This window comes from Streptomyces sp. NPDC051051 (assembly GCF_040682975.1).
In the GTDB taxonomy this organism is placed as follows: domain Bacteria; phylum Actinomycetota; class Actinomycetes; order Streptomycetales; family Streptomycetaceae; genus Streptomyces.
In genome coordinates this window covers 1-57,499 of sequence record NZ_JBFBCB010000046.1, presented here as the reverse complement: position 1 = coordinate 57,499, position 57,499 = coordinate 1, and the positions used below count along the sequence as shown (strand labels likewise).

At 73.4% G+C, this 57,499-nt stretch carries 45 protein-coding genes and 1 pseudogene (1 of these 46 cut by a window edge); 14 read left to right on the top strand and 32 right to left on the bottom strand.

Going from position 1 to position 57,499, the window contains the following annotated elements; genetic code table 11:
• The 7 genes from AB0N31_RS28715 to AB0N31_RS28685 form a co-directional block, all read right to left on the bottom strand.
• Positions 1-1,426 carry the 5' portion of a GMC family oxidoreductase gene (locus AB0N31_RS28715; protein WP_366061353.1) on the bottom strand. Its footprint begins 350 nt before the window's first position, so 1,426 of the gene's 1,776 nt are visible here — the first part of the coding sequence; the start codon lies at positions 1,424-1,426; the stop codon falls past the left edge of the window.
• Between the two features lie 137 nt (positions 1,427-1,563).
• Positions 1,564-3,177, bottom strand: coding sequence for a succinic semialdehyde dehydrogenase (locus tag AB0N31_RS28710; RefSeq protein WP_366061344.1), 1,614 nt, complete (start codon positions 3,175-3,177; stop codon positions 1,564-1,566).
• Positions 3,178-3,647: 470 nt separating this feature from the next.
• Entirely contained in the window at positions 3,648-5,417 is a 1,770-nt protein-coding gene (locus AB0N31_RS28705; RefSeq protein ID WP_366061343.1) for a serine/threonine-protein kinase, read from the bottom strand.
• Between the two features lie 91 nt (positions 5,418-5,508).
• Positions 5,509-7,113: a serine/threonine-protein kinase gene (locus AB0N31_RS28700; protein ID WP_366061342.1), complete on the bottom strand. Its 1,605-nt coding sequence runs from the start codon at positions 7,111-7,113 to the stop codon at positions 5,509-5,511.
• A 155-nt stretch (positions 7,114-7,268) separates the two neighbouring features.
• Complete coding sequence (locus AB0N31_RS28695; protein ID WP_366061352.1) at positions 7,269-9,119, bottom strand: protein kinase; 1,851 nt, start codon at positions 9,117-9,119, stop codon at positions 7,269-7,271.
• Between the two features lie 169 nt (positions 9,120-9,288).
• Positions 9,289-11,769 carry a protein kinase gene (locus AB0N31_RS28690; RefSeq protein ID WP_366061341.1) on the bottom strand — a complete coding sequence of 827 codons (2,481 nt, stop codon included), beginning with the start codon at positions 11,767-11,769 and terminating at the stop codon, positions 9,289-9,291.
• A 305-nt stretch (positions 11,770-12,074) separates the two neighbouring features.
• Complete coding sequence (locus AB0N31_RS28685) at positions 12,075-14,180, bottom strand: serine/threonine-protein kinase (protein WP_366061340.1); 2,106 nt, start codon at positions 14,178-14,180, stop codon at positions 12,075-12,077.
• A 307-nt stretch (positions 14,181-14,487) separates the two neighbouring features.
• Here AB0N31_RS28685 and AB0N31_RS28680 point away from each other — a divergent pair.
• Positions 14,488-15,145, top strand: a pseudogene (locus AB0N31_RS28680) (serine hydrolase).
• Positions 15,146-15,285: 140 nt separating this feature from the next.
• On the opposite strand, the gene AB0N31_RS28675 reads toward AB0N31_RS28680, so the two are convergent.
• On the bottom strand, positions 15,286-16,992 hold the full coding sequence (locus AB0N31_RS28675; RefSeq protein WP_366061339.1) for a glycerol-3-phosphate dehydrogenase/oxidase: 1,707 nt from the start codon (positions 16,990-16,992) through the stop codon (positions 15,286-15,288).
• 295 nt (positions 16,993-17,287) lie between these two features.
• On the opposite strand from AB0N31_RS28675, the gene AB0N31_RS28670 reads away from it, so the two are divergent.
• Positions 17,288-18,496 carry a nucleotide sugar dehydrogenase gene (locus tag AB0N31_RS28670; RefSeq protein WP_366061338.1) on the top strand — a complete coding sequence of 403 codons (1,209 nt, stop codon included), beginning with the start codon at positions 17,288-17,290 and terminating at the stop codon, positions 18,494-18,496.
• 365 nt (positions 18,497-18,861) lie between these two features.
• Here the strand turns inward: AB0N31_RS28670 and AB0N31_RS28665 are convergent, their stop codons facing one another.
• The 4 genes from AB0N31_RS28665 to AB0N31_RS28650 form a co-directional block, all read right to left on the bottom strand.
• Positions 18,862-19,986 carry a GuaB3 family IMP dehydrogenase-related protein gene (locus AB0N31_RS28665; RefSeq protein ID WP_366061337.1) on the bottom strand — a complete coding sequence of 375 codons (1,125 nt, stop codon included), beginning with the start codon at positions 19,984-19,986 and terminating at the stop codon, positions 18,862-18,864.
• A gap of 105 nt (positions 19,987-20,091) precedes the next feature.
• Complete coding sequence (gene guaB, locus AB0N31_RS28660) at positions 20,092-21,594, bottom strand: IMP dehydrogenase (protein ID WP_366061336.1); 1,503 nt, start codon at positions 21,592-21,594, stop codon at positions 20,092-20,094.
• A 270-nt stretch (positions 21,595-21,864) separates the two neighbouring features.
• A complete protein-coding gene (locus AB0N31_RS28655) occupies positions 21,865-22,452 on the bottom strand; it encodes a sigma-70 family RNA polymerase sigma factor (protein ID WP_366061335.1) in 588 nt (195 codons plus the stop codon).
• A 638-nt stretch (positions 22,453-23,090) separates the two neighbouring features.
• On the bottom strand, positions 23,091-23,702 hold the full coding sequence (locus AB0N31_RS28650) for a response regulator transcription factor (RefSeq protein WP_003948568.1): 612 nt from the start codon (positions 23,700-23,702) through the stop codon (positions 23,091-23,093).
• 379 nt (positions 23,703-24,081) lie between these two features.
• On the opposite strand from AB0N31_RS28650, the gene AB0N31_RS28645 reads away from it, so the two are divergent.
• Positions 24,082-24,417 (top strand): WhiB family transcriptional regulator, encoded by a 336-nt coding sequence (locus tag AB0N31_RS28645; protein ID WP_366061334.1) that lies wholly within the window; start codon positions 24,082-24,084, stop codon positions 24,415-24,417.
• A gap of 145 nt (positions 24,418-24,562) precedes the next feature.
• Here AB0N31_RS28645 and AB0N31_RS28640 read toward each other — a convergent pair whose 3' ends face one another.
• A complete protein-coding gene (locus AB0N31_RS28640) occupies positions 24,563-25,459 on the bottom strand; it encodes a LysR family transcriptional regulator (RefSeq protein ID WP_366061333.1) in 897 nt (298 codons plus the stop codon).
• Between the two features lie 93 nt (positions 25,460-25,552).
• Here AB0N31_RS28640 and AB0N31_RS28635 point away from each other — a divergent pair, with 93 nt between their 5' ends.
• The 3 genes from AB0N31_RS28635 (at position 25,553) to AB0N31_RS28625 (ending at position 27,900) form a co-directional block, all read left to right on the top strand.
• The gene (locus AB0N31_RS28635) at positions 25,553-26,221 is read left to right on the top strand and encodes an MOSC domain-containing protein (protein ID WP_366061332.1); all 669 of its coding nucleotides are present in this window, start codon (positions 25,553-25,555) and stop codon (positions 26,219-26,221) included.
• 97 nt (positions 26,222-26,318) lie between these two features.
• Positions 26,319-27,092, top strand: a complete 774-nt coding sequence (locus tag AB0N31_RS28630) for an SDR family oxidoreductase (RefSeq protein ID WP_366061331.1) — start codon at positions 26,319-26,321, stop codon at positions 27,090-27,092.
• Between the two features lie 118 nt (positions 27,093-27,210).
• Entirely contained in the window at positions 27,211-27,900 is a 690-nt protein-coding gene (locus tag AB0N31_RS28625) for an ester cyclase (RefSeq protein WP_366061330.1), read from the top strand.
• A gap of 314 nt (positions 27,901-28,214) precedes the next feature.
• On the opposite strand, the gene groL is transcribed toward AB0N31_RS28625, so the two are convergent.
• The 4 genes from groL to AB0N31_RS28605 all read right to left on the bottom strand — a co-directional run bounded on the left by groL (position 28,215) and on the right by AB0N31_RS28605 (position 32,291).
• Positions 28,215-29,843 (bottom strand): chaperonin GroEL, encoded by a 1,629-nt coding sequence (gene groL, locus AB0N31_RS28620; protein WP_366061329.1) that lies wholly within the window; start codon positions 29,841-29,843, stop codon positions 28,215-28,217.
• A gap of 112 nt (positions 29,844-29,955) precedes the next feature.
• On the bottom strand, positions 29,956-30,264 hold the full coding sequence (gene groES / locus AB0N31_RS28615) for a co-chaperone GroES (protein ID WP_020132158.1): 309 nt from the start codon (positions 30,262-30,264) through the stop codon (positions 29,956-29,958).
• 258 nt (positions 30,265-30,522) lie between these two features.
• Positions 30,523-31,416: a polysaccharide deacetylase family protein gene (locus AB0N31_RS28610; protein WP_366061328.1), complete on the bottom strand. Its 894-nt coding sequence runs from the start codon at positions 31,414-31,416 to the stop codon at positions 30,523-30,525.
• The gene (locus AB0N31_RS28605; protein WP_366061351.1) at positions 31,413-32,291 is read right to left on the bottom strand and encodes a polysaccharide deacetylase family protein; all 879 of its coding nucleotides are present in this window, start codon (positions 32,289-32,291) and stop codon (positions 31,413-31,415) included. The genes AB0N31_RS28610 and AB0N31_RS28605 overlap by 4 nt, the downstream gene beginning before the upstream one ends.
• Before the next feature lie 171 nt (positions 32,292-32,462).
• On the opposite strand from AB0N31_RS28605, the gene AB0N31_RS28600 reads away from it, so the two are divergent.
• Positions 32,463-33,623, top strand: coding sequence for a methyltransferase domain-containing protein (locus AB0N31_RS28600; RefSeq protein WP_366061327.1), 1,161 nt, complete (start codon positions 32,463-32,465; stop codon positions 33,621-33,623).
• On the opposite strand, the gene AB0N31_RS28595 is transcribed toward AB0N31_RS28600, so the two are convergent.
• The 4 genes from AB0N31_RS28595 to AB0N31_RS28580 all read right to left on the bottom strand — a co-directional run bounded on the left by AB0N31_RS28595 (position 33,611) and on the right by AB0N31_RS28580 (position 38,216).
• Positions 33,611-34,879 carry a sigma-70 family RNA polymerase sigma factor gene (locus tag AB0N31_RS28595; protein WP_366061326.1) on the bottom strand — a complete coding sequence of 423 codons (1,269 nt, stop codon included), beginning with the start codon at positions 34,877-34,879 and terminating at the stop codon, positions 33,611-33,613. The genes AB0N31_RS28600 and AB0N31_RS28595 overlap by 13 nt on opposite strands.
• A gap of 110 nt (positions 34,880-34,989) precedes the next feature.
• On the bottom strand, positions 34,990-35,346 hold the full coding sequence (locus AB0N31_RS28590) for a YciI family protein (RefSeq protein ID WP_366061325.1): 357 nt from the start codon (positions 35,344-35,346) through the stop codon (positions 34,990-34,992).
• 289 nt (positions 35,347-35,635) lie between these two features.
• Positions 35,636-37,060: an endo-1,4-beta-xylanase gene (locus AB0N31_RS28585; protein ID WP_366061324.1), complete on the bottom strand. Its 1,425-nt coding sequence runs from the start codon at positions 37,058-37,060 to the stop codon at positions 35,636-35,638.
• 82 nt (positions 37,061-37,142) lie between these two features.
• Positions 37,143-38,216: a LacI family DNA-binding transcriptional regulator gene (locus AB0N31_RS28580; RefSeq protein ID WP_366061323.1), complete on the bottom strand. Its 1,074-nt coding sequence runs from the start codon at positions 38,214-38,216 to the stop codon at positions 37,143-37,145.
• Between the two features lie 140 nt (positions 38,217-38,356).
• On the opposite strand from AB0N31_RS28580, the gene AB0N31_RS28575 reads away from it, so the two are divergent.
• A complete protein-coding gene (locus AB0N31_RS28575; RefSeq protein ID WP_366061322.1) occupies positions 38,357-40,672 on the top strand; it encodes a glycoside hydrolase family 3 N-terminal domain-containing protein in 2,316 nt (771 codons plus the stop codon).
• 21 nt (positions 40,673-40,693) lie between these two features.
• On the opposite strand, the gene AB0N31_RS28570 is transcribed toward AB0N31_RS28575, so the two are convergent.
• From AB0N31_RS28570 to tsaB, 4 genes are read right to left on the bottom strand one after another with little or no spacing between them, the layout of a single operon-like run.
• Positions 40,694-40,951 carry a hypothetical protein gene (locus AB0N31_RS28570; protein ID WP_366061321.1) on the bottom strand — a complete coding sequence of 86 codons (258 nt, stop codon included), beginning with the start codon at positions 40,949-40,951 and terminating at the stop codon, positions 40,694-40,696.
• Positions 40,948-42,039, bottom strand: a complete 1,092-nt coding sequence (gene tsaD, locus AB0N31_RS28565) for a tRNA (adenosine(37)-N6)-threonylcarbamoyltransferase complex transferase subunit TsaD (protein ID WP_366061320.1) — start codon at positions 42,037-42,039, stop codon at positions 40,948-40,950. Before tsaD ends, AB0N31_RS28570 begins: the two co-directional genes overlap by 4 nt.
• Entirely contained in the window at positions 42,032-42,562 is a 531-nt protein-coding gene (gene rimI, locus AB0N31_RS28560) for a ribosomal protein S18-alanine N-acetyltransferase (protein WP_366061319.1), read from the bottom strand. The genes tsaD and rimI overlap by 8 nt, the downstream gene beginning before the upstream one ends.
• Complete coding sequence (gene tsaB / locus AB0N31_RS28555; protein ID WP_366061318.1) at positions 42,559-43,212, bottom strand: tRNA (adenosine(37)-N6)-threonylcarbamoyltransferase complex dimerization subunit type 1 TsaB; 654 nt, start codon at positions 43,210-43,212, stop codon at positions 42,559-42,561. The genes rimI and tsaB overlap by 4 nt, the downstream gene beginning before the upstream one ends.
• A gap of 108 nt (positions 43,213-43,320) precedes the next feature.
• Here tsaB and AB0N31_RS28550 point away from each other — a divergent pair, with 108 nt between their 5' ends.
• Positions 43,321-43,869 carry a hypothetical protein gene (locus AB0N31_RS28550; RefSeq protein WP_366061317.1) on the top strand — a complete coding sequence of 183 codons (549 nt, stop codon included), beginning with the start codon at positions 43,321-43,323 and terminating at the stop codon, positions 43,867-43,869.
• A 44-nt stretch (positions 43,870-43,913) separates the two neighbouring features.
• Here AB0N31_RS28550 and AB0N31_RS28545 read toward each other — a convergent pair whose 3' ends face one another.
• The 6 genes from AB0N31_RS28545 to AB0N31_RS28520 all read right to left on the bottom strand — a co-directional run bounded on the left by AB0N31_RS28545 (position 43,914) and on the right by AB0N31_RS28520 (position 49,464).
• Positions 43,914-44,096 carry a hypothetical protein gene (locus AB0N31_RS28545; RefSeq protein ID WP_366061316.1) on the bottom strand — a complete coding sequence of 61 codons (183 nt, stop codon included), beginning with the start codon at positions 44,094-44,096 and terminating at the stop codon, positions 43,914-43,916.
• Between the two features lie 292 nt (positions 44,097-44,388).
• On the bottom strand, positions 44,389-44,901 hold the full coding sequence (tsaE, locus tag AB0N31_RS28540) for a tRNA (adenosine(37)-N6)-threonylcarbamoyltransferase complex ATPase subunit type 1 TsaE (protein WP_366061315.1): 513 nt from the start codon (positions 44,899-44,901) through the stop codon (positions 44,389-44,391).
• Entirely contained in the window at positions 44,867-46,120 is a 1,254-nt protein-coding gene (locus AB0N31_RS28535; RefSeq protein ID WP_366061314.1) for an alpha/beta hydrolase, read from the bottom strand. Before AB0N31_RS28535 ends, tsaE begins: the two co-directional genes overlap by 35 nt.
• 154 nt (positions 46,121-46,274) lie before the next feature.
• Positions 46,275-47,453 (bottom strand): alanine racemase, encoded by a 1,179-nt coding sequence (alr, locus tag AB0N31_RS28530; protein ID WP_366061313.1) that lies wholly within the window; start codon positions 47,451-47,453, stop codon positions 46,275-46,277.
• A gap of 136 nt (positions 47,454-47,589) precedes the next feature.
• Positions 47,590-49,026, bottom strand: a complete 1,437-nt coding sequence (locus AB0N31_RS28525) for an NAD(P)H-hydrate dehydratase (protein ID WP_366061312.1) — start codon at positions 49,024-49,026, stop codon at positions 47,590-47,592.
• 66 nt (positions 49,027-49,092) lie between these two features.
• A complete protein-coding gene (locus tag AB0N31_RS28520; RefSeq protein WP_366061311.1) occupies positions 49,093-49,464 on the bottom strand; it encodes a holo-ACP synthase in 372 nt (123 codons plus the stop codon).
• A gap of 224 nt (positions 49,465-49,688) precedes the next feature.
• Here AB0N31_RS28520 and AB0N31_RS28515 point away from each other — a divergent pair, with 224 nt between their 5' ends.
• Positions 49,689-50,648 (top strand): hypothetical protein, encoded by a 960-nt coding sequence (locus AB0N31_RS28515; RefSeq protein ID WP_366061310.1) that lies wholly within the window; start codon positions 49,689-49,691, stop codon positions 50,646-50,648.
• 14 nt (positions 50,649-50,662) lie between these two features.
• Positions 50,663-52,408: an insulinase family protein gene (locus AB0N31_RS28510; protein ID WP_366061309.1), complete on the top strand. Its 1,746-nt coding sequence runs from the start codon at positions 50,663-50,665 to the stop codon at positions 52,406-52,408.
• A 12-nt stretch (positions 52,409-52,420) separates the two neighbouring features.
• On the opposite strand, the gene glmS is transcribed toward AB0N31_RS28510, so the two are convergent.
• Positions 52,421-54,268 carry a glutamine--fructose-6-phosphate transaminase (isomerizing) gene (gene glmS, locus AB0N31_RS28505; RefSeq protein ID WP_366061308.1) on the bottom strand — a complete coding sequence of 616 codons (1,848 nt, stop codon included), beginning with the start codon at positions 54,266-54,268 and terminating at the stop codon, positions 52,421-52,423.
• 615 nt (positions 54,269-54,883) lie between these two features.
• Between glmS and AB0N31_RS28500 the strand changes: the two genes are divergently transcribed.
• The 3 genes from AB0N31_RS28500 to AB0N31_RS28490 all read left to right on the top strand — a co-directional run bounded on the left by AB0N31_RS28500 (position 54,884) and on the right by AB0N31_RS28490 (position 57,408).
• Positions 54,884-55,258: a hypothetical protein gene (locus AB0N31_RS28500; protein ID WP_366061307.1), complete on the top strand. Its 375-nt coding sequence runs from the start codon at positions 54,884-54,886 to the stop codon at positions 55,256-55,258.
• Between the two features lie 127 nt (positions 55,259-55,385).
• Complete coding sequence (coaA, locus tag AB0N31_RS28495; protein ID WP_366061306.1) at positions 55,386-56,375, top strand: type I pantothenate kinase; 990 nt, start codon at positions 55,386-55,388, stop codon at positions 56,373-56,375.
• Between the two features lie 58 nt (positions 56,376-56,433).
• A complete protein-coding gene (locus tag AB0N31_RS28490; protein ID WP_366061305.1) occupies positions 56,434-57,408 on the top strand; it encodes a DUF389 domain-containing protein in 975 nt (324 codons plus the stop codon).
• The last annotated feature ends 91 nt before the right edge of the window (positions 57,409-57,499 follow it).

The following is a 57,499-nucleotide window of genomic DNA, read 5'->3' as shown; positions in this document are numbered from 1 at the left end:
TCCCCATCAGCTCGCCCACGTTGGAACCGGCGAAGCCGTTGATCTCGGCGGCGAGGGCGTCGGCCGCCTCCGAGGCCGCCTTGATCTGCTTGGGGTTGGGACTGCCGTGCCCCTGGCGTGCGGTGAGCAGGCCCTTGCCGACACCGGTCTGCTTCAGGTGCGTGGTCAGCGAGTTGTCCAGGGACTGCATGACCAGGCCGATGATGGTCTTCTCCGACCAGCGGCGGTTGGACAGGGAGCGCAGCACCAGGACGGGATGGCGGGCGGCGTTCGCCAGCCAGCCGGCGACCCGCGACGAGCCCTCCGCGTACGGCACCTGGAGGATCGACAGGCTGCCCATGGAGTTGGAGCCCTTGCCGTAGCGGACCGGCTCGATGTGGGTGTGCGGGTCCGGGTGGATCGAGGAGGTGATCGCGACGCCGCGCGTGAAGTCGGCCTTCGGCCGCCCGGTCGCCCTGCGGTAGCGGCGGTCGTCGGTCTGGGCGCCGACCAGCGCCTCCGAGTTGGTGCGGGTCAGCTCACCGAGCCGGTCGGAGAGGTACGGCAGCTGCCGGCCCGCCTTCATGCGGTGCAGCAGGGTCTGGGTGCCGTAGGTTCCGGCGGCGAGGACGACCCGGCGGGCCGTGAAGGTGCGGCCGCGCGACCTGCGGCGGTCGTCGGTCGGGAGGGTCGCCACCGCGTACCCGCCTCGTGAGTCGTCGGTGACCGAGACGACCGTCGTCAGGGGGTGGACGACGGCGCCCGCTTTCTCCGCGAGGTAGAGATAGTTCTCGTTGAGGGTGTTCTTCGCGCCGTGCCGGCAGCCGGTCATGCACTCGCCGCACTCGTTGCAGGCCTTGCGGGCGGGACCCGCGCCCCCGAAGTAGGGGTCCGCGACCTGCTCGCCGGGCCGTGCCGTCACCGAACCGTCGGCGTCCTCGCCGTCCCCGAAGAACACGCCCACCGGCGCCATGTGGAAGGTGTCGCCCACGCCCATCCGCTCGGCCGCCGCCCTGAGGTGCACGTCGGACGGGGTCGTCGTCGGGTTGAGGCGCACGCCGAGCATGCGGGTGGCCTGGTCGTAGTAGGGGGCCAGCTCCTCCTGCCAGTCGGTGATGTGCCGCCACTGGGGGTCCTCGAAGAAGGGCTTCGGCGGGACGTAGAGGGTGTTGGCGTAGTTGAGGGAGCCGCCGCCGACGCCCGCGCCGGCCAGGACCATGACGTTGCCCAGCAGGTGGATGCGCTGGATGCCGTACATGCCGAGCCTGGGGGCCCAGAGGTAGTTCTTCAGGTCCCAGGAGTTCTTCGGGAGCGACTCGCGGGTGAAGCGGCGGCCGGCCTCCAGGACGCCGACCCGGTACCCCTTCTCCGTGAGGCGCAGGGCGGTGACCGAGCCGCCGAAGCCGGATCCGACGACGACGACGTCGTAGTCGTACGCGTCGTCCACGGCGTCGCTGTCGGCCTCGGCGTCGATGCCGGCCCCGGCGTCGGCCGTGGCGTCCCGGTGGCCGGGGCCGTCCTCGTCCCGGGGCTGGGCGGAGTTCTCCTGTGACACGTGCTCTCCTCGTCGAGAACGGGTGCTGTCTAGCGGAAGCGGAACGCCTTCATCAGGCGCAGGCTGCGGCTCATGAACTCCGCGTACTTCTCGTCGTCCATGCCCAGCGCCGGCGCCATCGGCAGCAGTCGCTGCTGGGCCACCGTCTGGGCCTCGGTGTACTTGAGGATGCCCTCGGAGCCGTGGCGGCGGCCGAGGCCGGAGTCCTTCATGCCGCCCATGGGCGACTGGACGCTGCCGTAGGCGGGGGCGTAGCCCTCGTTGACGTTGACGGTGCCGGTGCGCAGGCGGGCGGCGACCGCGCGGCCGCGTCGGCCGTCCTTCGTCCAGACCGAGGAGTTCAGGCCGTACGGCGTCGCGTTGGCGCGTTCGACCGCCTCGTCGTCGGTCGTGAAGCGGTAGACCGAGACGACCGGGCCGAAGGTCTCCTCGCCGCACACGGACATCGGTTCCGTGACGCCGTCGAGGATCGTCGGCTCGAAGAAGTACGGGCCTATGTCCGGGCGGGCGACACCGCCGGCGACGACCCGGGCGCCCTCGGCGACGGCCTCCGCCACGTGCCGGGTCACGGTCTCCAGCTGGCGTTCGCCGACGAGGGAGCCCATGTCGGCGCCGTAGGCGAGGGAGGTCCCGAGGCGCATGGCCCTCGTGCGGGCGGCGAAGCGCTCCAGGAAGGCGTCGGCGATCGACTCGTGGACGTACAGCCGCTCGATGGAGATGCACAGCTGGCCGGCGGAGGAGAAGCAGGCGCGGACCGCTCCGGCGGCGGCCTTCTCGATGTCGGCGTCCTCCAGGACCAGCATGGCGTTCTTGCCGCCGAGTTCGAGGGAGACGCCGACCAGGCGGGCGGCGGCACCCTGCGCGACCTCGCGGCCGGTGCGGGTGGAGCCGGTGAAGGAGACGTAGTCGGCGTGCCGGACGACCTCGGGGCCGACGACCGGGCCCTCGCCGATGACGACCTGGAAGACCTCGGCGGGCAGCCCGGCCTCGATGAGCAGGTCGCGGGCCCACAGCGCGGTGAGGCAGGTCTCCGTGTCGGGCTTCATGACGACCGCGTTGCCGGCGACGAAGGCGGGCAGCGCGTCGCCGACGGAGAGTTCGAGCGGGTAGTTCCAGGGGGCGATCTGGCCGACGACCCCGCGCGGGTGACGCAGCTCGGTGACCTTGGTCAGCGTCGGCATGGCGCCCGCGTGCCGCTTCGGCCGCAGGTAGGCGGGGGCCTTGCGGCCGTAGTGGCGGGCCGCGACGGCGACCGCCTGCACCTCCTCGTGGGCGTGCAGGCGCGCCTTGCCGGTCTCCAGCTGGATCAGGTCGAGGACCTCGCCCTGGCGCTGGAGCACCAGGTCGTGGAAGCGCAGCAGGACCGCGGCCCGTTCCCGCACCGGCACCTGCGCCCACACCTCCTGCGCGGCCCGGGCCGCGGTGAACGCCCGCCGCACGTCCTCGGGGGTGGACTCGGGCAGGTCGGCGAGCTTCTCGCCGGTGAACGGCGTGTGGTTCGCCGTGAGCCCGGAACCGGCGACGCCCTTGGTGAGGTGGGCGACGAGCTGGGGGGTCACCACGTCGGCGGCGGTACGGGCGCCGGCGGGGGTCGGGGCGAGGGGGTTGGTACCGGTCTTCTCCGGGGCCTGCGAGTCCGTCATGTGCCGCAGGGTATGACGTGGCGAACGCTTTTGGTACCCGTCGGTAACGGGGATTCACCGACCGCACACACGACGCCAGTGGTCACTGGCAACAAACCCGCTGATCAGCGGGTTGTGCGTGACGGTTCCTCTTTCGCGGCCCGTGTCCCACGGCACCCCGATCCGGAGCCGTTCCGGGCCGCCGCGAAGACGGCCGTGTCCCGTTCCTCGTCCGCGGTGTCCTTCGGCAGGTCGACCCGCAGCTCGTACCTCCGGCTGTCGTCGGCGAGCACGAACAGCTCCATCACGCGGGTCGGGGACGTGTCCGGGCCGCAGGTGGTGTCGGCCGCAGGTGGTGTCGGCGAGCGCCGCCTCACGGCCTCGGAAGACGGTCCGGGCCGTCAGCGTGCGCGCGTCCCCGTCGAGCCCGTCCCACGTCTTTCGGATCCCCGGCGCCGCTCGTGTCACACGACCACCACGAGCGTGGTCCGTCAGAGCTCGTCCACGTCGAGGTGGGCGATCGCCGTCCGCGCCACCTCCTGGCCCCGCTTCGTGAAGTCGCCCTTGCCGGGGTAGGCGATGGTGAGCTTGTACATGTCGCCGGCGGTGGACTTGTAGTACAGAGTCCGCATCTCGCGGGGGCGGGGGTTCTGGGTGTCGTCGGTGGTGTAGCGGACCGTGTTCTCGGCGGCCGGCCTGCCCCGGTACTCGGCGGTGGCGTTCGGCTCGGTCTTCGGCCCCTTCGGCATGTCGAGGGCGTAGCTGCCGTTGGACTTGAAGTCGTCGTTGTCCTCGTACATCTCGGCGGCCGCGGAGTCCTTGATCTCGCCGCCGGTGTCCTCCGCCTTGCGGTCGACGGTCAGGACGATCGAGACGGCCCCGCTCGGATCCGTGAAGCTGACCCGGTGGTCGTCGTCCGACTCCCGGTCCGGTGTGCCGATCACGTAGTCCTTCGGCACCGCCAGCGTCGCGGTGACGTCCTTCTGGGCGCTCGTCGTCCAGTCGGCGGGCAGCCCGCCGGCGGAGCGGTCGGCGACGATCAGCCAGGCCGTGAGCGCGGCGGCGACGACCGCCGCCGCGAGCCCGGTCCAGAACAGCCTGGTGCCGACCCGCAGGCCCCAGCCGGCCCGTCCGGCACTGACCTTGACGGACCAGCCGCCGATCGGGCCGGCCGCGGCTCCGGTGAGGCTCCCGGGTGCGGTCACCAGCTGGGTGGGCGCCGGGGCGGGCGGGTTCGCGGCGCGCTCCAGCAGGGCGCGGACCTGCGCGGCCTGCGGGCGACGGGCCGGGTCCTTCTCCAGCAGGCCGTCGACGGCCTCGGCGAGCGGGCCCCGCGCGGCGGTGGGCGGCGCGGGCGCGGCGTTGAGGACGGACTGGAGGGTCGCCGGGGTGTTGCTGCGGCGGAACGGCGAGACGCCCTCCGTCGCCGCGTACAGCACCACGCCCAGCGACCACAGGTCGGACGCCGGGCCGGGGCGCTGGCCCAGCACCCGCTCGGGCGCGATGAACTCGGGCGAGCCGACGAAGCCGCCGGTGTCGGTCAGGTTGGTCTCGCCCTCGATCTGGGCGATGCCGAAGTCGGTGAGGACGACCCGGTCGTGCCGCCCGAGCAGCACGTTGTCCGGCTTCACGTCCCGGTGCAGGATGCCCGCAGCGTGGGCGGCCTCCAGTGCGCCGAGCACCTCCAGGCCGATGCGGGCGGCCTCGCGCACGCCGAGCGTGCCCTCCTCCAGGGCGGCGCCGAGCGACCGCCCGTGGACCAGCTCCATCACGATCCACGGCTGCCCGTCGACGACCGCGACGTCATGGACGTTCACCACGGACGGATGGTCCAGCCGGGCCGCGGCCCGCGCCTCGCGCCGCATCCGCTCGAAGGCGTTGGCCCGTTCACGTTCGGGAAGGTGGTCCGGTACGCGCGGCTCCTTGACGGCGACCTCCCGGTCCACCGTCTCGTCCTTGGCCCGCCACACCGTGCCCATGCCGCCGTGCCCGAGCTTGGCGAGGAGCCGGTAGCGGCCCGCGATGAGCCGCCCGACACCGTTCTCCCGCGGGGCGGACGCGGCCTGGGCGGGCATCGCGTAGGGGTTGCCGGGCTGCGGGGCCGGCGCGTCGTGGGACGCCTGCGGTGATCGCGGAGGCTGCTGCGCCTGCGGAGGCTGCTGCGCCTGCGGAGGTTGCTGCGCCGGTGCCTGCCGAGGCGGTTGCAGAACAAAACTCGTGGTCTCGTCGGCCCCGTGGCCCGGTCCCCCGTTGTGGCTCATGCGTCCATCCATATCGCGCCACGCGGGCCGATATCCACCAGTGGCCCCCACCGGTCACAGACCCGTGACGCGACCCGTCCCTTATCTCCCCTTATTCCGGTACGAGCGTGTCGACGGCCACGTCGAAGTACTCGCGCGCCTCCCGCGCCTTGCCGACCGGCGCCGAGACCCACACGTCGTACAGCCGCCCGCCGTCCTCCCAGCACAGGTCGTACGTGTGCCGGGCGCCCTCCGCCGCGTCGAAGCCGTCCCAGGTGAACTCCCAGAGGGCGGCGGGCCGTCCGGCGCGCGTCGTCTCGGTGACGCGGCCGTCGCGGTAACCGGGGTTGGTGTCGGGGCCCTTGAGCGCGGCGCGTTCCATCACCCCGAGCGGGCCGCCGGGCTGGGGCACGCCGACCTTCACGCCGAGCCGGAAGATCTGCCCCGGGGACAGGTAGAAGACCCGTCCGCCCTGCGGATCCCGGGTGAAACCCTCCGGCACGGCGAGCGTGAACCCGGCCGGGTCGGCGACGACGCGGTAGCCGGAGGGCGCGCTGGGGCGGCTCCGGGACGGGGTGGCGGAGGGAGTGGGGGAAAGCGGCGCGGAGGAGGTGGGGGCGGGCGTGCCGCCGGACGTCGTCCCCACCGCGCCGCCCGGTCCTCCCGGTGCCGAACTCGCCGGCGCGCCGCCCCCGCCGCCGTCCCGGTCGAACAGCAGCGCCGCCGACACGCCGGCGCCCGCCATCGCCGCCACCAGCAGCGCGGCCACCAGCGTGCCTCGCGCGGACCGCTCGCGGAGCGGGGGGTCCGAGGCGGGGCGGGCGGGCCGCTGGCGCGGCAGGTCGGCCTGCGTGGGCGGGTACCCGGTCCGGCCGGCCGGCGTGCGCCCGGTGTCCAGGAAGGCGCGCAGCATCCGCTCGGCCCGCTCCGCGTCCAGCCGCCGGTCCGGATCCCGCTCCAGCAGCCCCCGTACGACGGGCAGGAGCGGCTCGGCCTGCGGAGGCGTACGGATGTCGGCGAAGACGACGGCGTGCAGGATGCCGCCGAGCGAGTCGCGGCGGAACGGCGACTCGCCGCTCAGCGCCGTGCACAGCAGCGCGCCCAGCGACCACAGGTCGGACGCGGGACCGGTCCGCTCCCCGGACATGCGTTCCGGCGCGGTGTACTCGGGCGAACCGACGAAGGAGCCCGTCTCGGTGAGGGTGGTGGCGCCCGCGACCTGCGCGATGCCGAAGTCGGTGAGGACGGCGCGCCCGGTGGCGGAGTCGACCAGGACGTTGGCGGGCTTGATGTCCCGGTGCAGCACCCCGGCCGCGTGTGCGGCGCGCAGTGCGCCGAGCAGGTCGGCGCCGATCCGGGCGGCCTCGCGCGGGTCGATCGGGCCCCGTTCGGCGATCCGGTCGGCGAGTGAGCCGCCCTCGATCAACTCCATGACGATGTACGGCCGTTCGTCCTCCACGACGACGTCGTGCACCACGATGATGTGCGGGTGGCTGAGCTGGGCGACCGCACGGGCTTCGCGCAGCGTCCGGTCGCGGCGGGCGCGGGCCTCCTCGGCGGACAGGGAGTCGTCCTGGACCAGTTCCTTCACCGCGACACGCCGTCCCAGCAGGTGGTCCGTCGCCCGCCACACGATCCCCATGCCGCCACGCCCGAGCCTCGCCTCCAGCCGGTAGCGGCCCGCGATGACCCGGACGGTGTCCCCCTCGGTCCCCATGCGCCCATCATGCCCCACCGGACGCCACGCCTCCGGGGCGCTGATCGGCCAAGTCACGCGCGGCGCCGCCCCGCCGGGACGGGGCCGGACCGACGGGGTCCCTCGTGTGGATCGGACCGGACCCCGCGAGCCCGGCCTGGTCCGAACGAGAGGCCTCAGGTGCCCGGCGGCTCCCGCCAGCTCTGCAGCACCGAGGTGAACTGCCGGGCGGTGCTCGCCCAGTCCTCGGCGGGCGAGGACATGTAGATGACGTACTCGGTGCCGTCTCGGGAGATGTACGCCTCCTCGACCGCGTGCCGCGGGCCGGGGAAGTCCGTGTCCTTGGCGAGCGCGGTCCAGGTGTACTCCCACCGGGCGCCCTCGCGGTCGCGGTAGGTGTTCCGCTCGAGGGTGACCCGCTCGTAGTCGACCAGTCGCTCGAGCTGCTGTTCGAGGTCGAGCTGGTGGGCGTACGGGTCGTCGAAGTCCGGGGAGGTGTCGACGGCGATGCGGACGAAGTGCTCGCCGCCGTCGGGCGAGTAGTCCACCTGCTTGAGGTCGCCGTCGTCCTGGAACAGCTTCCGCTCCCAGGTCCGGGGCAGCGAGAGCCCGAACCCGAGGGGATCCTCGATGTCCACCCGGGCGTCGGAGACGGCGCCCTGGTCCTTCTGCTTGCCGGTGCCGGTGGCGGTGGGGCTGGTGGTCGGCGAACCGGAACCCCGCGCCGTACCGTCGCCGCCCCAGGTCCGCAGCGCCACCGCCGTACCGCCTCCGACCAGCGCGGCGACGACGACCACGAGCGCGAGGGTACGCAGCCGGCGGCGCCGGGACGACCGGCCCGGCGGGGCCTGCCCGGGCCCCGGCCCGGCCGGGCCGATGGCGGTCGGGCCGGTGACGGGGTGGACGTGCGTCCCGGAGGCGGCCGGGACGGAAGTGGCGGAGGCGGGGGTGGCGGAGGGCGGGGTGGCGGAGGCGGGGATGCCCGGCCCCGCGGCCGCCCCGGCGTACGGGTACGGCGTGCCGCCCGCGTGCGTGGAGCCGGACGGGTACGGCGTGCCGCTGCCGTCCGTGAGGTGGGTCGCCCCGCCGGTCGGTGCCCCGGCCGCCACCCCGGCCGGCCCGGCGGTCGTCCCGCCGCGCCGGGTGCCCTGCCCCTGCTCCGGCCCCGGCCCCGTGTACTGCGTCGGTACGTACGCCTGTGCCTCGTCGGGCCGGCGGCCCTCCGCCGCCTCCGCGAGCAGGCGTTCCGCACCGGCCGTGTCGGGCCGGTCGGCGGGGTCCTTGCGCAGCAGCGCGGTGATGACGGGGGCGAGCGGGCCGGCGTACCGCGGCTCGGCGGCCTCCTCCTCGACGACCGCCTGCATCGTGGACAGCGGCGAGGTGCGGCGGAAGGGCGAACGGCCCTCCACCGCCGTGTACAGCGTGGCGCCGAGCGCCCACAGGTCGGAGGAGGGACCCGGGTCGTGGCCGCGGACGCGCTCGGGGGCGAGGAAGTCGACGGACCCGACGACCTCTCCGGTGCGGGTGATGGTGGTGTCGCCCTCGATCTGGGCGATCCCGAAGTCGGTGAGCAGGACCCGGCCGTCGTCGGAGAGCAGCACGTTGCCGGGCTTGACGTCGCGGTGCAGGACGCCCGCGGTGTGCGCGGCACGCAGGGCGCGCAGCACCCACAGGCCGATCCGGGCGGCCTCGGTCGGCTCGACACGCCCGTCCGCCTTGACCGCGTCGGCCAGCGAACGGCCCTCGACCAGCTCCATCACGATCCAGGGGCGGCCGTCGTGTTCGAGCACGTCGTGCACGGTGACGACGGCGGAGTGGTTGATCCGCGCGGCGGCGCGGGCCTCGGCCCTGGTGCGCGCCAGCAGGACCGAACGGTCGCTCTCGGAGACGTAGAGCGCGGCGGTCAGTTCCTTGAGGGCGACGGACCGGTGCAACAGGTCGTCGTGCGCGCGCCATACGCGGCCCATGCCGCCGCTGCCGATGGCGTCGACCAACCGGTAACGGCCCGCGACGAGCAGGCCCTGCATCTGATTCACGTTGCCCCGCAATGCTCTTGACAGGATCAGCGTAAAGACCGGCCCCCGTCCGGGGAACCTGCGGAGGGCCACGGAGACCGCACTGTGACGGTTGTCGCTTCCGCCCGCGTGCGGGAACCATCGGCGTCCCGGAGAACCGCGGGTGTCACCGGACGGTCGCTCAGCCCGTGTAGCGGTAGCTGGCCGACGCCTGCTCGAACAACCGCGTCACCTCGTCCCGCTCGGCCTCCGGGCCGCGCAACTGCACGACGTGGTACCGCCCGTCGAGGAGCAGCGCCACGTTGCGCACGAACAGCTCGCGCCCGTCGCCGCCGGTCCAGGTGAACTGCCCCTCGGCCGAGGTCCGTCCGCCCACCTGGATGGTCCGCAGTCCGGACGCGGTCGCCCAGCTGGAGTCGCGGTAGGGCTGCAACTCGCCCTCCTTCTCGCGCTGGTACGCCATCGGATCGCTGCCGTACCGCGCGGCGGAGTCCCGCCCCGGCACCACGATCAGCTCGAATCCCGCGTGGGTGTAGACGACCTGGCCGCGCCCGTTCTTCGGGGTGCGGTCCCAGCCGTCGGCGACGGCGATCTGGAAGCCCTCGGCGTCCTTGCGCAGCGTGAAGCCGCCGGGCAGACCGCCGGACTGCGTCTCGGTTCCCCCGGAGGCCGACGCGGAGGGGCTGTTGCCCGCTGCCGGAGGGCTGCCGTCGTCGGGCCGGGGCTCGCTGCTGGCATCGGGTGCCGGGTTCACCTGGCCCGCGGCACCGGTCCGCTCCGCACCGCCCGCGCTGCCGGTGCCCTCCTCGTCGGCCTTGGGCATGAACATCACGGCATAGGCGACCGCCGCGGCCAGCAGGAGCAGCACCAGCACGACCAGGGTGCGGCCCAGGCTGCGAGGCGAACGTCCCGTCTCCGGCCGGCCCCGCTTGTGCCGCGCGTGCGTCGCGGGCAGCCCCGTACGCCGTCTGCGCACCAGCTCGCCCTTGCGGCGCACGATCGGCAGCCGGCGCGGGTCGGTGGGCGGTACGGCGACGACGTACGTCCCCGCCTCCGGTTCGGGTGCCGAGCGCACCAGCGAACGCAGCCAGCCGCTCAGTTCCTCGAAGTCCAGCCGGTCGGTCGGATCCTGACGCAGCAACGACTCCACGACCGGCCGCAGCGGCCCGCACTCCTCGGCGAAGGCGGGCGGTTCGGCGCAGACCAGCTGCACCAGCTCGGCCGTCGACTCCTCCGGATAGGGGGCGTGTCCCTGCACGGCGCGGAACAGCAGCGCGCCGAGCGCCCACAGGTCGGTCGCGGGCCCGATGGGCGCGGCCAGTTGCCAGTTCTCGTGCACGGGTACGGCCTGCTCCGGCGCCCAGCGCTCGGTGACGGGCCCGACCACGGCCATCCGCGCCTGCCGCGCCCGTTCCGCGGCCGGCGCCGTGGCCGGCCCGCCCCGCGCCCCGGCCCCGGTGGTCGGCTCGTCCCAGCGCGACCCCACCGGTGCCCCGCCGCCGGTCTGCGCCGGCACCGGCACCGCGCCGTCCCCGAGCGGTCTCGGGCCGGGTGCGCCGCCCACGCCGTAGGGATCGGCGATCTGCCCGGGAGGCGCACTCCGCGCGCCGCCCGGTCCCTGCTCCGGACCACTGCCGAGGACGTACGGCGACGGCGCCGCGCCCGCGACGCCAGGCCCGGTGCCGGTGTCGCCCTCGACCGGGGTGCGGGCCCCCGGCAATGCCGCCCGGTCGCCCTGCTGGGCCTCGTGCACCCGCGCCGCGGCCCGTGCGCCCGCGCGGTAGGCCGCGATCGCGCCGGCCCGCGCGGCACGGATGTCCCCGCCCGTCTCCATGGGCCGGTGAGCCACCGCCCCGGAGGCCCCGGGCGCCGGCCCGGCTCCCGCGGCGGGCAGCCCACCGGCGGCCCGCGCCTCGATCGCCGCCCGCCGCGCGGCCTCGGGATCCCCGCCACCGGCACCGCCGGGCCCGGCGCCCTCCTGCCCGCGCCGCGGCTGCTGTCCCTGGCGCTGCTGCTCCGGCGCCTCCTCCTCGGCCACGGGCACCGGGTCGTACCCGCACAGCGCCTCTTCCGCCGCGCCGACCGCCAGCCCGGTCAGCATGACCCGGCCGTCGTCGCAGACGAGCACCGTGCGCGCGGTGATGTTGCGGTGCACCCAGCCGTGCGCGTGCAGCACCCGCAACGCCATGAGCACGTCGGAGGCGACCTCCGCCGCCCGGTACGGCGTCAACGGCTTCTCGGCGAGCAGCGCCGCCAGCGGCCGGGCGGACACCAGTTCGCTGACGACCCAGAGGGAACCGCCCTCGGCGAACACGTCGAAGACCTGGTCGAGCCGTGGATGGTCGGGGATGCCCGCGGCGGCCTGCGCGGCCTCCACGGCCCGCCGTACGACGGGATCGGCGGGCCGGCGCGTGCTCGCGCCCGGGCCGGAAACCCTCGCCGGCCGACGTGCTCCGCGCTCCCGCGCGGTGAACCCCTCGGGCAGCCCCTCCGCGTCGAGCACCTCGGCCTCGACGACCTCGGGCAACGGCACCTGACGGACCAGGACTTCCTGCCCGCTGTAGGTGTCGAAGGCCCGGGTCTCGGTGAGTTCGTACTCGTCGGAGGGCGGCAACGGCAGGCGGTAGCGGTCGGCGAGTACCCGTCCCGCATAGTCGTCCACTATGCCTCCCCCGGCCGGCCGGTCGGTCACATCCGTTCGTCCCGCGGGCCGTTCCAGCCGAATCAAGCCGGATCCGGCCGAACAGCCGGGTGCGTACGGTCCGCAGCCATTCACGATACGTGCCGGAGGCAACCCGGAAAGAGGGGATGCCGGATCTCACGCACCGAACACGTACCGAAAACCCGCCGAGGGCCCGCCTGAGGCTTGCTGGAGGCCTGCCGGACGCCCGTCACGGCCGCGCCGACGGACGAGCGGGGAGCCGCGGACGAGCAGGGGCCGCGAGCCGCGAGCCGCCCCGCCCGACGCTACTTCTTCGGCGTGAACGTCTCCGTGAGCGTCTTCCAGGTGTCCACCCGGAGAGCACCGTCCCACGTGGCGGCCTTCGCCGTGTACATCAGCGCATGCCCGAGGTGCTCGCCGACCACGAATCCGCGGTCGATCGTCCGGTACGCCGTCCCGCTGTCCGCGTAGGTGAACTCCCAGTCGGCCGTGTTCCAGCCGCGGTAGTCCACCTTCGCTATGCGGATCTTCTGGTACTGGGAGCGCTTCATGTAGCGCTCCTGGTTCTTCCAGTCCGCGACCGGGTCGTCCTTGGGCGTGGTCGTCCAGGCCACCAGCAGCTTCTGTCCGTCGGGCCCCGTGAAGCGGTCCCCCGCCGCGCTCGCGGACTGGTACTTCCAGCCGGCGGGCAGGCCGATCGAGTAGCCCTGCTTCCCCACGTACGTCGTGACGGCCGCACCGGCGCCGGTGGCGGAGCTGCCCGGAGCGGCGCCGCCGGCCGTGGCGGTGCTGCTGGGCGAGCTGTTGCCGGAGGCCGAGCCGGTCGTCGCGGACTGCGACGCCGAGCCGTCGGTCCGCGTCCCGCCGTCCTCGTCCTCCTTGGTGCCGGCGGCGGCGCTGTCGCTGGCGACGGCCGAGGAACCGCCGCCGGTCTTCGCGCCGTTCGCGTCGTCGTCGCCACCGCCGAGGGTGAGGGCCAGTACCGTGCCGAGGACGGCGAGCGCCACCACCACGGCGATGATCACCAGCGTCCGCTTCGGCACCACGTCGGTCAGCGGCGCCCTGGGGACGGGCCGCGGCGGCAGGTCCGGCGGCGTCATCACGGGCCATCCCGAACTGCGCCCGGCAGGCTGCCCGTTCGCTCCGCGAGCCTCCTGACCCGTGACCCCGGCGCCGCCGGCCGCCCCGGTCGTGGCGCGGGCCACCGGCACGGCGGCGGAGGCCGCGGTGGTGGCCGTCTTCCCGCGGGCGGCCCCCGCGGACTTGGCGGCTGCCACGGCCGACGCCGAGGTGGCGGCCCCGGCGGCCGCGCCGCCCCGCGTCTCCTCCTGCGTGCCCGGCGACGCCGAAGCGGGCGACGCGTCGGCAGACTTGGCGCGGGCGGCGGCCGAGGTGGCCGCCCCGGCGGCGACCGCCGCCTTCCGCACGGACCGCAGGGCCCCGCGCAGCTTCTCCGCCGCCTCTCCCCCGGACGAACCCGCCCGGTTCTGGGAACCGTCCGGCTGCACCGGCAGCGGCACGAGCTTCGTCGCGTCCGCCGGCTCGGCCTCCCGGGGCTCCGGTGCGTGGATCACCGCGTTGAGTTTCGCCCGCGCCCCGGCGTCGTCCAGCCGGTGCACCGGGTCCTTGGTGAGCAGGCCGTAGATGACGTCCCGCAGCGGCCCCGCGTTCTTCGGCTCCTCCAGCTGCTCGGTCATCACCGCGGTGAGCGTCGCGATCGCGGAGCCCTTGTCGTAGGGGGGTGTGCCCTCGACCGCCGCGTACAGCAGGCCGCCCAGCGACCACAGGTCGGCCGCCGGTCCCGGCTTGTGGCCGCGGGCGCGTTCCGGCGAGATGTAGGAGGGCGCGCCGACGAGCATGCCGGTCGAGGTGATGGACGGGTCGCCCTCGACCTGGGCGATGCCGAAGTCGGTGAGCACGACCCGGCCGTCCTCGGCGATCAGCACGTTCGACGGCTTCACGTCGCGGTGCAGGATGCCCTCGCGATGGGCCGACCGCAGTACGTCGAGGATCGCGAGCCCGACCTCCGCCGCGCGCCTCGGTTCCAGCACTCCGTCCTCGCGGATGACCTCGGCGAGCGACTTGCCCTCGACGAGCTCCATCACGATCCACGGCCGGTCGTCCTCGTCGACCACGTCGAAGACCGTCACCGCGCTGTTGTTGCGGATCCGCGCGATGGCCTTGGCCTCACGCAGCGTCCGGGTGATCAGCCGGCGCTTCTCCTCGTCGTCGATGTTTCCCGGGAACCGCAGCTCCTTGACGGCGACCGTGCGTCCGAGGGTCTCGTCCTCTGCTCGCCACACCGTCCCCATGCCGCCGCGGCCGAGTACGTCTCCCAGCCGGTACCGCCCGGCGAGGAGACGTGCGCTCTTGTCCTGACGGGATGCTCCCGCCCGCTCCGCCTCCGACATGCGTCCCCTCATGCAACCCGCCCTGACAGAGCCTTCATTGTCCCTCACCCGACAAGTGCCCGACGCCCAGGGTGCCCCTCACCACCCCTCAGGACCGGCGCATTTCGGCCAGAAGGTGCAGCAGACTCCGGCCAACAGGCGGAACGAGCCCTGTTCGGTGTACGAAAAGCCCCTTCTGTGAGCCGGACCGCGACCGGGTACCCGGCGCGAAGGCCGCTCAGGGCCCCGGTGCGAGACCTCCCCACCGACTCTGCACGATGGGCACATCAGGCACACGATGTGGAAGGGAAGGGGAGGAAGCCCCGTGATCCGACCGCTGCGCGGACTCCTGGTCGTCCCCGTGGCCCTGGCCCCCCTGGGACCCACCACGGCCGACTCCCGCCCGAGCCCCACCCCGGCGCCGACACGACCGTCACCGCCGGCACCGCCGACTCGTTGCTGCCCCCTGCTCCGCGCCCGGGGCAAGGTCCCTACCGCCGCCCTGCCGGCCGGCGAGGAGGGCGGCACCCGCTACGCCGAGTCCGGGCCGGGCGTCTCCCGGTCCGACCACTTCCGGGCCGGCAGCGTCACCAAGACCTTCCTCGCGACCTCCATCGTCCAACTGGCCGCCGAACGAAGGCTGTCGCTCTCCGACCCGCTGGAGCGGCGAACTGCTTCCCCCGCGCCGGCGGGTGAAGATGCTCGACACCCGCGCCGCACACGGCTCGTACGGCCTGGGGTTGATTCCGGCGCGCCCGCCCTGCGGAGTGACCGTGTGGGGGCACAACGGTCGGATCCAGGGCAGCTGCGTGCGCAGCGCGGCCACCGTCGACGGCCGTCATGTCCTCACCTTCCGCGTGAACACGACGGCGATGGCAGACCCCGACCTCGAACCGACCCTGCTCGCCGCCGAGTTCTGCCCCCGCACCCATGAGAACGAGCAGGCTCCGAACGGAGATCCCGGCCGGCGGCACTCGTTCGAGTGAAGCCGGAGGCGGTCCCGCCGGGCCGGCCTCACGCACGGGCCGACGGGAGCATCACGGAGCCTTACGCGCAGGCACCGTGCGCGCGGGCCCCACACAGGCACCGTGTGAGGGGGAGTCTCCCGCGCGAGACCGCCGGGCCCTCACAGCGGCACGATGTCCGGCGCCCCCAGCCGCGCCGCGTCCGCCGTCAGGTCGTCGGGCTGCCGTTGGGACTCCCGCTCGGCCTCCACCCGCTTCTCGTAGTGCTCGACCTCACGCTCGATCTGGCCCTTGTCCCAGCCGAGGACCCGCGCCATCAGTTCCGCCGCCTCCCGGGCGCTGCGGGTGCCCCGGTCGAAGGTCTCGATGGAGATGCGGGTGCGCCGGGTCAGCACGTCGTCCAGGTGCCGCGCCCCCTCGTGCGAGGCGGCGTAGACGATCTCGGCGCGCAGGTAGTCGTCGGCCGCGTGGAGCGGCTCACCGAGTGTCGGGTCCTCGGCGACGAGGTCGAGGAGTTCCTCGGTCATCGAGCCGTAGCGGTTCAGCAGGTGCTCGATGCGCACCACGTGCAGCCCGGTCCGGGCGGCGATGCGCGCCCGCGCGTTCCACAGCGCCCGGTAGCCGTCCGCGCCCAGCAGCGGCACCTCCTCCGTGACGCACTCGGCGACCCGCAGGTCGAGGCCGTGCACCGCCGCGTCGACGGCGTCCTTGGCCATCACCCGGTACGTCGTGTACTTGCCGCCCGCCACCACGACGAGCCCGGGTACGGGGTGGGCGACGGTGTGCTCGCGGGAGAGCTTGCTGGTGGCGTCCGACTCGCCGGCGAGCAGCGGGCGCAGTCCGGCGTAGACGCCCTCGACGTCGTCCCGGGTGAGCGGCACCGCCAGGACGGAGTTCACGTGCTCCAGCACGTAGTCGATGTCGGCGCTGGAGGCAGCCGGGTGGGCCTTGTCGAGGTCCCAGTCGGTGTCGGTGGTGCCGACGATCCAGTGCCGGCCCCAGGGGATGACGAAGAGCACGGACTTCTCGGTGCGGAGGATGAGGCCCGTGGAGGAGTGGATGCGGTCCTTGGGCACGACGAGGTGGACGCCCTTGGAGGCGCGGACGTGGAACTGTCCCCGCTCCCCCACCATCCCCTGCGTGTCGTCGGTCCACACGCCCGTGGCGTTGACCACCTGACGGGCGCGGATCTCGTACTCCCCGCCGCCCTCGGTGTCCTGGACACGCGCGCCCACGACCCGCTCGCCCTCACGCAGGAAGGCGGTCACGCGCGCGCGGTTGGCGGTCTTCGCGCCGTACGCCGCCGCCGTACGCACCAGGGTGGCGACATGGCGGGCGTCATCGATCTGGGCGTCGTAGTACTGGAGGGCTCCCACGAGCGCGTCCTTCTTCAGGGCGGGTGCGACGCGCAGGGCGTGACGACGGCTCAGGTGGCGGTGGGTCGGCAGGCCCCGGCCGTGGCCGCGAGCCATCGACATCGCGTCGTAGAGCGCGACACCCGAACCGGCGTACAGCCGCTCCCAGCCCTTGTGCTGGAGCGGGTAGAGGAACGGCACGGGCTTGACCAGGTGTGGAGCCAACCGCTCCAGCAGCAGTCCGCGTTCCTTCAGCGCCTCCCGGACGAGGGCGAAGTCGAGCATCTCCAGATAGCGCAGCCCGCCGTGGATCAGCTTGCTCGACCTGCTCGATGTGCCCGACGCCCAGTCCCGCGCCTCGACCAGTCCCGTGGACAGGCCACGGGTGACGGCGTCGAGGGCGGTGCCCGCGCCGACCACCCCGCCTCCCACGACCAGCACGTCCAGCTCGCGCTCGGCCATGGCCGCAAGTGACTCGGCTCGCTGCGCCGGCCCCAGTGTCGCTGTCCTCACCGCTGCCTCCCGCTGTCGGTCACGCCGGGCGCACCGCCTTCAGGGCGAGGCCCGGCCCGTATCCCCCATGCCCCAATGGTGACCGTGTTGCCCGACTTCAGCCACCACGCACCCGCAGCCTGTGGACAACCCCCGCGGAAGCGCCCCTGCCCGTGGTCGGCCTGCCGGAAAACACAGCCGATCAATCCCGCAAATCGGTCATATTTACTCCTAGTCTGACATTGCGCTCGCCCGTCCTGTCCACCGGGCTTGCGCACCTGTCCCGCTTCGGTTACTGGGAAGGACGGCCCACGCCATGCCCGCAGATCTCGCCGTCATCGGACTCGGCCCGCTCGGCCTGCCCCTGGCCCAGGCCGCCGTGGCCGCCGGCATCCCCACGCTCGGCTACCGCACCGGGCCCGAGCCCGGCTCCCTGAGCCCCGCCGAGCTGCGCCGGATGCTCTCGGGAGGTTTCCGGCCCGCCACCGACCCGGCCGAACTGGGCCGGGTACGCACCGCCGTCATCTGCGCCCCCGCGCCGCGCGACGCCGACGGCGGGCTCGACCTGAGCCAGGTGGAGGCGGCCGCCCGCACCCTGGCCGGACACCTGCGCCCGCACACCACCGTGATCCTGGAGTCGCCCGTGCCTCCAGGGACGACCGAGGAGTTCCTGCGGCCGCTCCTGGAGGAGACGTCCGGCCTGCGCGCGGGCCGCGACTTCCACCTCGCGTACTCCCCCAGCCGGGTCGACCCCGGCCGCCGCGACTTCACGCCCGCCAACACACCGCAGGTCATCGGCGGCCTCACCCCCGCCTGCACCGAGTCCGCCGCCGCCTTCTACGGCCGTCTCACCGACAAGGTGGTACGCGCGCGTGGCCTCAGGGAGGCCGAGACGGTGACCCTCCTGGAGACCAACTTCCGGCACGTCAACATGGCCCTCGTCAACGAGATGGCCGTCCTCTGCAACGACCTGGGCGTGGACCTCTGGGACGTCATCCGGTGCGCCGAGACCAAGCCGTTCGGCTTCCAGGCCTTCCGCCCCGGCCCCGGCGTCGGCGGCCACTCCGTGCCCATGGACCGCACCGGCCAGCACGGCAGTCCCCTGCGCATGGTGGAACTCGCCCAGCAGGTCAACAGCCGCATGCCCCGCTACGTCGTGCAGCGCGCCGCCACCCTCCTCAACGAGCACGGCAAGTCGGCGCGGGGCGCGCGCGTGCTGCTGCTCGGCGTCACCTACAAGGCCGACCTCGCCGACCAGCAGGGCACCCCCGCCCGGGAGATCGCGACCCGCCTGATGGAGCTCGGCGCCGCCGTCAGCTACCACGACCCGCACGTCCCGTCCTGGAGCGTCCTGGGCCGGCCGGTCCCCCGCGCCGACTCGCTGTACGAGGCCGCCGCCGACGCCGACCTGACGATCCTCCTCCAGCAGCACCGGACGTACGACCTCCAGGGCCTCTCGGTGAAGGCACAGCTGCTGCTCGACACGCGGGGGGCCACGCCGACGGGGGCGGCGCACCGGTTGTGAGCCAGGGCGCACGGGGCGGCCCCGGGCTCCGGAGACTGGTGGCGTACGGCACGGCACGGCGCGGCACGCCGGTACCGTACGAACAGGTGGAGCCCACCGCAGTGGCCACTGCGGCAGGCTCCTGATGGTTCACGGAGTGTCGGCCCCTAGTGTGTGGGGGCGGCAGCTCACCATCCGAAAAGCCGCGAGATCCACCTCCTCCGGCACGGCACCGTCCGGAGACGGAGTCGGTCCCAGCGAGTGGGCCTGCGGTGGCGTCCCATGGGCGCCCCCGCACCGCACATCCCCGCGCCCGTCCGGGCATGCGAAAGGGGCCGGTCACCTCACCCGAGTGAGCTGACCGGCCCCTGCCGGCATCGCGCGGTCTACCGCCGGTGCACCGAGTCCGCCACCGTCACCTCGACGCGCTGGAACTCCTTCAGCTCGCTGTAACCGGTGGTGGACATGGCGCGGCGCAGGGCGCCGAAGAAGTTCATCGAGCCGTCCGGCGTGTGGGACGGGCCGGTGAGGACCTCCTCGATGGTGCCGACCGTGCCGAGGTCGACCTTCTGGCCGCGCGGCAGTTCCTCGTTGACGGCCTCCATGCCCCAGTGGTGGCCGCGGCCGGGCGCGTCGGTGGCGCGCGCGAGGGGGGAGCCCATCATCACCGCGTCGGCGCCGCAGGCGACGGCCTTGGGCAGGTCGCCGGACCAGCCGACGCCGCCGTCCGCGATCACGTGCACGTACCGGCCGCCGGACTCGTCCATGTAGTCGCGGCGGGCGGCGGCGACGTCGGCCACCGCCGTCGCCATCGGGACCTGGATGCCGAGCACGTTGCGCGTGGTGTGCGCCGCGCCGCCGCCGAAGCCGACGAGGACGCCCGCCGCGCCCGTGCGCATCAGGTGCAGGGCCGCCGTGTAGGTGGCGCAGCCGCCGACGATGACCGGGACGTCGAGTTCGTAGATGAACTGCTTCAGGTTCAGCGGCTCGTGCGAGCCGGAGACGTGCTCCGCGGAGACCGTGGTGCCGCGGATGACGAAGATGTCCACGCCGGCGTCGACGACGGCCTTGGAGAACTGGGCCGTGCGCTGCGGGGAGAGCGCGGCGGCGGTGACCACGCCCGAGTCGCGCACCTCCTTGATGCGCTGCCCGATCAGCTCCTCCTTGATCGGCGCGGAGTAGATCTCCTGGAGCCGGCGGGTCGCCTTGTCGACGGGCAGCTTGGCGATCTCGTCCAGCAGCGACTGCGGGTCCTCGTACCGCGTCCACAGGCCCTCGAGGTTGAGCACGCCCAGGCCGCCCAGCTCGCCGATGCGGATCGCGGTGGCCGGGGAGACGATGGAGTCCATGGGGGCGGCCAGGAACGGCAGCTCGAAACGGTAGGCGTCGATCTGCCAGGCGATCGAGACCTCCTTCGGGTCCCGCGTACGGCGGCTGGGGACGACGGCGATGTCGTCGAATGCGTACGCCCGGCGGCCGCGCTTGCCGCGCCCGATCTCGATCTCAGTCACGTGTGTGGCCTTTCCCTGATGCGTTGCAGCGTCTTCCAGTATCGCCGACGGGCACGGCGAAGGCGGCCCCGGAGGTTCCGGGGCCGCCCTGGGAAGCCCGTGCGACTACTTGCTGCTGTAGTTGGGTGCCTCGACCGTCATCTGGATGTCGTGCGGGTGGCTCTCCTTGAGGCCCGCGGAGGTGATCCGGACGAAGCGGCCCTTGGACTCCATCTCCTCGATGGTGGCGGCGCCCACGTAGCCCATGGTCTGGCGCAGGCCGCCGACGAGCTGGTGCAGCACGTTGCCGAGCGGGCCGCGGTAGGGCACCTGGCCCTCGATGCCCTCGGGCACGAGCTTGTCGTCGGCCGCGACCTCCGCCTGGAAGTAGCGGTCCTTGGAGTACGACTTGCCCTGGCCGCGGGACTGCATGGCGCCCAGCGAGCCCATGCCGCGGTACGACTTGAACTGCTTGCCGTTGATGAACTGCAGCTCGCCCGGGGACTCCTCGCAGCCCGCGAGGAGGCTGCCCAGCATCACCGTGTCGGCGCCGGCGGCCAGCGCCTTGCCGATGTCGCCGGAGTACTGCAGACCACCGTCGCCGATCAGCGGGATGCCCGCCGGACGTGCGGCGAGGGACGCCTCGTAGATGGCGGTGACCTGCGGGACGCCGATGCCGGCGACCACGCGGGTGGTGCAGATCGAGCCGGGCCCGACGCCGACCTTGATGCCGTCGACGCCGGCGTCGATCAGGGCCTGGGCGCCGTCACGCGTGGCGACGTTGCCGCCGATCACGTCGACGCGCACGCTCGACTTGATCTTCGACATCCAGGTGAGGGCGTTGCTGTTGTGACCGTGGGAGGTGTCGACGACCAGGAAGTCCACGCCGGCCTCGGCGAGGGCCTGGGCGCGCTCCAGCGCCTCGGGGCTGGCGCCGACGGCGGCGCCGACGAGCAGCCGGCCCTCGGCGTCCTTGGCGGCCCGGGGGTACTGCTCGGCCTTGACGAAGTCCTTGACCGTGATGAGGCCCTTGAGGACGCCCGCCTCGTCGACCAGCGGGAGCTTCTCGATCTTGTGGCGGCGCAGCAGCTCCATGGCGTCCGTGCCGGAGATGCCGACGTGACCGGTGACGAGCGGCATCGGGGTCATGACCTCGCGCACCTGACGGGTGCGGTCCGACTCGAAGGCCATGTCGCGGTTGGTGACGATGCCGAGGAGCTTGCCGCTGCCGTCGGTCACCGGGACGCCGCTGATGCGGAACTTGGCGCACAGCGCGTCGGCCTCGGCCAGCGTGGCGTCCGGGTGCACCGTGATGGGGTCGGTGACCATGCCCGACTCCGAGCGCTTCACCAGGTCGACCTGGTTGACCTGGTCCTCGATGGAGAGGTTGCGGTGCAGCACGCCGACGCCGCCCTGGCGGGCCATCGCGATGGCCATGCGGGACTCGGTCACCTTGTCCATCGCCGCCGAGAGCAGCGGGATGTTGACACGAACATTGCGGGAGATGCGGGACGAGGTGTCGACCGCGTTGGGGAGCACCTCGGATGCGCCCGGCAGCAGCAGCACGTCGTCGTAGGTGAGCCCGAGGGTCGCGAATTTGGCGGGCACTCCGTCGACGTTGGCAGTCATGACACCTTCCCCAAATGGCCTTGATCGGTGCGGATGTCCATGCTAACGGGAAGCGCACCCCCGGAATTCCACGCTCCGGCGTGGCTCCGGGCTTCGTATGTTCGTACGGCGGCGGCGCTCGGCCCGTTCAGTGGGCGGGCCGTCGGCACCTGTTCGGCGAACGGGCCGTCGGCCCTGTCCAGCCTAGGCGCCTCGGCCGGTTCGGCGTCGGGCCCGCTGTCCGGTTCGCCCGAGGAACGGCGGCGGAAGCAGGGCGCGGCCGCGGCGGTGCTACTGCTCGGCGAGGGCCCGCAGCCTGCTCAGCGCGCGGTGCTGGGCCACGCGCACGGCCCCGGGTGACATTCCCAACATCTGGCCGGTCTCCTCCGCGGTGAGGCCCACCGCGATGCGCAGCAGGAGCAGTTCCCGCTGGTTCTCGGGCAGGTTGGCCAGCAGTTTCTTCGCCCATTCGGCGTCGCTGCTCAGCAGGGCCCGCTCCTCCGGCCCGAGGGAGTCGTCGGGCCGTTCCGGCATCTCGTCGGAGGGGACGGCCGTGGAGCCGGGGTGGCGCATCGCCGCGCGCTGGAGGTCGGCGACCTTGTGGGCGGCGATGGCGAAGACGAAGGCCTCGAAGGGACGGCCCGTGTCCTTGTAGCGCGGAAGGGCGAGGAGAACGGCCACGCAGACCTCCTGCGCGAGGTCCTCCACGAAGTGGCGCGCGTCACCGGGGAGCCGGGACAGGCGGGTGCGGCAGTAGCGCAGGGCGAGGGGGTGGACATGGGCGAGCAGGTCGTGTGTGGCCTGCTCGTCGCCGTCCACCGCGCGATGCACCAGTCCGCCGATCGCCCCGGGGGCACGGACCGCATCGTCTTCGCGCATCGGTCCATGGTGCACTGCGGCCGGATCGGCCGCGGCACCGTGCCTCGCGTTGTGCACCGAAGCGTTATGAGCAGGTGCGCCGGAACTCATCCCCTGCGCCCTCCCGTCCCGCTCGACCGACTCGTCCCCGAGGAACTCCACACCTCAAGGATGCGGCATCCGCGGCGAAACGAGCAGCGGGCGTCCGGCGGGGTACGGCGCCGCCGCCGGACACCGACCGGCCGGCAGGGGGTTCCCGCACGTCCTGCACCCCGCGCGAGCAGGGAGGTTCGTCCATTCCCCCGCTCCTGTCCCTGGGATCGGTCTGCTCGAAAAGTCCGCCTCACGGCCCGGCAGGGCCGCGACTCCGAAGATGCGGCCCCGGCACCGGCACCGCAGGCACTCCGCCGCCGTCGGCACCCGCGAGCGCCGACGGCCACGACGACCGCCTGGACGACCTCACGCGCCGGACCCCGCTCACCGGCGGTCCAGCACGTGCCGCCGCTCACCGGAAGAGGTCCGGCGGGCGGGCGGGTCGGGATCGGGCCGGGACACCCAGGTCCCGTCCGGCGGATCATGCCGGAAACGCGGGGTCCGGCACGCCCGTACGGGCGGCGGGGCGCCGCCGGTTCCCTCCGGCTCGATCCGCCGGACAGGATCTAGCGGACCAGGCCCCACCGGAAGCCGAGCGCCACGGCGTGGGCACGGTCCGAGGCGCCGAGTTTCTTGAACAGACGGCGGGCGTGGGTCTTGACCGTGTCCTCGGAGAGGAACAGCTCGCGGCCGATCTCGGCGTTGGAGCGGCCGTGGCTCATGCCTTCCAGGACCTGGATCTCACGCGCGGTGAGCGTGGGCGCGGCGCCCATCTCGGCCGAGCGCAGCCGCCGCGGGGCGAGCCGCCACGTGGGGTCGGCCAGGGCCTGGGTGACCGTCGCGCGCAGTTCGGCGCGCGAGGCGTCCTTGTGCAGGTAGCCGCGGGCGCCGGCGGCGACCGCGAGCGCGACGCCGTCGAGGTCCTCGGCGACAGTGAGCATGATGATGCGTGCGCCCGGGTCGGCGGACAGCAACCGACGGACGGTTTCCACACCGCCCAGTCCCGGCATGCGCACGTCCATCAGAATGAGGTCCGAGCGGTCGGCACCCCAGCGGCGGAGGACTTCCTCGCCGTTGGCCGCCGTCGTCACGCGCTCGACGCCGGGCACGGTCGCGACCGCGCGGCGGAGCGCCTCTCGGGCAAGCGGGGAGTCGTCGCAGACGAGGACGGAAGTCATGGCCGTCCTCCGCAGCTGATGCGCGTCACCTTGTGCCTCCAGGCTGGTACGTATCGTCACCTGTGCGGTCGACCGTCTCGGACGCTTGCCCGAGCGTTTGTGTTTTCAACCGCCACCGCACACTCAACGATGGTCACTCGAAAGAGTTACGGGGCCGCGTGCATTCTTCGGCACTCTACGTGAGGAGCCGGACACGGCCGAGAGAGCCGCGCGGACCCGCGAGCTTTCCTCACAACCCGTGCCCCGTTTAGCCCTATTTCTTCCCATTTACTGGTGTCTGAGGCTAGATTCGCAATGGGTCATATTTTCATCTCCTTAGATCGTAGTTGTACGGTCGTGGGCACCGTATCCGCTCAGCACGGCTACAAGGGGTCACGCAATGGCAGATTTCTCCCGCCTTCCCGGACCGAACGCGGACCTGTGGGACTGGCAGCTCCTGGCTGCCTGCCGCGGAGTGGACAGTTCGCTCTTCTTCCATCCCGAGGGCGAACGCGGGGCGGCGCGGAGCGCTCGCGAGAACTCGGCCAAGGAGGTCTGCATGAGGTGCCCGGTGCGCGCGCAGTGCGCGGCGCACGCGCTGGCGGTGAGGGAGCCGTACGGCGTGTGGGGCGGGCTGACCGAGGACGAGCGCGAGGAGCTCATGGGGCGGGCGCGCAACCGCCTGGTGCCGGCATCGGCCGGTTCGGGCGGCGCGGGCGGAGTTTCGAACAACTGAAGGAACGTTTCTCCACACACCGGAGGGCACGCACACGCGCGTGCCCTCATCTCTTCGACGTCCCCCGCCCCTTGGACGCCCCCGCCCGTACGACCCCGCGGCCCCGTACGACCCCACTGCCGCGTACGCCCCCACCGCCGTACGGCTACCGTGTCGCCGCCCGCGCGAGCTGCTCCAGCGTCGCCGCCACCGCCGGCACCTGGGCCAGGTCGGGCAGGGTGAGCGCGACGACCTCGCGCCGTACCGCCGGCTCCAGGGTCACCGCACGCGCGCCCCGCGGCCGTACGGACTCGATCGCGAGCCCGGGGAGGACGGCGACGCCGAGGCCCGCGCCCACCAGGCCGGCCACCGCCGGGTAGTCGTCGGTCGCGAAGTCGATGCGGGGGGTGAAGCCCGCGGCCTCGCACACCTCCACCAGCCGGCCCCGGCAGCGCGGGCAGCCGGCGATCCACGGCTCGCGAGCGAGTTCGCCGATGGCGAGGGAGTCCGCGCGCGCGAGCCGGTGGCGTTCGGGCACGAGGGCGACGAGCCGGTCCGCCAGCAGGGGGCGGACGACCAGGTCGGACCACTCCTCGGCGCCCGGCGCGTCCTCGTAGCGGAAGGCGAGGGCGATGTCGCAGTCGCCGGCGCGCAGCTTCTCGACGGACTCGGGCGGCTCGGCCTCCTCCAGCGAGACCCGGGTCCCGGGGTGCGCGGCGCGCAGGGCGGCCAGCGCGGTCGGGACGAGCGCGGAGCTGCCGCTGGGGAAGGAGACGAGGCGGACCCGGCCGGCGCGCAGACCGGCGATCGCGGCGACCTCCTCCTCGGCGGCGGTGAGTCCGGCGAGGATCCCGGCGGCATGCCGTACGAGGGCCTCGCCGGCCTGGGTCAGCCGCATCTCGCGGCCGCTGCGCACCAGCAGCGGTGTGCCGACGGACGTCTCCAGCGCCTTCATCTGCTGGCTGACCGCGGGCTGGGTGCAGCCCAGCTCGCGGCCCGCCGCCGAGAAGGACCCGGTGGCGGCGACGGCGCGCAGCACGCGGAGATGACGGGCCTCGATCATCCTTCGAGGATAGGCGAGTCGCATAAGGGAGCCTTGGGAGAGGGGGCGGATAATGCGTCGACACTTTGACCGCCGGTCGCTTAGCGTGCCGCCATGAGGCTTCTGTCCGTCAACGTCGGCCGTCCCAAGACCGTGCCGTACACCGACCAGCCCGACGGGCTGACCGGCATCGACAAGCGGCCCGTCGAGGGTCCGGTGCGGGTGGCCGCGCCCGGTCCGAAGGGGGTCGGCGGAAGCGGGCTCGCCGGGGACGCGGTGTGCCACCTGCGCCATCACGGCGGGGACGACCAGGCGGTGTACGCCGTCGCGCGCGAGGACCTGGACGACTGGGAGCGCGAGCTGGGGCGCGCCTTCTCCAACGGCGCGTTCGGCGAGAACCTCACCACCACCGGGCTGGACGTGTCCGGGGCGCGGATCGGCGAGCGCTGGCGGATCGGCCCGCAGGTGGTGCTGGAGGTGACGGCGGGGCGGATCCCCTGCCGCACCTTCCAGGGCCACGTGGGCGAGAGGGGCTGGGTCAGGCGGTTCACGCGGAAGGCCGCGACGGGCGCCTACCTGCGGGTGATCACGCCGGGTGAGATACGCGCGGGGGATGCCGTGGAGATCGTCCACCTGCCGGAGCACGAGGTGACGGCCCGGATGGAGTTCCAGGCGACCACCACCCACCGGGAGCTGCTGCCCCGGCTGCTGGCCGCCGGCGAGGCACTGCACCCGGAGACGCTGGCGGCGGCCCGCGCGTACGTCGAGAAGCACAGCGGCTGAGTCGCCGTCGCCGGGGACGGCGCGCACGGTTCCGTCACTTTCCGCAGGCCTCGTGCGCAGAGCGGACGCCCGGACTCCGGGTCACTAACCTTCTGCCATGACAACGGCTCTGATCACAGGTTCGACCGCGGGTATCGGTGCCGCGTTCGCGCGGCGGCTCGCGGCGGACGGGCACGACCTCGTCCTCGTCGCCCGGGACACCCAGCGACTGCGCGAGCAGGCGACCGAGTTGCACGACCGGCACGGCATCGAGGCGGAGGTGCTGACGGCCGACCTGGCCACGGACGGGGGCATCGAGACGGTGGCCGCCCGGCTCGGTGACCGCAGGAACCCCGTCGACCTGCTGGTCAACAACGCCGGCTTCGGCAACAAGGGCCGCTACCTCGACGTGTCGATGGCCGACGAGCTGAGGATGCTCAAGGTGCACTGCGAGGCGATGCTGCGCCTGACGTCGGCGGCGGCCGGGGCGATGCGGGAGCGGGGGCGCGGGGGCGTCGTCAACGTGGCCTCGGTGGCGGCCTTCGTACCGCGCGGGACGTACGGCGCCTCCAAGGCGTGGGTCGTGCAGTTCACCCAGGGTGCGGCGAAGGACCTGGCGGGCAGCGGGGTGCGGCTGATGGCGCTCTGCCCGGGGTTCGTGCGCACCGAGTTCCACGAGCGGGCCGGGATGGGCACGGACAACATCCCCGGCTGGATGTGGCTCGACGCGGACAAGCTGGTCGCGGCGGCGCTGGCGGACCTGGCGCGCGGGAAGTCGGTGTCGATTCCCGACGCGCGCTACAAGGCGCTGATGGGCCTGGTGAAGGTGACGCCCCGGTCCCTGCTGGGCGGCATCAGCTCGCGGACGGGGCGGAAGTACGGGCCGCAGTAGCGGGCGGTCGTGCCAGGGCCCCGATGGACGAACAACGGGCGGCGGGCGGCGGCCCTGGTGCTCCGGTGGGAAAATGGGGCGTGACAGGGCCGGACCCAGGGGGGCCGGAGGCGGCGCGATGACCTTCGTACAGCTCATCGATTGCAGGACGAGCCGGTTCGACGAGATGAACCGGCTGATGGACACCTGGGTCGAGAAGACCAGGGGAAAGCGGACGGCGACGCACGCGGTGGTCGGCAAGGACCGGTCGGACGCGTCGCACGTCGTCGAGATCGTGGAGTTCCCGTCGTACGAGGAGGCGATGCGGAACTCGGGCCTGCCGGAGACCGAGAAGATCTTCGACGACATGGTCGCGCTCTGTGACGAGATGCCGACCTTCACCGACCTGGAAGTGGTGCGGGACGAGCAGCTGAACTGCGCGACGGCGCGGGAGTGGTTCGAGCGGGCCGGGACGATCGACATCGGCGCGATGTTCGAACGGGTGACCGAGGACTATGTGGACCACGATCCCGCCAGTGCGCAGGACAACGGGCCGGCGGCGGCGCGCGAGGAGTTCGCGGGCTGGCGGCGGGCCTTCGACTTCTCCTTCCGGGTCGACGACCAGATCGCCGAGGGCGACCGGGTGTGCACCCGCTGGACCTGGACCGCCCGGCACGAGGGCGCCTTCCTCGGCCTCCCCGCCACCGGGCAGGACGTCGTCATGACCGGCATGACCTGGCAGCGGTTCCGGGACGGCATGATCTGCGAGAGCTGGTGGCAGTACGACCGCGTGGGTCTGATGCGGCAGCTGGGGGTACTCGGGGAGTAGCCCGCGAGGAGCCGTCGAGGGTTCCGTGCCCCGCCCGGCGGGGGACGGAACCCTCCGTCGTCCCGTCGGCTTCCTTCACCCGGGTCTCCCCCGGGCTCGTCGGACGTCGCCGGCTTCCGCCACGGCAGTTCGGCCTCTGGTCACGCCGCCCGGGCTGTCCCCGGCCTCACCCCGGTTGGGGCGTGCGAGGTCCGCCGACCGGGGCGCGGCCACAGCGCGGACCGACCGGCCGCGGGACACGCGGCCGGGTGCCGGAACGTGCCGAGGCCCGGCACCCCTCGCGGGGGGGGCCGGGCCTCGGTGGCTGACGTGCGTCAGTGGGAGTGGGAGTGGCCGTGGCCGTGGCCGGCGGCGGGCTCCTCTTCTTCCTTCTTCTCGACGACCAGGGTCTCGGTCGTCAGGAGGAGGGAGGCGATGGAGGCGGCGTTCTCCAGGGCGGAGCGGGTGACCTTGACCGGGTCGATGACGCCGGCCTTGACCAGGTCGCCGTACTCGCCGGTCGCGGCGTTGAAGCCCTGGCCCTTGTCCAGCTCGGCGACCTTGGAGGTGATGACGTAACCCTCCAGGCCGGCGTTCTCGGCGATCCAGCGCAGCGGCTCGACGGCGGCGCGGCGGACGACGGCGACACCGGTGGCCTCGTCGCCGGTCTTGCCGAGGTTGCCCTCGAGGACCTTCACGGCGTGGACGAGCGCGGAGCCACCACCGGAGACGATGCCCTCCTCGACCGCGGCGCGGGTCGCGGAGATGGCGTCCTCCAGGCGGTGCTTCTTCTCCTTCAGCTCCACCTCGGTGGCGGCGCCGACCTTGATCACGCACACGCCGCCGGCCAGCTTCGCGAGACGCTCCTGGAGCTTCTCGCGGTCCCAGTCGGAGTCCGTGTTCGCGATCTCGGCCTTGATCTGGGCGACGCGGCCGTGGACGTCCTCGGTGTTGCCGGCACCGTCGACGACCGTGGTGTCGTCCTTGGTGACGGTGACGCGGCGGGCGGAACCGAGCACGTCGACGCCGACCTGGTCGAGCTTGAGGCCGACCTCCTCGGAGATGACCGTGGCGCCGGTGAGGACGGCCAGGTCCTGGAGCATCGCCTTGCGGCGGTCACCGAAGCCGGGGGCCTTCACCGCGACGGCGTTGAAGGTGCCGCGGATCTTGTTCACGACCAGGGTGGAGAGCGCCTCGCCCTCCAGGTCCTCGGCGATGATCAGCAGCGGGCGGGAGGAGTTGGTCTGGATGACCTTCTCCAGCAGCGGCAGCAGATCGGCGATGGAGGAGATCTTGCCCTGGTTGATGAGGATGTACGGGTCCTCGAGGACGGCCTCCATGCGCTCCTGGTCCGTCACGAAGTACGGCGACAGGTAGCCCTTGTCGAAGGCCATGCCCTCGGTGAAGTCCAGCTCCAGACCGAAGGTGTTGGACTCCTCGACGGTGATGACACCGTCCTTGCCGACCTTGTCCATGGCCTCGGCGATCAGCTCGCCGACCTGCTGGTCCTGGGCGGACAGCGCGGCCACGGCGGCGATGTCGGACTTCTCGTCGATCGGGCGGGCCGTGGCGAGCAGCTCGTCGGAGACGGCCTTGACCGCGGCGTCGATGCCCTTCTTGAGGAGGGCGGGCGACGCGCCGGCGGCGACGTTCTTCAGGCCCTCGCGGACCAGCGCCTGGGCGAGCACGGTGGCGGTGGTGGTGCCGTCACCCGCGATGTCGTTGGTCTTGGTCGCCACCTCCTTCACCAGCTGCGCGCCGAGGTTCTCGTACGGGTCGTCGAGCTCGACCTCGCGGGCGATCGTGACACCGTCGTTGGTGATGGTGGGGGCGCCGAACTTCTTGTCGATGACGACGTTGCGGCCCTTGGGGCCGATCGTCACCTTGACCGTGTCGGCAAGCTTGTTGACGCCGCGCTCGAGGGCGCGACGGGCGTCCTCGTCGAACTTCAGGATCTTCGCCATGGGAGCGGTTCAGCCCTCTCGGAAAACGTGGGAGAAACGAACCGCGCCCCCAGCGCCCGGCTTCACAAAGACGCGGGGGCCAGGGGCGCAGTTCACTGCAGAACTGGGTGAATTACTTCTCGATGATCGCGAGCACGTCGCGAGCCGAGAGGACGAGGTACTCCTCGCCGTTGTACTTCACCTCGGTGCCGCCGTACTTGCTGTACAGGACGACGTCGCCGACCTTGACGTCGAGCGGCAGGCGCTCGCCGTTCTCGAAACGGCCCGGGCCCACGGCGAGGACGGCGCCCTCCTGGGGCTTCTCCTTCGCAGTGTCCGGGATGACCAGGCCAGAGGCCGTGGTCTGCTCGGCGTCGAGCGGCTGGACCACGATGCGGTCCTCGAGCGGCTTGATGGCAACCTTGGAGCTGGTGGTCGTCACGATCCGACCTCCCCCTTCGGAGATCTCACGGGGTTAACTGTCTGAGGTGGCGACCAGGTGGATCCGTCGTCGCGGGTGCCGGACCTGCCCGTCGCTATTGGCACTCTCCAGTGGGGAGTGCCAGAGCTGAGACTATGACCGCGATTAGCACTCGGTCAAGCGGAGTGCCAGCGCCGTGCGTCGCCCGTGCCGGAATCCGGGTCGGACGGAGGGCCGGTGACCGGTGTCCGGCGGCTGTCCGGCGGGGGGGGGAAGCCTTCAGAGGTAGTCCTCCAGACGGCCCACCGTCAGTCCCTGTTCCTGGATCCGCCGCAGCAGCCTCGTCGTGCGTTCCCGCAGGCTCGGGCCCCTGGTCTCGTCGGGGTCGACGGCGACGACGTCCCCGGGGCGCAGGCGGTGGGAGCCGTGGGTGTAGGCGAGGTCGGTGGGCCCCATGGAGGCCCGCCACAGGACGACGGCCGTGATCCCGCAGTCGGCGGCCGCGCGCAGGGTCACCGTGTCGTACGTGCCGTAGGGCGGGCGGAACAGGCGGGGGCGCAGGCCGAAGCGGGCTCGGAGCTTGTCCTGCTGGCCGCAGATCTCGGCGCGCTGGCCCGCGTAGGGCAGGCCGCGCAGGGCGGCGTGGTCGAGGGTGTGGTTCTGGAGGCCGGCGCCGACCGACCGCAGCCGGGCGAAGTGCGCGTAGCCCGGGCCCACCACGCTGTCGGTGAGGAACATGCTGACCGGGAGGCGCAGCTCGCGGACCATGGTGACGAAGCGGGGGTCGCGTTCGGCGCCGTCGTCGTAGGTGAGGAAGACGACCTTGTCGCGGGTCGGGATCCGGTCGACGACCGGCGGGAGGGCGGGGCGGGCCGGGCCGCCCGCGAGGGGGCCGGCCGCCGGTGTGCGGGCGGGGGTGGGGGCGGGGGCGAGCGGGGCGGCCAGACCCCAGCGGCGGTACGCCTGCTCCGCGGCCGGCGCGTGCGGACGTGCGGTCCGCTCGGCCGCCGGGGCTTTTGGCCGCACGCCCTGTCCGGCCCCCGGCCCCGCGGACCGCACCCGCTCCGTCGCCGTGCGGCCCGGGTGTTCGACCGGGTCGGCCGACCGGGCGCAGCCGGTCAGCGTCACCGTGAGGGCCGCGGCGGACGCGAGCAGCGCGGTCCGCCTTCTCACAGGTAGTCCTCCAGTCGGGCCACCGCGTAGCCCTTCTCGGTGACCAGGTCCAGGAAGCGGCGGATCATGTCGGGCATGGTGCCCTTCCAGTCGGCGCGGCCGCGGAAGTGGGTGAGGACGATGTCACCGGGGTGGAGGTCGCGGTCCCACTCGCGGTAGTCCCAGTGGTCGGCGAAGACCTCCTCGCTCCACAGCGGCGCGTACTTCACGCCGCACGCCTTCGCGGCGCGCAGGGTGTCGCGGTTGTAGTTGCCGAAGGGCGGGCGGAAGAGCGCGGGGCGTTTGCCGTAGTGCTTCTCGATGACGTCCTGCATGCCGCAGATCTCGCGTTTCTGGCGGCTGTAGGAGAGGGCGGGCAGGTAGGGGTGGTGGAGGGTGTGGTTGTTCAGGGTCACCCCCGCGTCCTGCATCTTCTTGAAGTAGCCGTAGTCCTCCTTGACGAGGTAGTCGCTGAGGAAGGCCGTGTAGGGGATCTTCAGGTCGCTCATCATGCGCAGGAAGGCCGGATCCTTCTCGGCGCCGTCGTCGATGGTGAGGAAGACGACCTTGTCCTTGGTGGGGACGGTGGTGAAGACCGGCGGGAGGCCGAGTTCCTCGTGGTCGTCGACCTCGAAGCCCTGGCGGGTGGTGATCACCGGTTTCGTCGCGGGCGGGACGGGGGGCGTCAGCGGGACCTTCCCGAGTCGCCAGCGGGCGGCGGCCGCGGTCCGGGCGGCGTACTCGGTGCGCAGCTTGGCGGCGTAGGCGTACAGGGCGCGGGCGGGCTGCCCCTGGAGGGGCTGCCGGCCGGGGGCGGGACGGCCCTCGGCGCTGCCGGTGCCCGTGCCGCCGGTGCCCGTGCCGCCGGGGGCGCAGCCGGAGGCGAGGGTGGCCATGGCGAGGACCGTGATGCCGGTCCCGACCCCCACCCGCCACACCCCCTTTTTGTCATTTTGTACGACTGATCCTGATCCCATGGCGCCGGATCCTCGCAGTCACGTCCACGCGATCCCGCCCGACACCGCCGCCGGAGGCGCACCATCCACCGACTGGCCCACAATGACCCGGTGAACGACCTCGCCCCGCTCCTCACCCCCGAGGGCCGCGCCCTCCTCGACGCCGTGCGCGGCACCGCCCCGGCCGACGAACTGGCCGTCGCCACCAGGCTGCGCCGCGAACACCCCGCCGAGCTGGTCTCGGCGGCGCTCGGACAGGCCCGGCTGCGGCAGCGGGCGGCGGCGAAGTTCGGTGCCGAGGACGCTGAGCGGATGTTCTTCACGCCGAACGGGGTCGAGCAGTCGACGCGCGCGCGTGTCGCCGCCCACCGCGCCGAGCGGATGAAGGCGCTCGGCGTGGCCTCGGTCGCCGACCTGTGCTGCGGGATCGGCGGCGACGCGGTCGCGCTCGCCCGCGCGGGGATCAGGGTGCTCGCCGTGGACCGCGACCCGCTGACGGCGGCGGTGGCCCGGGCCAACGCCGAGGCGCTCGGGCTCGCCGGTCTGATCGAGGTGCGCGAGGCGGACGTCACGGAGGTCGACACGGACGGGTACGACGCCGTGTTCGTCGACCCGGCGCGGCGGGGTGGCCGGGGACGGATCTTCGACCCGGAGGCCTACTCGCCGCCGCTGTCATGGGCGGTCGGGGCGGCCCTGAAGGCTCCGCACGGCGCGCTGAAGGTCGCCCCCGGCATCCCGCACGAGGTCGTGCCCGCCGCGGCCGAGGCCGAGTGGATCTCCGACGGCGGGGACGTGAAGGAGGCCGTGCTGTGGTTCGGGACCGGGCCGGGCGCGGTGCGCGCCACCCTCCTCCCCGGCCCGCGCACCCTGCTCGGCACCGGTCTGCCCGACCCGGAGGTGCGGCCGGTGGGGCGCTACCTGTACGAGCCGGACGGCGCCGTCATCCGGGCCCATCTGGTGGCCGAGGTCGCCCGGGACCTGGACGGCGGCCTGGTCGACGAGACCATCGCCTACGTCACCGCGGACACGCTCCGGCCGACGCCGTACGCCACCGCCTACGAGATCACCGACCGGCTGCCCTTCAACGTCAAGAAGCTGAAGGCGCTGCTGCGGGAGCGCGGGGTGGGGATCCTCACCGTGAAGAAGCGCGGCTCGGCGGTGGAGCCGGAGGAGCTGCGCAGGAAGGTCAAGCCGCAGGGGCCGAACTCGGCGACCGTGTTCCTGACCCGGGTCGCGGGGGCGCCGACGATGCTCGTCGGTCACCCTGCCTGAGCGGCCCGGCGCAGCAGCAGCTCCCGTTCCCGTTCGTTGCCGGTCAGCCGCGCGGCCCGCTCGAACTCCGCGCTCGCCTCCGCCGTACGGCCCAGGCGGCGGAGCAGGTCGCCGCGGACGCTGGGGAGCAGGTGGTAGTCGCGCAGGGCCGGTTCGGCGGCGAGGGCGTCGACGATCCGCAGGCCCGGTTCCGGGCCCTCGGCCATCGACACGGCGACCGCGCGGTTGAGTTCGACCACGGGGGACGGGGCGCGGGCCGCGAGGAGGCCGTAGAGGGCGGCGATGGCACGCCAGTCGGTCTCTTCGTAGGAGTACGCGTGCGCGTGGCAGGCGGCGATCGCGGCCTGGAGGACGTACGGGCCGGGCGTGCCGCCGGCCGTGGCCTCGGCGCGGCCCAGGGCGGCGATGCCGCGGGCGACGAGCATGCGGTTCCAGCGGCGGCGGTTCTGGTCCGCCAGCAGCACCGGTGTGCCGTCGGGGGCGGTGCGGGCGGCCGTGCGCGAGGACTGGAACTCCAGCAGCGCGGCCAGGCCGTGCACCTCGGGCTCCTTGGGCATCAGGGCGGCCAGCAGGCGGGCCAGCCGCAGGGCGTCCTCGCACAGGCCCGGACGCAGCCAGTCGTCGCCCGCGGTGGCCGCGTACCCCTCGTTGAAGATCAGGTAGATGACGTCGAGGACGGAGCCGAGCCGGGCCTCGCGGTCGGGCCCGTACGGCACCTCGAAGGCGATGTTCTTCCGGGCCAGGGTGCGCTTGGCGCGGACGATCCGCTGGGCGACCGTCGGCTCGGGCGCGAGGAAGGCGCGCGCGATCTCGGCCGTGGTGAGTCCGCCGAGCAGCCGCAGGGTGAGCGCGGTGCGGGCCTCGGCGGACAGCACGGGGTGGCAGGTGGTGAAGACGAGGCGGAGGAGGTCGTCGTCGATGTCCTCGGGGTCGGAGGGCTCGGGCGCGGGTGCCGTCGTCTCCAGGTCCCGGCCGATCTCCGCGAGCTTGCGGGCGTACGTCTCCCGGCGGCGGACCAGGTCGACGGCGCGGTGCCGGGCGGTGGCGGTGAGCCAGGCGCCTGGGTTGTCGGGGACACCCTCACGGGGCCAGCGTTCCAGCGCGGCCACCAGGGCGTCCTGCGTGAGTTCCTCGGCGATGCCGACGTCCCGGACGATCCGGGCGACGGCGGCGACGACGCGGGGCGACTCCAGGCGGAAGACGGTCTCGAGGGCGGCCGTGGCGGTGCGGGGGCCGACGGCGGGCTGTTGGTCCACAACCCACCATCGAACACCTTCCGGGGGCCGCGGGGAAGCGGCCCCGGCCCGCCTCGGCCTCACCCCGGGCTCCCTCCTCGGCCTTCCCCCTGCGGCCTCCGCGCCCGGCCTCAGCCCTCCGCGATCTCCCGGACCTCCAGGGTCAGGTTCCACTCGTCGCCGTGGACCTTCAGGAAGCGCTTGGACCACTCGAGCGCCTCGGCCATGTCCTTGCACTGCATGAGCGCGTAGCCGCCGACGACCTCCTTGGTCTCGGTGAAGGGGCCGTCGGTGACGGAGATCTCACCGCCGTTCAGGTGGACGCGGACGCCCTGTTCGGAGGGCAGCAGGCCGGCCGTGTCGAGCATGACGCCGGCCTTGGTGATCTCCTCGATCAGTTCGCCCATCCGCTGCATCATCCCGGGGCTGGGGCCCTCGGCCGGCCGGGTCGACTCGTCGATCTTCACCAGGGACAGGTAGCGGGGCATGGTGGCTCCTCGGGAGGTGCGGGGCCGGGCTCCTCCCGGCCTCTCACCCATGCGTCGAACGGGGAGCTGCCGGATCGACACCCGGGGGAGAAAACTTCGGGATTTTTTTCGGGCGGGGTCAGGGCCGTCCGAGCGACTCCCACAGGTCGCCCGCCCCGGGCTCGTCGGGGACGACCCGGTCGGGGTCCGCCGCCACGCAGGGAACGTACGTCTGAATGATGAGCGGACCGTGAGGAACGCCGCCCCGGAACGGATTTCTTCGGAAAATCTTACGATCGGCGCGTCACTCTCACCCCAGGGTCACCGTGGGCACCGGATTGCTCCCGCTCCACGACCCGTTGAACCCGAAGGTCACCGAACCGCCGTCGGGAACCGTCCCGTTGTACGAGGCGTTGGAACAGGTGACGGCCGCCCCCGACTGCGCGCAGGTCGCGTTCCACGCCTGTGCGATCTGCTGCCCCGCGCCGAAGTTCCAACCGACCTTCCACGACGACAGCGCCGCTCCCGAACAGGCGATCCGCACCTGTCCGGTGAAGCCGGTGTTCCACTGACCGGTGACGCTGTAGGCCGCCGTGCAGGCACCCGTGGGCGGCTCGGTCGTGGTCCCGCCGAGCGCCTCCGCGATCGCGCGGTACGCCGGTTTCGGCGCGTAGTTCTCGTCGTACGGCGTCGCCGCACCCTGCCCCGGGAAGGTGTCCGGGATCCAGGAGTCGGAGTCGGCGAAGCCCCACACCGTGGCACCGGTGCACCGGGTCACCGCCAGGCAGGCGTTCATGACGGCCTGGTAGTCGGCGGCCTGCCGGGCGAGCTTGGCGCTGTCCGAGGGCAGCTGCATCCGGACGTCCAGCTCGGTGATCGCCACGTCCACGCCGAGGTCGGCGAAGCGCTGGATGTTCTGCTGGAGGGTGGAGGGCACCTGACCGAGGATCAGGTGGGCCTGGAGGCCGACCCCGTCGATCGGTACGCCGCGCTCCTTCAGCGACTTCACCAGGTCGTACAGGGCGGTGGACTTCGCGTTGACGCCCTCGACGTTGTAGTCGTTGATGTACAGCCGGGCGGCCGGGTCGGCGGCCCGCGCCCAGGTGAGGGCGTCGGCGATGTAGTCCGCGCCGAGGCCGTCGTACCAGAGGGTCGAGCGGTAGGTGCCGTCCTCGTTGAAGGGCTCGTTGACGACGTCCCAGGCGGCGACGCGTCCCTTGTAGCGCCCCACCTCGGTGTCGATGTGGTCGTGCAGGAGCGTGCCGAGCCGGGCGGGCGTCCAGCTGCCGTCGGTCAGCCAGCTCGGGTTCTGGCTGTGCCAGACCAGGGTGTGGCCGCGCACGTCCTGGTCGTGGGCCTCGGCGAAGTTCACGATCCGGTCGGCCTCGGCCCAGTCGAAGGTGCCCTGGGCCGGTTCGACCGACCCCCACTTCATGGCGTTGCCCGGAGTCAGCCAGCTGAACTCCCGGCCGGCGATGTCGCCGTAGGTCCCGGTGAGCTTGGAGCCGGTGACCGCCGTGCCCATGGCCTTGCCCTGGGCGGCGGCCAGGTCGCGCAGCGGTGCGTCGGCGGCGCGGGCGGTGCCGGCGCCGGCGGTGAGCAGCGCGCCGACGACGGCCGCCCCGGCGAGCAGGACGGCCGGCCTGGCGCGGAGCCGCGGACGGGAGCTTCTCCCCGACGAAGTGAAGGGTGACCTCGACGAACGGGGGGACGTGGCGGGACGGGAGGATCTCATGGCGGGTGCCTCCGAAAGTTTCGGCTGTGCAACCGATTGGCTTCGGAGGAGTGTGGGGGCGTCCTCACCACCCGTCAATACGTCACCTTCCGGCCAACGGCGGCGCTCCCGTGCTCGCCCGCACCACCAGACTGGTCGCCAGTTCCACCCGGGTCGCCGCGGGCGCGTCCCCGGAGCGCCCCAGCTCCAGCACCAGCCGGGCGGCCGCCTCGGCCATCTCCGTCAGCGGCTGCCGTACGGTCGTCAGCGGCGGGCCGACCCAGCGGGCCACCGGCAGGTCGTCGAAGCCGACCACGCTGACGTCCTCGGGGATGCGCAGCCCGAGTTCGCGGGCGGCCTCGTAGAGACCGAGCGCCTGCAGGTCGTTGCCCGCGAACACGGCGGTGGGCCGGTCGGGGCGGGCGAGCAGCTCGCGGCCGAGCCGGTAGCCGGTCTCGTGGTGGAAGTCACCGGTCTTGATCATCCCCGGGTCGACCGGCAGCCCGGCCGTCTCCAGGGCCGCGCGGTAACCGTCGAGCCGGGCCCGGCTGCACATCATCTGCGGGGGTCCGCTGATCGCCCCGATCCGCCGGTGGCCCAGTTCGACCAGGTGCCGGGTGGCGGCGAGGCCGCCCTGCCAGTTGGTGGCGCCGATGGACGGCACGTCGGCGCCGGGGTCGCCCGCCGGGTCCATCACCACGAACGGGATGGACCGGCTGGTGAGCAGCGCCCGCTGGGACACGTCGAGCCCGGACAGCACGAGCACCACGCCGTGCGGGCGGCGCGCGGCCACCTGGTCGGCCCAGCTCCGTCCGGGGGTGAGCCGCCCGGCGCTCTCGCTGAGCACCACGCTCAGCCCGGCGTCCCGGGCCACGTTCTCCACGCCCCGGATGACCTCCATCGCCCAGGCGCTCTCCAGCTCGTGGAAGACGAGGTCGATCAGGGGCGAGCGGGTCGCCTCGGCCCGGCGCCGCCGGTAGCCGTGGGCGCGCAGCAGCTCCTCGACACGGGTCCGGGTGGCGGGGGCGACGTCGGCGCGGCCGTTGAGGACCTTCGAAACAGTCGGCGCCGAGACGCCGGCTTCGCGCGCGATCTCCGCGAGGGTGGCGGTCCGCGCCGCGGGGCGCCGTGCGGGCCGGTCTTCCGTCCGCGTCTCAGTGTGCTCCGAGGGTGTCATGGCGGCGATCGTATCCCCGCGCTCCCTCTTGACGAACCCATGGGGACGCCATAGGTTCCCGGAACATTCGAAGTAAAGCTCGAAACATTCGCACCGTTGATTCCCGCTCTGGTGGCTCACCGACCTCTGACAGGAGCTTCATGACCACCGCCCCCTGGCGTGACCCCGCCCTGCCCGCGGCCGCCCGCGTCGACGACCTCCTCTCCCGGATGACCCTCGAGGAGAAGACCGCCCAGCTGTACGGCGTGTGGGTCGGCGCCGCGACGGACGGTGACGGAGTCGCCCCGCACCAGCACGACATGACCGCGGACTCCGCCGCCGTCGACTGGGACGAGCTGATCACCGGGGGCCTCGGCCAGCTGACCCGCCCCTTCGGCACGGCCCCCGTGGACCCGGCGCTCGGCGCCCGCGCACTGGCCGGTGCCCAGCGCCGGATCGCCGCCGCCGGCCGCTTCGGCATCCCCGCGGTGGCGCACGAGGAGTGCCTGGCCGGCTTCACCGCCTGGCGCGCCACCGCCTACCCGGTCCCGCTCGCCTGGGGCGCCGCCTTCGACCCGCCGCTGGTCGAGGAGATGGCCCGGCACATCGGCCGCGACCTGCGCGCGGTCGGCGTCCACCAGGGCCTCGCCCCGGTCCTGGACGTCGTACGCGATCCGCGCTGGGGCCGGGTCGAGGAGACCATCGGCGAGGACCCGTACCTGGTCGGCACGGTCGGCGCGGCCTATGTGCGCGGCCTGGAGTCGGCGGGGGTCGTCGCCACGCTCAAGCACTTCGCCGGGTACGCCTCCTCGGCCGGCGCCCGCAACCTGGCCCCGGTGCGGGCGGGCACCCGCGAGTTCGCGGACGTCACCCTGCCGCCGTTCGAGATGGCGCTGCGCGAGGGCGGCGCCCGCTCCGTCATGGCGGCCTACACCGAACGCGACGGCGTCCCGGCCTCCGCCGACCCGGAGCTGCTCACCCGGCTCCTGCGCGAGGAATGGGGCTTCACGGGCACCGTGGTCGCCGACTACTTCGGCATCGGGTTCCTCCAGACCCTGCACCGGGTGGCGGGCACGCCCGTGCAGGCCGCCCGGCTGGCGCTGGAGGCCGGCATCGACGTCGAGCTGCCGACGGTGAAGTACTACGGCGACGCGCTGGTCGCGGCCGTCCGCGCGGGCGAGGTCCCCGAGGAGCTGATCGACCGGTCCGCACGCCGGGTCCTGCTCCAGAAGTGCGAACTGGGCCTCCTGGACGAGGACTGGCAGCCCGAGGTTCCGGAGCGGGTCGACCTCGACTCGGCGGCCAACCGCGCGGTGGCCCGCCGGCTGGCCGAGGAGTCCGTGGTCCTGCTGGACAACCCGGACGGTCTGCTCCCCCTCTCCCCCGACACCCGGATCGCGGTCGTCGGCCCGAGGGCGGCGGACGCCCTGGCGATGCTCGGCTGCTACTCCTTCCCCTCCCACGTCCTGACCCACCACCCCGGGATCGAGCCGGGCATCGAGATCCCCACGGTGCTGGAGTCGCTGCGCGCCGAACTCCCCGACGCCAAGGTGACGTTCGCCGAGGGCTGCCCGGTCTCCGACCCGGACACCACGGGCATCGAGGAGGCCGTGACCAGGGCCGCGGAGGCGGACGTGTGCGTGGCGGTCCTGGGCGACCGGGCGGGCCTGTTCGGCCGGGGCACCTCGGGCGAGGGCTGCGACGTGGCGGACCTGCGCCTGCCCGGCGTGCAGGGCGCGTTGCTGGACGCGCTGGTCGCCACCGGCGTGCCGGTGGTGCTGGTCCTGCTCACCGGCCGCCCCTACGCACTCGGCCGCTGGCACGGCCGCCTGGGCGCCGTCGTGCAGGCCTTCTTCCCCGGCGAGGAGGGCGGCCCGGCGGTGGCGGGGGTGCTGTCGGGCCGCGTCAACCCCTCGGGCCGACTGCCCGTGAGCGTGCCCCGGGTGACGGGCGGTCAGCCGTGGACCTACCTCCAGCCGCCCCTGGGCCTGGCCGGGGAGGTCAGCAACCTGGACCCGACCCCGCTGTACCCCTTCGGGCACGGCCGCTCGTACACCACGTTCGCCTGGGAGGACGTCGACGGACCGGAGACCGCCCTCGGCACGGACGGCTCGTACGACCTCTCGCTGACCGTCCGCAACACCGGCGAGCGCGCGGGCGCCGACGTCGTGCAGCTCTACCTGCACGACCCGGTGGCCGGCGTGACCCGCCCCGACGTACGGCTGATCGGCTACCAGCGGCTGGAACTGCCCGCGGGCGGGTCGGCGCGCGTGACCTTCCACTTCCACACCGACCTGTCGGCCTTCACCGACCGCGCGGGGCGGCGGGTGGTGGAACCGGGCGACCTGGAGCTGCGGCTGGGGACGTCCAGCGCGGACGTACGGCACACGGCGCGGCTCAGCCTCACGGGACCGGTGCGGGAACCGGGGCCGGACCGGCGGCTGCGCTGCGAGACGCGGGTGTCGGAGCAGGGGTAGGGACCCGGGCGAGGGCCCGGCTCAGTCCCGGTCCACCGCCTCGAACCGCCACCGGTGCACGGCCCGTGTGACCAAACCCCCGTCGGGATCCGGCAGTTCCGGGAGGTCCGCGTCGAACTCCGCGTCCCACCAGGTGATGACGAGGACCCGGTCCCGCGGGGCACGGAAGGTCTCACGGCGCACGGGTGGGCGCGGGAGCCGCTGCTCCCGCGCCCACGCCAGCAGTTCCGCGCCCCGACCGTCCGCGGCCCGGGCCTCCCACATCAGCGCGACGGTCATGAGTACAGGTTGTCCTCACCGACCGCGTGCACGTGGTCGTGGGCCCGGCCCGGCACGTGCGGGTCGGTCACCGGCAGGGACGAGTCCGCCGACAGGTCCCAGTCGGAGGCGGACCGGCCCCGGGTCACCATCTCCGCGCCGAGCGCCGCGACCATCGCGCCGTTGTCCGTGCACAGCTTGGGCCGGGGCACCCGCAGCCGGATGCCGGCCGCCTCGCAGCGCTCCTGGGCCAGGACGCGCAGCCGGGAGTTGGCCGCGACGCCGCCGCCGATCATCAGGTGGTCGACGCCCTCGTCGCGGCAGGCGCGGACGGCCTTGCGGGTCAGCACGTCCACCACCGCCTCCTGGAAGGAGGCCGCCACGTCCCGCACCGGCACCTCCTCGCCGGCGGCCCGCTTCGCCTCGATCCAGCGGGCGACCGCCGTCTTGAGACCGGAGAAGGAGAAGTCGTACGCCGGGTCGCGCGGCCCGGTCAGGCCGCGCGGGAAGGCGATCGCGGACGGGTCGCCCTCGCGCGCGTACCGGTCGATGACCGGGCCGCCGGGGAAGCCCAGGTTCAGCACGCGGGCGATCTTGTCGAAGGCCTCGCCCGCCGCGTCGTCGATCGTCGCGCCCATCGGGCGGACGTCGGAGGTGATGTCCGAGGAGAGCAGCAGGGAGGAGTGGCCGCCGCTCACCAGCAGGGCCATCGTCGGCTCCGGCAGCGGGCCGTGCTCCAGCTGGTCCACGCAGATGTGCGAGGCGAGGTGGTTCACGCCGTACAGCGGCTTGCCGAGGGCGTACGCGTACGCCTTCGCCGCCGACACGCCGACCAGCAGCGCGCCCGCCAGGCCCGGGCCCGCCGTCACGGCGACGCCGTCGAGGTCCCTCGCGGACACGCCGGCCTCCTTCAGCGCCCGGTCGATGGTCGGGACCATCGCCTCCAGGTGCGCCCGGCTCGCCACCTCCGGCACCACCCCGCCGAAGCGGGCGTGCTCATCGACGCTGGAGGCGACGGCGTCCGCCAGCAGGGTGGTGCCGCGGACGATGCCGACGCCGGTCTCGTCACAGGAGGTCTCGATGCCGAGGACGAGCGGTTCGTCAGTCATTGATCTCGGTTCCTTGTACTGATGTCGGTTCCGTGGCGGAGCCACTGTCGGATGCCGTGGTCAGGCGCATGACCAGGGCGTCCACGTTCCCCGGCTGGTAGTAGCCGCGCCGGAAGCCGATGGGCTGGAAGCCGAAGCGCTGGTACAGCTTCTGCGCGCGGACGTTGTCGACGCGGCACTCCAGCATGACCTCGGCGCACTCGAAGGCGGTCGCGGCCCGCAGCAGCTCGGCCAGCAGCCGGCCGCCCAGTCCGGTGCCCCAGTGGTCCTGGGCGACGGCGATGGTCTGGACGTCGGCAAGGTCGCCGGAGGAGGCGAGGCCCGCGTAGCCGACGATGCGGTCGCCGTTCTCGGCGACCACGTACCGGCGGGTCGCCTCGGGGCCGCGGGAGTGCGCCAGCTCGGACCAGAACATGCCGCGCGACCAGGCGTCCTCGGGGAAGAGTGCCTTCTCGAGTTCCAGGACGGGATCGATGTCCCACCAGCGCATCTCGCGCAGCGCGGGGGTTTCGGGTTCGGTCACTTGGGGGTGACCACCTTGTAGTTCTTGGGGACCTGGGCGTCGGGCCGGCGCAGGTACAGCGGGCGGGGCGCCGGGAGCTCCTCGCCCGCGGCCAGCTTCTCGGCGGCCAGAGAAGCGAGCGCGGCGGCGGACACGTGCTCCGGCTCGTGCGCCGCGGGGAAGGTGTCCGGGTAGAGCAGCGCGCCCGCGCCGACCGCGGGCAGCCCCGCCACCTGCTCGGCGATGTCGGCCGGCCGGTCGACGGCGGGCCCGGTGAGGCGGGTGCGGGAGTCGGCGTAGCGCGCCCAGTAGACCTCCTTGCGGCGGGCGTCGGTCGCCACGACGAAGGGGCCTTCGAGGTCTGCGGCGTACGCGAGGCCGTCGAGGGTGCACAGGCCGTGCACGGGCACGCCGAGCGCGAGCCCGAAGGTGTCGGCGGTCATCAGGCCGACGCGCAGCCCGGTGTACGGGCCGGGGCCGGTGCCGACGACGATCCCGGTGACGGCGTCGAGCCGGTGCCCCGTGGCGGCGAGGAGACGGTCGACGGCCGGCAGCAGCAGCTCACCGTGCCGGCGCGCGTCCACCTGACCGGCGGAGGCGAGGACGTCCGTTCCGTCGTGCAGGGCGACGGTGACGGCGGGGGTGGCGGTATCCAGAGCGAGCAAGAGCACGCAAACAGCGTACGGCTCGCGGGGCCCGGGCACGGCCGCCCGGGCACGGAGGCCACCGACTGCTAACGTCGCGGCGAGGCACGGACGTCCGACGAAGAGGTGGTCGCGGTGGCAGGCAGCAGCTCGACTTTCGTGGCCGTGCTCACCGCGGCGGCCGTCGCGACCGTCGGGTTCCTCGCCTACCAGGCCTCGGCGAGCGTGCCGGCCGACCTCGCCGCGCCGCGCGCGAGCGCCTCCGCCTCGACGACGAAGGCGCCGCGCGACACCAGGAACCCCACCGCGCTGCCGGCCGGCTCCGGCACGGGCGCGCGGGTGGTGTACTCGACGGCCGACGACCGGGTGTGGCTGGTGAACGCGGACGGCAGGGCCGAGCACACCTTCCAGGTCACCCCCGGCAGCGTCGACCCGCTCCCCGGCACCTACGCCGTCACCTCCCGCTCGGGCGCCGTCACCGGCACCGACGGCACCCCCATCGAGCACGTGGTGCGCTTCACCGGCGTCAAGGGTGTGTCGATCGGCTTCAGCGCGGCGGTCGACGGCTCGACGCCGGCCCCCGACCCGGCCGCGAAGACGGGCGGCATCCGTGCCTCACGGGCGGACGGGAACGCCGTCTGGAAGTTCGCGACGATCGGCCGGCGGGTCGTCGTGATCCGCTAGACGCCGTGGCGGCCCCGGTGACGGGGGGTGACGGGGACGGATGTTCAGGCGGCTTCGCGGTGCCGCTTCCCGTCGTGGGCGGGCCGCTTCCCGGGGTGCGCGGGCTCGGGCTCGCGCGGCGGCCGGGACACGGCCTCCGCGGCGGCACAGGACGCCAGCAGGTCGCGCATGGACACCCCGGCGAGGGCGGAGGGCCGCCGCGGGGCCTGGGGCTCGGTGGCCGGCATGGACGCCTCCTGGGGGCCGGGCGGACCTAGTTAGGTAGACCTAACCAAGGGCGGGACACCATGTGACCACGCCCGGCACGCCGAACGCAACATTTTGCCGACGCCCTGTCGGAACCTTCGTCCGCTTCGTCGGGGCACGGCCCGCCCGCGACGCGCGCCCGCGCCGCACACCCGGGCAGCGGGCCCGCCCGTGCGAGCGGCCGCGGCGGGCGATCAGCCGGTGCCGCCGACCGGCCCGGGCCACCGGCGCGCTCGGGCCACCGGCGCGGGCCGGCTCCCGCGGCCGCCCCGCTCAGGCCGCCAGCACGCTCAGGTCCGCCGACGCCCACCGGTCGCCCAGACCGGTGACCGTCACCTGCCGCACCTCGTCCGTCGTGTCGCCCACGGCCCGGTGGATGCGCACCTGGAGCCGCTCCTCGGTCAGCTCCTCGACCTTGCCCTCGCCCCACTCCACGACGATCACGGACTCGGGCAGGGACACGTCGAGGTCCAGGTCCTCCATCTCGTCGAGCCCGCCGCCCAGGCGGTACGCGTCGACGTGGACGAGCGGTGGACCGCCCTGGAGGGAGGGGTGGACCCGGGCGATCACGAAGGTGGGCGAGGTGACCGCGCCCCGCACACCGAGTCCCTCGCCGAGGCCGCGCGTCAGTGTCGTCTTGCCCGCGCCCAGTTCGCCGCTGAGCATCACGAGATCGCCCGCGCGCAGCAGTTCGGCCAGGCGCCGGCCCAGGTCCCGCATCTGCTCGGGGGAGGTGACGGTCAGCTCGGTCTCAGCCGGGTTGCGCGCTGCTGCTGGTGCTTCCATAGCCACCCACGGTAACGCCTGCCGGTACGGCACCCGCGCGGGTGAGCAGGTCGGCGAGCCGGTCGGTGACGACCTCCGGGTGCTCCAGCATCACGAGGTGACCGGCGTCGGGGACGAGCACCAGTTCGGCGTCCGGCAGCAGGTCGGCGATGGCCTCGCTGTGTTCGCTCGGCGTCACCAGGTCCCCGATGCCGGCCAGCACCAGTACCGGCATGTCGCTGAAGCAGGCGAGCGCCTCGGTCTTGTCGTGGTCGGTGAAGGCCGGGTAGAACTCGGCGACCACGTCGATCGGCGTGCCCTCGATCATCCGCTCGGCGAAGCGGGCGACGGCCGGATCCACGTCCCGCGAGGCGAACGAGTACCGCTTGATGATCCCGGCGAACAGATCGGCGGTGGCCCGCCGTCCCTTCTCCACCAGCGCGGCCTGCTGGCCCAGCGCCTTCAGCACGCCCGGCAGCACCCGCCGCACGGCGTTCACCCCGGCGACCGGCAGGCCGAAGTTCACCTCGCCGAGCCGCCCGGACGACGTACCGACGAAGGCGGTGGCGACGACCCGCTCGAGGATCAGCTCGGGGAACTGCGCGGCCAGCGCCATGACGGTCATGCCGCCCATCGAGTGCCCGACGAGCACGATCGGCCCCTCCGGCGCGGCCGCGTCGATGACGGCCTTCAGGTCGCGTCCGAGCTGGTCGATGGTGAGCGGCTCGCCGTCCCGCAGCTGGGCCGCGCCGCGCGCGGACCGGCCGTGGCTGCGCTGGTCCCAGTGCACGGTCCGTACGACGCCCCGCAGGGCCGCCCGCTGGAAGTGCCAGGAGTCCTGGGTGAGGCAGTAGCCGTGGCTGAAGACGACGGTGACGGGGAGCGGGGCCTTGCGGCCGAACAGCCTGCGCCGACGGTTCGCCGGTCCGCCCTGCGGCTCGACGTCGTCGACCTCGTAGTACAGCTCGGTGCCGTCGTCGGCGAAGGCCTTGCCGGGGGTGCCGCGGAGGGCGCCGTACGGGCCCGTCGAGTCGAGGGCGAGGCGGGCCTTGGCCCGCATGCCCCGACCGACGGTCATCCGCTCCAGGGCGACTCCGGCGGCGGCGCCCGCGGCGATCACGCCTATCGCGGCCCCCGCGATGCCGGTCGCCCGGCGCCAGCCGCCGGCCCCCGTGGCGGAGGCGGCGTCGACGACCGCCGAGGCGGCACCCGCCAACGCCTCCGCGCTGCTCTCGCTCACGTACCGCTCCTCTTCGCCGGGTGTCGCCGGATGCCGCCGGGTGCCGGGGTGCCCGGCGCGCGGACACCCGTTTGGTTCCTCGTTCACATGAATCGCATGCACATGAATCGCCTGCGCATGTACGGGGGACGCGGGCGCGCTCAGAAGAACGCGCTCACGGCGTCCGGTCCGCCTCGCCCGCGTAGACGCGCGGGACGCGTCCTCCGATGCGCGTGACGATCTCGTACGCGATGGTGCCCGCGGCCTGCGCCCAGTCCTCGGCGGTGGGCTCGCCCCGGTCGCCGGGGCCGAAGAGCACGGCCTCCTCCCCGGGGGCGGGTTCGTCGCCGCCCAGGTCGACGACGAACTGGTCCATCGCAATCCGCCCGGCGACCGTACGCCACTTGCCGCCGACGAGGACGGGACCGGTGCCGGAGGCGTGCCGGGGGACGCCGTCGGCGTAGCCGAGGGGGACCAGGCCGAGGGTGGTCTCGCCGGGGGTCGTGTAGTGGTGGCCGTAGCTGACGCCGTGGCCGCCCGGCACGTGCTTGACCAGGGCCAGCGAGGCCGACAGCGTCATCACCGGGCGCAGTCCGAGGTCGGCGGCGGAGCCCAGCTCGGGGCTCGGGGAGACGCCGTACATGGCGATGCCCGGCCGGACCAGGTCGAAGTGGGTCTCGGGGAGGGTCAGCACGGCCGGCGAGTTGGCGATGTGCCGCACCTCGGGCCGTACGCCGTGCTCCTCGGCGTACGCCAGCATCTCGCGGAAGCGGGTGAGCTGGGCGGCGACGGACGGGTGGCCGGGTTCGTCGGCGCAGGCGAAGTGCGACCACAGGCCGGTGATCCGGACGAGGCCCGCGCGCTCGGCGCGCAGCGCCTCGGCGACCAGTTCGGGCCAGTCGGCGGGCTGGCAGCCGTTGCGCCCGAGGCCCGTGTCGGCCTTGAGCTGTACGCGGGCGGCCCGCCCGGCGAGCCGCGCCCCCTCGACTGCCTCGCGCAACGCCCACACACCGCTCACGGACACGTCCAGGTCCGCCTCGACGGCCTCCCGCCAGGGCCCGCCCGGAGTCCACAGCCAGCACATGATCCGGACGTCCGCCGGCAGGCCCGCCCCGGCGCGCAGCGCGAGGGCCTCCTCCGGGGTGGCGGTGCCGATCCAGGTGGCGCCCGCCTCGACGGCGGCGCGGGCGCAGGGCACCGCGCCGTGGCCGTATCCGTCGGCCTTCACCACGGCCATGAACGCCGCGCCGGGCGCCTTCGCGCGCAGCGCGCGCACGTTGGCCCGCAGCGCGGCCAGATCGATCTCGGCCCGGGCGCGCAGCGGGGCGGCGGTCGGCTGTGCAGTCTCACTCATCGCGCCCAGTCTCTCAGAGCCCCCGGACGCGCACGGAGAGCCGGGCCGGACGGCGGGCGGCACGGGCGTTCCCGCCGGTCCGGGGCCTCCCGGGGGGCGGGGGCCGGGGCCGCGCGGGCGGGAACCCTCCCCCGTCTCACTCCTGTACGACATCGCGCCAGGCCCTCGCCACCGCCTCCGCCACCTCGTGCGCCCCCACCGGGGCGCCCGCCGCCGCGAACCGCCCGGCCAGCCCGTGCAGGTACGCCCCCGCGCTGCCGGCGTCCACCGCCGACAACCCCGCGGCCAGCAGCGACCCCGCCACCCCCGAGAGCACGTCCCCGCTGCCGGCCGTGGCCAGCCACGGCGTCCCCGTCGGGTTCACCCGCACCGCGCCCGCACCGCCCTCCCCCGCGACCACCGTCGTGGCTCCCTTCAGCAGCACGGCCGCCCCGTACCGCCCCGCCAGCTCCCGCACGGCGGTCAGCCGCCCCGCCTCGACCTCCTCCCGCGACACCCCCAGGAGCGCCGCCGCCTCCCCGGCATGCGGGGTCATCAGCGTCGGCGCCGCCCGCCCGCGCACCGCGTCCACGTCGGCGAGCCGCAGCCCGTCCGCGTCGATCAGCACCGGTACGTCGGAGGCGAGCACCTCCGCCACGGTGCCGGCGTCGTCCCCGGCGCCGGGCCCGACGACCCACGCCTGCACCCGCCCGGCCCGCTCGGGCCCCCGGTCGGACACCAGCGTCTCGGGGTAGCGCGCGAGCACGGCCTGCCCGGCGGGCCCGACGTACCGTACGGCTCCCGCCCCGCCCCGCAGCGCGCCGGCGACCGCAAGGACGGCCGCGCCCGGGTAGCGCGCGGACCCGGCGGCGATCCCGACCACCCCGCGCCGGTACTTGTCGCTCGCGGCGCCCGGCACGGGCAGCAGCCGGGCCACGTCGGCGTGCTGGAGGGCCTCCAGTTCCGGATCATCGGGCAGGTCGAGGCCGATGTCGACGAGCCGCACCGACCCGGCGTGCTCGCGCCCCGGATCGACCAGCAGGGCCGGCTTGTGGGTCCCGAAGGTCACGGTGAGGTCGGCCCGCACGGCGGCGCCCCGCACCTCGCCCGTGTCGGCCTCGACGCCGCTGGGCAGGTCGACGGCGACGACGGCGGCCCGGGACGCGTCGGCCAGCGCGGCGAGCCGTGCCGCGTCCTCGCGCAGTCCGCCGCGCCCGCCGATCCCGACGATGCCGTCGAGGACGAGGTCGGCCCGCCGGATCGGCCCGTCGGCGTCCCGAGGCGCCACGGTCCGCCCACCGGCCCGCAGCAACGCGGCCAGCCCGCCGGCGTGCGCACGCCCGGGAGCGAGCGGCACGGCCGTCACGCCCGCGCCGCGCCGGGCCAGCCGGGCCCCGGCGTACAGGGCGTCACCCCCGTTGTCGCCGCTCCCGACGAGCAGGACGACCCGGCGTCCGTACACCCGCCCCATCAGATCGGCACAGGCGGCGGCGAGCCCGGCGGCGGCCCGCTGCATCAGGGCGCCCTCCGGGAGCCGCGCCATCAGGTCCCGCTCGGCGGCCCGGACCGTGTCCACGCAATAGGCAGTACGCATGAGCCCAGTCAAACACCGGGTCCCCCGCCGGGGGCGGACCCGCCCCGCCCTCCCGTCCCGCCGCGGTCACCCTTCCGCGATCACCACCGCCGAGGCGACACCGGCGTCATGACTGAGCGACACGTGCCAGGACTGCACGCCCAGTTCGGCGGCCCGGGCGGCGATGCTCCCGCACACCCGCAGCCGCGGCTGCCCGCTGTCCTCCACGTACACCTCCGCGTCCGTCCACAGCAGACCCGCGGGAGCGCCCAGCGCCTTGGCGAGGGCCTCCTTCGCCGCGAACCGGGCCGCGAGCGAGGCGATACCCCGCCGCTCCCCGCTCGGCAGCAGCAACTCGCTCTCCAGAAAAAGGCGTTGGGCCAGCGCGGGCGTACGTTCCAGCGATGCCGCGAACCGGTCGATCTCGGCCACGTCGATACCGACCCCGATGATGCTCATGCCGAGCACCCTACGGCGGGAGGTCCGCCCGCCCCGGTCGCCCACGCGGCTGTCGGAGCCGGCTGCTAGCCTGCGGCGACTTGATCACACGGTCGCACCGCTCGCACACGGACCGACCGCAGACCGACCACAGACCGATCAGCACACGTCACATCATCACTTCACCGCCCGCGCCCTGGGGGGCCAGTCGGCGCGCGCGGACGGCAACGCCAGGGGGCGGGGGCATGAGCAGTACCACCAAAGGCGGATCCACGGGCTCTCCGGGACCGACCTTCGACCCGTACGACAACACACCCGAGCTGGTCCCGCTGCGCACGGCCGCGCGGGCCGGTGACTGGCCCGCCGTCCGGGCCTTCGTCAAGGGGCTGGACTCGGCCGAGAAGATCTCGATGGTCTCGTCCGTCCTCGCCGAGACCCCCGGCGCCGAAACCTTCCTGGAGCGGGCCGCCGCCGAACTCCCCGCCGATCCCCTGCCGCGCACCCTGCTCGCCGAACGGTACGTCCACATCGGCTGGGACATCCGCAGCGGCGCCCGCGCGCAGGACGTCTCGCGGGACCAGTTCGAGCAGTTCCACTCCTGGCTGCGCCGGGCCGAGCAACTGCTGATCGAGGTGTGCGCGGAGCAGCCGGCGTACAGCCCCGCCTGGACGGTCCGGCTGACCACCGCGCGCGGCCTCCAGCTGGGGCAGGCCGAGGCGCGCCGCCGCTACGACCGGCTGTCCGCCCACCACCCGCACCACTACCGCGCGCAGACGCAGCTGCTCCAGCAGCTCTGCCCGAAGTGGGGTGGCACCTGGGAAGCGGCGCACGCCTTCGCCCGCGAGTGCGCGACCGCCGCACCGGACGGCTCGAACTCCGGCGCCGTGGTGGCCCTCGCCCACATCGAGCACTGGCTGGACCTGGACAGTCCCGACGACGCGGCCTACCTGCGCGGGGTGCCGGTCCGCGACGATCTGCGCTTCGCCGCGCAGGTCTCGGTCCTGCACCCCGTCCACCGCCCCGACTGGTACTCCGTCGGCGCGCACAGCGCCTTCGCGTTCGCCTTCTCGATGGGCGGCCACCACGCCGACGCGGCCCCGCACTTCGCCTTCCTCGGCGACCGGGCCACGGAGTTCCCGTGGCAGTACACGGGCGACCCGAAGGCGTCGTTCCTGACGTTCCGCAAGCTCGCGACCCAGGCCTGAGGGGGCACCGGCACATGACCACCGACCTGCACGACCCGAGCGGCCTCGCCGCTCTCGACGGCCTGATCTCCCACACCACCGTCCAGGGCATCCCCACCCTGTACACCGCCGGCTCCGGGAACGAGGTCAGCGCCGGACTGTTCTTCCGGGTGGGCCGCGCCGACGAGACCCTGGCCACCGCCGGGATCACGCACCTCGTCGAGCACCTCGCCCTGCACCGCCTCGGCCTGTCCGACCTGCACTACAACGGCGCGACGGCGAACGCGTACACCCTCTTCCACGTCACCGGCAGCGAGGAGGAGGTCGTCACCCACCTCAACAGCGTGTGCGCGGGCCTGCGGGACCTGCCGATGGACCGGCTGGAGACCGAGAAGGAGATCCTGCGCACGGAGGCGGCGAGCCGCGGCGGCGGCCCCCACTCGCCGCTCGCGCTGTGGCGTTACGGCGCCCAGGGCTACGGCCTGTCCAGCTACAACGAACTGGGCACCTGGAGCCTCACCCCGGACCAGGTCCGGCACTGGGCCGGGACCCGCTTCACCCGGGACAACGCGGTGCTGTGGATCACCAGCGACCACGTACCGGAGGGCCTCGACCTGGGCCTGCCCGCGGGGACCCGCTCGCCGGCCCCGGCCGCGACCAGCGCGCTGCCCGTCACCCCGGCCTACATCCACGGCGACGACGGCCACGTCGTCCTCACCTCGGTGCTGCGCCGCTCCACCGCGGCCGCCGTCTTCGCCGACGTCCTCGGCCGGGCCCTCTTCCACGACCTGCGCCAGCAGGGCGGTTACTCCTACACCGCGGAGGCCGACTACTCCCCGCGCGACGCCGGGTACGCCACCCTCACCGCCCACGCGGACTCCCTGCCGCAGAAGCAGGACGCGGTCGTCGGCGGCTTCGTCGACGCCCTCGCCCGGCTGCGCGCGGGCCGTATCGAGCAGTCCGAACTGGACGCCGTGCGCGGCAAGATGCTCAAGATGTACGACACCCCCGACCTCGGCACCGCCAGTCTCCCGTCGTACGCGCTGAGCGTGCTGCTCGGGCACCCGCTCCTCTCCCCCGAGCAGCACCGGGCCGAGCTGAACGCGGTCACGGTCGCCGACCTGCACGAGGTGGCCCGCCAGGCCTGGGACTCCGCCCTGATCCAGGTGCCCGGCCGGGGCGTGGACTGGGCCGGCTTCACCCTGGCCCCCCAGTCCTCGCCGGCCGCCGTCACCGGCACCCGGCACCCCTCCCGGGAGGACGACCGGGTCGCGCTGGTCATCGGCGCCGAGGGCGTCACCCTGGAGACCCCGAAGGGCCCGGTCACGGTCCGCTACGACGCCTGTGCCGCGATGACCACCCGGCCGGACGGCGCCCGCGCGCTCACCGGCCACGACGGCTTCGCGGTCACCGTCGAGCCGACCCTCTTCGAGGGCGTCACCGCCGAACGCGTCGCGGCCCTGGACGCGGCGGTCCCCGCCGAGTGCGTCGTCCCGATGCCGGCCCGCACCCCCGAGCAGATCCCGCAGCCGCGCCGGCCGGCCCCGGAGCCCGCCGTCGGGCGGCGCGGGGCGAGGGGCTGGGGCTGGACGGCCCTCGTCGTCCTGCTGCCCGTACTGGCCGCGGCCTGGGCCGCACTCGGCGTCTACCTGATCACCGACCGGATCGACGAGGGCCGCGTACCGCCCATCGGGGGCACGCTCGGGATCATCGCCCTGGAACTGGCCCTGCTCCGCTGGACCCGCACGGCGAACCTGCGCCGCAAGCAGGCCCGCGGCTGAGCGACGGGGCGCCTACTCCACCGTGACCGACTTCGCCAGGTTCCGGGGCTGGTCCACCTCGTTCCCCCGCGCCGTGGCCAGCTCGCAGGCGAACACCTGCAACGGCACCGTCGCCACCAGCGGCTGCAACAGCGTCGGCGTCGCGGGGATCCGTACGAGATGGTCGGCGTACGGCACGACCGCCTCGTCCCCCTCCTCCGCGATCACGATCGTCCGCGCGCCCCGCGCCCGGATCTCCTGGATGTTGGAGACGATCTTGTCGTGCAGCACGGACCGCCCCCGCGGGGACGGCACCACGACGACGACCGGCAGGTCCTCCTCGATGAGCGCGATCGGCCCGTGCTTCAGCTCACCGGCCGCGAAGCCCTCGGCGTGCATGTACGCCAGCTCCTTCAGCTTCAGCGCGCCCTCCAGGGCCACCGGATGGCCCACGTGCCGGCCGAGGAACAGCACGGTGTTCTTGCCGGCGAGCGACCGCGCCAGCTCCCGCACCGGCTCCATGGTCTCCAGCACCCGCTCGACCTCCCCGGAGATCCGCGCCAGGTCCCGCACGACGGCCCGGATCTCGTCCCCCCACTGGGTGCCGCGCACCTGGCCGAGGTACAGGGCGACGAGGTAGCAGGCCACCAGCTGCGTCAGGAACGCCTTGGTGGAGGCGACGGCCACCTCGGGCCCGGCATGGGTGTACAGCACCGCGTCCGACTCGCGCGGGATGGTCGACCCGTTGGTGTTGCAGATCGCCAGCACCTTGGAGCCCTGCTCGCGGGCGTGCCGCAGCGCCATCAGGGTGTCCATGGTCTCGCCGGACTGCGAGATCGCGATCACCAGCGTCTGCTGGTCGAGGATGGGGTCCCGGTAACGGAACTCGCTCGCCAGCTCCACCTCGCACGGGATGCGCGTCCAGTGCTCGATGGCGTACTTGGCGATGAGTCCCGCGTGGAAGGCCGTACCGCAGGCGACGATGACCACCTTGTCCAGCTCGCGCAGCTCCGGAGCGCTGATCCGCACCTCGTCCAGCGTCAGCGATCCCGTCGCGTCGATCCGGCCGAGCAGGGTGTCGGCGACGGCCTTGGGCTGCTCGGCGATCTCCTTGAGCATGAAGTAGTCGTAACCCCCCTTCTCCGCGGCCGACGCGTCCCAGTCGACGTGGTAGGACCGCACCTCGGCCGGACGGCCGTCGAAGCCGGTGACCGTCACCCCGTCCCGGCGCAGCTCCACCACCTGGTCCTGGCCCAGCTCGATCGCCGACCGCGTGTGGGCGATGAACGCGGCGACGTCCGAGGCGAGGAAGGCCTCACCGTCCCCGACGCCCACCACCAGCGGCGAGTTGCGGCGTGCCCCGACCACCACGTCCGGCTCGTCGGCGTGCACCGCGACGAGCGTGAACGCCCCCTCCAGCCGCCGGCACACCAGCCGCATGGCCTCCGCGAGGTCACCGGTGCCCGCGTGCTCCTCGGCGAGCAGATGGGCCACGGCCTCGGTGTCGGTCTCGGAGCGCAGCTCGTGCCCGCGCTCGGCCAACTCGGCCCGCAGCGCGGCGAAGTTCTCGATGATCCCGTTGTGCACGACGCAGACGCGTCCGGCGTTGTCGAGGTGCGGATGGGCGTTGGCGTCGGTGGGCCCGCCGTGCGTGGCCCACCGCGTGTGCCCGAGGCCGGTCGTCCCGGTCGGCAGCGGCCGGGCCCCCAGTTCCTTCTCCAGATTGACGAGTTTGCCCGCCTTCTTGGCGGCGGCGAGCCCTCCGTCCGCCAGGACGGCGACGCCCGCCGAGTCGTATCCCCGGTACTCCAGCCGCTTCAGTCCGGCCATGACGACCTCGAGGGCCGGCTGAGACCCCACGTATCCCACGATTCCACACATGACCGGCAGCGTACGGCGGGACGGCGCCCCGAAAGGGCCTCCACGTGCCCGAATTCGGAAATTCCCACGGGGGTACGCATGCCTCGGCGACACCTCACGTTCCTTCAGAAACTCCCTTGCCGCCTCGAACGCCCGTGCCTAGACTGGCTTCGCGCCTGGCTGATCTTGACCACATCGGCCGTCGCGCAGTCCGGTCGGCGACCGGGGGAACAGTGTCGCTACGGGGAGGACCTTGCATGTCGTCATACCTGCGGGCCGTGTGTTCCACGCCTGCTCATGCGCAGCGTCTCGGACGACGGACACGGCCGGACCGGCCGTCGCCGGCGCCGCTCGCGCCACGCTGACCGCCCGTCACATCCAGGCGCTTTCCACTTCTCGGCCACGCCGGACCGACACGTTCGGTGCGGGCCGCACCTCTTTCGTCACGCCGTACGCACGTCCGCTCCGTTCAGCCTGATCGGCCGCGGGCGGAACCGGCATGCCCGGCGCGCCCCCGACGTGGGCGCGTGGGCCGAGGCGAAGCGCCGTCCCGGTGATCACTGTCACCCCTCCGGCACGACGACCTTCTTCCGTCACGCCCGGGGTCTTCGCGTGCCCCGAGAAGAGAGGAATCCGATGATCAAGTCCACGATCACCCGCGTCGCCCTGGTCGGCGCGGCCGCCGCCGCCCTGGCGGTCTCCCTGTCCGCTCCGGCCCAGGCCGTCAGCGACAAGACCATCACCCTGCCGAACGGCCGCGGGTACATGAAGTTCATCGACGACGGGGACGTCTTCAAGGTCTGCGACACCAAGGCCGACGGCTACGGAGTCACGGGCACCCTGTTCGTCCGCAACGCCAGCGGCCTGGTGTCGGTGGCCACCACCATCGACGACGGCGGCGACTCCGGCTGCGACAAGAAGGGCTACAACATCGGCCAGCTGGCCAGCTACCAGATGCGGGTCTGCTGGGACGGCGGCGGCTGCGTGTGGTCCGAGTGGTTCAACGAGTGAGCCACTGGACCGGCGAGTGACCCGCTGAGCAGCCCGGTGCCCGTGTCCCCTCCCGAGGGGCGCGGGCATCGCGCCGGGGTGACGGATCCCACCTGCCATCCTGTTCGAACTCCGTTAACAATGGACTGTGATCTCTCCGGTCTCCTCGATACCGCGGAGCGCCCACCGGCACCGGCCGGAGGCGACTCCCTACGTCGACCTCACCCGTTCCGAGTGGAGCGCGCTGCGCGACAAGACGCCGCAGCCCCTCACGGCCGAGGAGGTCGAGCAGCTGCGCGGCCTCGGTGACGTCATCGATCTCGACGAGGTCCGTGACATCTACCTCCCGCTGTCCCGGCTGCTGAACCTCTACGTGGGCGCCACCGACGGCCTGCGCTCGGCCCTGAACACCTTCCTCGGCGAACAGGGATCCCAGTCCGGCACCCCGTTCGTCATAGGGGTCGCCGGCTCGGTGGCGGTGGGCAAGTCCACAGTCGCCCGCCTCCTCCAGGCCCTCCTGTCTCGCTGGCCGGAACACCCGCGCGTCGAGCTGGTCACCACCGACGGCTTCCTGCTGCCCACCAGGGAACTGGAGTCCCGCGGCCTGATGTCGCGGAAAGGTTTCCCCGAGTCGTACGACCGCCGCGCCCTCACCCGGTTCGTCGCCGACGTCAAGGCCGGGAAGGGCGAGGTCACCGCCCCCGTCTACTCCCACCTGATCTACGACATCGTGCCCGACCGTCGCCTCACGGTCCGCCGCCCCGACATCCTCATCGTCGAGGGCCTGAACGTCCTCCAGCCCGCGCTCCCCGGCAAGGACGGCCGCACCCGCGTCGGTCTCGCCGACTACTTCGACTTCAGCGTGTACGTCGACGCCCGCGTCGAGGACATCGAACGCTGGTACCTCAACCGCTTCCGCAAGCTGCGCGCGACCGCCTTCCAGGACCCGCACTCGTACTTCCGCAAGTACACCCAGGTCTCCGAGGACGAGGCCCTCGACTACGCCCGCACGATGTGGCGCACCATCAACAAGCCCAACCTGGTGGAGAACATCGCCCCCACCCGCGGCCGCGCGGCCCTCGTCCTGCGCAAGGGCCCGGATCACAAGGTGCAACGACTGAGCCTGCGCAAGCTCTGATCCGAGCCCGCCGCCCCTGTGGGGCGACCCGCGGTCCGCGCCTGTTAGAAAGGGCGCCATGCTGCACCTGCGCCTGATCACTCCGCCCGACCGCACCGACGACGCGGTCCGCCTGATCGAGAACACGGTCGGCGCCACCCACCTGGTGGTGCTGCCGGGCGCCGCCCGCGATCCCGGGGGCGACGTCGTCATGTGCGACGTGGCACGCGAGGCGGGCGACCAACTCCTGACCGAACTGCAGGAATTGGGCCTGGAGGACACCGGCTCGATCGCCGCCGAGAACATCGACCTGTCACTGTCCCGGCGAGCCGACCGGGCCGAGGCGGAGGCGCCGGGCGAAGCCGCCGACGCGGTCCTGTGGGAGCACCTGGTCGAGGCGACTCACGAGGAGTCGACCCTCTCGGTCACCTACGTCGCCTTCATCACCCTGGCCACGATGATCGCGGCCTGCGGTGTGGTGCTCGACAACGCGATCCTGATCGTGGGCGCGATGGCGGTCGGCCCGGAGTTCGGCCCCCTGGCCGGCATCTGCACGGCGGCCGTGCAGCGCGCGCCGCGCCTGGCCCTGCGTTCCCTGGTCGCCCTGCTGGTGGGCTTCGCCGCGGCGATGGCGGTGACGGCGGGCTTCAGCCTCTTCATGGACGCCGTGGGCCTGTTCACCAAGGACCAGCTGGAGGGCGACCGTCCGAACACGGGATTCGTCTACGCCCCGGACTGGTTCTCCTTCGTGGTGGCGGTCCTCGCCGGTGCCGCCGGCACCCTCTCCCTCACCTCGGCGAAGTCGGGCGCCCTGGTCGGCGTCGCCATCTCGGTCACCACCGTCCCGGCCGCCGCCAACGCGGCCGTGGCCCTGACCTACGGCGACACCAACCAGACCCTGCGCTCCTCGGAACAACTCCTGCTGAACCTGCTGGCCATCGTCCTGGCGGGAACCCTGACCCTGCTGGTGCAGAAGTGGCTCTGGTCGCTGACGAGGAGGCGTCAGACGACGCCCCACCCGCCGGCCGGGGCGAAATCCGCCCCGCGGGCCTAGTAGGGCTTGGTCATCTTCACTCGTGGGTGGCGTGTCTGTTTGTTCGTGGGTGTCGTTGTGCTGGTGTGACACCTGAGGAGATGGCCGGGGT

Coding starts and splice junctions, on each gene's coding strand:
- AB0N31_RS28520 (WP_366061311.1), bottom strand. CDS start 49,464: ATGAGCATCATCGGGGTCGGTATCGACGTGGCCGAGATCGACCGGTTC.
- alr (WP_366061313.1), bottom strand. CDS start 47,453: ATGAGTGAGACTGCACAGCCGACCGCCGCCCCGCTGCGCGCCCGGGCC.
- AB0N31_RS28580 (WP_366061323.1), bottom strand. CDS start 38,216: ATGACACCCTCGGAGCACACTGAGACGCGGACGGAAGACCGGCCCGCA.
- AB0N31_RS28515 (WP_366061310.1), top strand. CDS start 49,689: ATGAGCAGTACCACCAAAGGCGGATCCACGGGCTCTCCGGGACCGACC.
- AB0N31_RS28645 (WP_366061334.1), top strand. CDS start 24,082: ATGGCAGATTTCTCCCGCCTTCCCGGACCGAACGCGGACCTGTGGGAC.
- AB0N31_RS28630 (WP_366061331.1), top strand. CDS start 26,319: ATGACAACGGCTCTGATCACAGGTTCGACCGCGGGTATCGGTGCCGCG.
- AB0N31_RS28670 (WP_366061338.1), top strand. CDS start 17,288: ATGCCCGCAGATCTCGCCGTCATCGGACTCGGCCCGCTCGGCCTGCCC.
- groL (WP_366061329.1), bottom strand. CDS start 29,843: ATGGCGAAGATCCTGAAGTTCGACGAGGACGCCCGTCGCGCCCTCGAG.
- AB0N31_RS28490 (WP_366061305.1), top strand. CDS start 56,434: ATGCTGCACCTGCGCCTGATCACTCCGCCCGACCGCACCGACGACGCG.
- guaB (WP_366061336.1), bottom strand. CDS start 21,594: ATGACTGCCAACGTCGACGGAGTGCCCGCCAAATTCGCGACCCTCGGG.
- AB0N31_RS28640 (WP_366061333.1), bottom strand. CDS start 25,459: ATGATCGAGGCCCGTCATCTCCGCGTGCTGCGCGCCGTCGCCGCCACC.
- AB0N31_RS28500 (WP_366061307.1), top strand. CDS start 54,884: ATGATCAAGTCCACGATCACCCGCGTCGCCCTGGTCGGCGCGGCCGCC.
- AB0N31_RS28635 (WP_366061332.1), top strand. CDS start 25,553: ATGAGGCTTCTGTCCGTCAACGTCGGCCGTCCCAAGACCGTGCCGTAC.
- AB0N31_RS28710 (WP_366061344.1), bottom strand. CDS start 3,177: ATGACGGACTCGCAGGCCCCGGAGAAGACCGGTACCAACCCCCTCGCC.
- AB0N31_RS28655 (WP_366061335.1), bottom strand. CDS start 22,452: ATGCGCGAAGACGATGCGGTCCGTGCCCCCGGGGCGATCGGCGGACTG.
- glmS (WP_366061308.1), bottom strand. CDS start 54,268: ATGTGTGGAATCGTGGGATACGTGGGGTCTCAGCCGGCCCTCGAGGTC.
- AB0N31_RS28590 (WP_366061325.1), bottom strand. CDS start 35,346: ATGCCCCGCTACCTGTCCCTGGTGAAGATCGACGAGTCGACCCGGCCG.
- tsaE (WP_366061315.1), bottom strand. CDS start 44,901: ATGGAAGCACCAGCAGCAGCGCGCAACCCGGCTGAGACCGAGCTGACC.
- AB0N31_RS28695 (WP_366061352.1), bottom strand. CDS start 9,119: ATGCAGGGCCTGCTCGTCGCGGGCCGTTACCGGTTGGTCGACGCCATC.
- AB0N31_RS28570 (WP_366061321.1), bottom strand. CDS start 40,951: ATGACCGTCGCGCTGATGTGGGAGGCCCGGGCCGCGGACGGTCGGGGC.
- AB0N31_RS28700 (WP_366061342.1), bottom strand. CDS start 7,113: ATGGGGACCGAGGGGGACACCGTCCGGGTCATCGCGGGCCGCTACCGG.
- AB0N31_RS28625 (WP_366061330.1), top strand. CDS start 27,211: ATGACCTTCGTACAGCTCATCGATTGCAGGACGAGCCGGTTCGACGAG.
- AB0N31_RS28705 (WP_366061343.1), bottom strand. CDS start 5,417: ATGAGCCACAACGGGGGACCGGGCCACGGGGCCGACGAGACCACGAGT.
- AB0N31_RS28650 (WP_003948568.1), bottom strand. CDS start 23,702: ATGACTTCCGTCCTCGTCTGCGACGACTCCCCGCTTGCCCGAGAGGCG.
- AB0N31_RS28685 (WP_366061340.1), bottom strand. CDS start 14,180: ATGTCGGAGGCGGAGCGGGCGGGAGCATCCCGTCAGGACAAGAGCGCA.
- tsaD (WP_366061320.1), bottom strand. CDS start 42,039: ATGACTGACGAACCGCTCGTCCTCGGCATCGAGACCTCCTGTGACGAG.
- AB0N31_RS28545 (WP_366061316.1), bottom strand. CDS start 44,096: ATGCCGGCCACCGAGCCCCAGGCCCCGCGGCGGCCCTCCGCCCTCGCC.
- AB0N31_RS28525 (WP_366061312.1), bottom strand. CDS start 49,026: ATGCGTACTGCCTATTGCGTGGACACGGTCCGGGCCGCCGAGCGGGAC.
- AB0N31_RS28585 (WP_366061324.1), bottom strand. CDS start 37,060: ATGAGATCCTCCCGTCCCGCCACGTCCCCCCGTTCGTCGAGGTCACCC.
- AB0N31_RS28605 (WP_366061351.1), bottom strand. CDS start 32,291: ATGGCCACCCTCGCCTCCGGCTGCGCCCCCGGCGGCACGGGCACCGGC.
- AB0N31_RS28510 (WP_366061309.1), top strand. CDS start 50,663: ATGACCACCGACCTGCACGACCCGAGCGGCCTCGCCGCTCTCGACGGC.
- AB0N31_RS28575 (WP_366061322.1), top strand. CDS start 38,357: ATGACCACCGCCCCCTGGCGTGACCCCGCCCTGCCCGCGGCCGCCCGC.